Raw genomic sequence first — 54,033 nt, 5'->3', positions numbered from 1 at the left:
CATGCGCATCCGCCGGCATGCGGCCGCCGCGCTGTGCCCGGCCGATCGCATCGGCCAGGATGCGGTCGCAGTCGAGCGCCGGATCATAGGCCTCGCGCTGATACCGCGGGTCGAGGGCGAAGTTGACGACGCAGCCGACGCCGTCGAAGGTCTCAGGCCGCGCCGCATCGGCCCAGGCGGCGTGGCGGAGTCCGCCAGCGCCATGGGCGCCGACGAAGCTGCGGGCGAGAAAGCTCGCCCGCCCGATCACCAGAACGTCAGCCACCCATCACCCCGCCTCCCCGGTCCGCGGTGCTATAGCGTCCGCACCACGGCAGACAGCGCGCGCCGCCAATCGGGCTGCGCCAGCCCGAACACCCGGCCGATCCTGCCGCAATCCAGCACCGAATTCGACGGGCGCGGCGCCGGGGTCGGGTAGTCGGCGGTCGCGATCGGGTGCAGCACCGGGGCGGGGCCGCCCTTCGCGGCGAAGATCGCTGCGGCGAAATCGTACCAGGTCGTGGCCGGGGCGCCGGTGAAGTGGAAGGTGCCCCAGCCGTCGAAGCCGGGCGCCAGGGCGCGCTCGCGGATCGCCAGGATCGCCGCGGCGATGTCGGCCGCCGCGGTCGGGCCGCCGTGCTGGTCGGCGACGATCCGCAGCTCCGGCCGCTCGGCGCCCAGCCGCAGCATGGTGCGGACGAAGTTGTGGCCGTGCGCGGCGAAGACCCAGGCGGTCCGCAGGACGACATGGCGCGGCAGCGCCGCGCGCACAGCCGCCTCCCCCGCCGCCTTGCTCTCGCCATAGACCGAGAGCGGCGCGATCGGGTCGTCCTCGCGCCACGGCCGGTCGCCGTCGCCGCGGAAGACGTAGTCGGTCGAGATGTGCAGCAGCGCCGCCCCCGCCTCGGCGCAGGCGCGGGCGATCACGCCGGGCGCGGTCGCGTTCACGGCGAAGGCGCGATCGCGCTCGGTCTCGGCCTTGTCGACCGCGGTGTAGGCGGCGCAGTTGGCGACGAAATCGGCGCCGCGCACGGCGTCGGCCACCGCAGCGGCGTCGGTGATGTCGACCTCCGACCGGGCGAAAGCCCGCACGGCGAGGCCCTGCGCCGCGGCCAGCCCGCTCAGCTCGCGCCCGACCTGGCCGCCGGCGCCGAAGACGACGAGGGTCATGCGGCGTGCCCGAGGCCGATCCGGCTGCGCTCGCCGGCCCGCGCGCACCACTCGCGATTGGCGAGGTACCAGGCCACGGTCTCCCGCAGCCCCTGCTCCAGGCTGTGCTTCGGCCGCCAGCCCAGCTCGGTCTCGGCCTTGGTCGGGTCGATGGCGTAGCGGGCGTCGTGGCCCGGCCGGTCGGTGACGTAGGTGATCAGGCTCTCATAAGGCTGCGCCGCCGGCTGCAGCTCGTCCAGGATGCGGCAGATCTGGCGGACCAGGTCGATGTTGGTGCGCTCGGACCGGCTGCCGACCAGATAGGTCTCGCCCGGGCGGCCCCTGGCGACGATCGCCCGCAGCCCGGCGGCGTGGTCGTCGACATGGATCCAGTCGCGGACGTTCTCGCCGCGGCCGTAGATCGGCAGCTTCTTGCCCTCGAGCGCGTTGAGGGTGACGACCGGGATCAGCTTCTCCGGATACTGGTACGGCCCGTAATTGTTCGAGCAGTTCGACACCATCACCGGCAGGCCGTAGGTGCGGTGCCAGGCCCGGGCCAGGTGGTCGGAGCCGGCCTTGCTGGAGGAATAGGGCGAGTTCGGCTGGTACGGGCTGGTCTCGGAGAACAGGCCGGTGGCGTCGAGCTCGCCATAGACCTCGTCGGTCGAGACGTGCAGGAAGCGGAAGCCGTTGCCCTTCGGCAGGCCGCGCCAATGGTCCAGCGCCGCGGCCAGCAGGCTGCCGGTGCCCATGACATTGGTGCGGACGAATGCCAGCGGGTCGTCGATCGACCGGTCGACATGGCTTTCGGCCGCCAGGTGGTAGACGATGTCCGGCCGGTGCTCGGCAAACAGCGCCCGCATGGCGTCGACGTCGCAGATGTCGGCCTGGACGAAGCGGTGCCGGCCGGTGGCGTCGAGCCCCGCCAGGTTGTCGAGGTTGCCGGCATAGGTCAGCTTGTCGATGGTGACGACGGTCTCGCCGTCGGCGACCAGCTGGCGGACCAGGGCCGAGCCGATGAAGCCGGCGCCGCCGGTGACGAAGATGGTCATGCTGCACCATACTGGAAATGGGCGGGAGCGTCGGCCAGGCGCGGCCAGTTGCGGTCGCGCTCGTTGACGATCATCTCGGCCGGCGGGATCGGCCAGTCGATGCCGAGCGCCGGGTCGTCCCAGCGGAGGCCGCCCTCGGCCTGCGGGGCATAGCCGGCGGTGACCTTGTAGACCACCTCGGTGTCCGGCTCGAGCGTGACGTAGCCATGGGCGAAACCGGTCGGGATCCAGAGCCTCGAGGGTTCGGCCGCAGTCAGCGTCACCCCCACCGACCGGCCGAAGGTGGGTGAGCCGCGGCGGATGTCGACCGCGACGTCGTAGATCGAGCCGCGGAGAACGCCGATCAGCTTGCCCTGGGCGTGCGGCGCGATCTGGTAGTGCAGGCCGCGCATGGTTCCGGCGGCGACGCTGCCGGCCTGATTGTCCTGGACGAAGTCGAGCGGCAGCCCGGCGGCGCGGAACTTGTCGGCGTTCCAGGTCTCGCAGAAATAGCCGCGCTCGTCGGAAAACTTGCGCAGGCCGACCAGCTTGACGTCCTCGATCCCGGTCGAGATTAGCTGAACCACTCGCATCCCCCAGTGAATCCGCGCTCCGGCGGCGCAATTCGACCGATCCGAGGCCTCATGCTGCCTGTCCCGGCCTCGCAGGATTGGCATATCCCCGATCCGCGGCATGGAAAGCATTTTTCTTCCGAGCGCGTCAAGACGACGATCACCGTGCCACGACAAGGCCTTCGACGTGACCTCGATGCCACAAATCCCGCGATGGCGGGCCGGAACAATCCCCAGACGCACGCGTTCTCCGGCCATCCGACCAACAGCGTCAACCTGCAGCGGGGGCGATGTCGTTGTGGACATCGACGGGCCGAGATGACTGAACACCCGACCGGACATGTGTCGCGACCCGGAGCATACGCCACAACGGCAACACAATCCGTGAGCACAGTTGTGCGGCAAAAGGGGCTGGTCTATCCGTCCGGCATCGTTACAACCCGCGGCGGATCGATATTCTCGCACAATGCCATTGTTTCGAATGGAAGAACCACGAGGTTCGGTATCAACCTGAATGGTTTTCCTCAGCCGGATGTCGTGCCCGACGGGAACAAGGACACGGTCCTCACCGGCAATCGTCTCGAAGGGGGATTTCGATGTGAAATACGTCATGCCGAACATGCACACGACAACAGCTACGGCAGTCACTTGGACCAAGATACCGGCTTGATCTATTGAGGCGGCGTCATCCGGTCACGGAACTTCAAACTCGAAACCCATCCCACACTCCTGGTATGAATTGCCGCCTCGCGTCGTAGCGCGGCCGAACCGAATTGGTGACTCATGCGAATTGCGATGATCGGCAGCGGCTACGTCGGGCTGGTATCCGGCACGTGCTTCTCGGAACTCGGGCACGACGTCATCTGCGTGGACCGGGATCCGGAGCGGATCGAGAAGCTGCGCCGGAACGTCATGCCGATCTACGAACCCGGGCTCGACGCCCTGGTGGCCAAGAACGTCGGCGGCGGCCGGCTTTCATTCACCACCGATCTCAAGGCGGCGGTGGACGGGGCGGACGCGGTCTTCATCGCCGTCGGCACCCCGAGCCGACGGGGCGACGGGCGGGCGGACCTGACCTATGTCTATGCCGCGGCGGCAGAGATCGCCAACGCCCTCACCGGCTACGCCGTCGTGGTCACCAAATCGACCGTGCCCGTCGGAACCGGCCGGGAGGTCGCGGCCATCATCCGGAAGACCCGTCCCGACGCGGATTTCGATGTGGCATCGAATCCCGAATTCCTGCGCGAGGGCGCGGCCATCAACGACTTCATGCGGCCCGATCGCGTGGTCATCGGCGTCGAAAGCGACAGGGCGCGGGAGGTTCTCAGCAGCATCTATCGCCCGCTCTACCTGATCGAACGGCCGATCGTCAGCACCACGCTGGAAACCGCCGAACTGATCAAATACGCGAGCAACAGCTTCCTCGCGATGAAGATCACCTTCATCAACGAGGTGGCCAATCTCTGCGAAAAGGTCGGGGCGGACGTGCATGACGTGGCCAAGGCGATCGGGCTGGACGGGCGCATCGGCCCGAAGTTCCTGCACCCGGGCCCGGGCTATGGCGGCTCCTGCTTTCCGAAGGACACCCTGGCGTTCGCGCAGACGGCGCAGGATTACGGCGCCCGCCAGCATATCGTCGAGACCGTCATCGATGTGAACGAGCGCCGCAAGGCCGAGATGACCGACCGGATCGTGACCGCGTTCGGAGGGTCGGTCCGGGACCGGACGATCGCTATCCTCGGCTTGACGTTCAAGCCGAACACCGACGACATGCGCGACGCGCCCAGCCTCACCATCCTGCCCGCCCTGCTGCAGGCCGGCGCCCGCATCCAGGCGTTCGATCCCGAGGGCATGGAGGAGGCGCGGAAGCATCTGCCGCCCGAGATCACCTATGCGACCAGCGCCTATGGCGCGCTGGAGGGGTCGGACGGTGCCGTGGTCCTGACCGAATGGAACGAGTTCCGCGGCCTCGATCTCAAGCGGATGCGAGAGGCGATGCAGGGCGACGTCTTCATCGACCTGCGGAATGTCTACAAGCCCAACGAAATGGCGTCCGCCGGTTTCCAGTATCAGGGCCTGGGCCGTCCTGTTCCGACGGCGCGGCCCTCCGTGGCCGCGCAGGCCGGCGCCCGCGGCTAGCTCGCGCGGCGCGCAGGGCAATGCAGCGGCCCGGGGTGTGAAAGGGCCGCTGCTCCAGGCTCCGCCTCAGGCCGTGGTTGGAGCGGGCGTCGGGCCTCCGGCCTGTGCCACGACAATGTCCTGCCAGTTGAGAATGAACAGGCCCGGGTCGACCTCGGCGCCGGCCCAGCGCCCGCGGAGGACGGGCTCGGTCCAGGTCAGGCCGGCGTCGGTGTAGGCGCTGCGCAGCCAAGCCTCGTCCAGCGCGATCATGTCCTCCGGCATGTTCGGATTGGTCGTCCAGTAGCGGTCGCCCGGATGCAGGGCGAGCTTGAAGCTCCCGTTCCCGACGGCGGCCTTGGACTCGTCGTTCACCAGGAAATACGACGCCGCCAACCGGCCCCCGGGGCGGAGAACCCGGCCGATTTCCTTGAGATAGTGCGCCACGTCGTCCGGATACATGTGGGTGAAGACCGACCACAACGAGACGACGTCGAAGGAGTTGTCCGGGAAGGGCAGAACCAGCTTGGACGGAGGGATGGCGCCCAAGTGGTTGTAGAACTTGTTGAAGACGTCGATATGGATGAAGGTGAACCTGAAATTTCGCGGCGTGATGTTGCGAGTGCACCACCGGACCTGATCGCGGTCGATATCGAGGCCGATGTAGCGCGCCTTGTCGTCCACCAGGGACAGCAGCGGAACCGTCCTGCGGCCGATACCGCTGCCGATGTCCAGCATGGTCGAGCTGCGGTCGAGCCGCAGCACATCGCGATAGAAGTGCAACGTCTCTTGTCCGGCCTGCGTCCAGATCTGCCGGCCTCTCGGACCGTCGCGCATCAGGCGCAACGGTGGCATCACCTCGTCCTGCGTATTGCGATCGAACAAATCACGGATGGCCCAGGGAACATCCCGGATGACGGAGAAAACCGGCGCCGGGACGGTATTCTTGATCGCCTGCTTGAAATTCACCAAAGCCCCCTTCGGAATGGCCAAGCCGCAAAGCGCCCCCCAACACAGCGGGCTGAACGGGGCTCCCCTCCGATCGGATAACTGCGGACTCGACCGGCGTCAAGCCACCAGAACCGGTGGCCGTCCGCGACCGACGGAGGTTCGAGAGGTGGATCGCCGTGACGGCGGCAGGCTCCGGCAAAGGCGGTCACGCGGCCCGGGAGAGGGCCCCGATGGCCGGCCGTGGACCGGCGCCGCCGGGCCCTGGAGCGGGGGCGCCGGCATCGTCCGACCGCGTCGTCGCCCGGCGGAACCGGCCGCAGATTTCCTTTTGCGGGTGCGGGCGCATCGCTTATACGTCTCGGCGCTGCGAGAGCAACGAAACTCTTCGGGTCCGACCAGCCGATGCTCTTCAATTCACCAGAGTTTCTATTCGTCTTCCTGCCGATTACCTGTGCGTTTTTCTTCATTTCGCGGTGGGTCGGCCTCTCGGCACTCAGTGTTCCGATCCTGCTGGTCGCGTCCGTCGCCTTCTACGGCTGGTGGTCGATCGGGCACCTGCCGCTGCTGCTGGGCTCGATCCTCTTCAACTTCGCGGTCGGCATGGGACTGGCCCGCCGCCCCAGCCGCGGCCTCCTGGCGCTCGGGGTCGGTGCCGACCTGCTGCTCCTGGGCTATTTCAAATACGCGGTGTTCGCCCAGGGCGTGGTGAACGATCTTCTGGCGGCGCAATGGCCGGCACTGTCGATCATCCTGCCCATCGGCATCTCCTTCTACACCTTCACCCAGATCGCCTTCCTGGTCGACGCCTACCACGGCAAGGTCGACGACAAGGACCCGCTCGCCTACGCCCTGTTCGTCACCTTCTTCCCGCATCTGATCGCGGGGCCGATCCTGCACCACAAGGAGATGACGGTGCAGTTCGCCGCGCTCCCGCGGATGCGGATCGGCAGCGACGACATCGCCGTCGGCATCACCATGTTCGCCTTCGGCCTGTTCAAGAAGACCGTGCTGGCGGATTCCCTCGCGCTGCACGCGTCGCCGGTGTTCGAGCAGGCGGCTGCCGGCCATGCGCCCGGCCTGTTCGCGGCCTGGACCGGAACGCTCGCCTATACCCTCCAGCTGTATTTCGACTTCTCCGGCTATTCCGACATGGCGATCGGCCTGGCCCGGCTGTTCGGCATCCGCATGCCCGAGAACTTCAATTCGCCCTACAAGGCCCGGTCGATCGCCGATTTCTGGCAGCGCTGGCACATGACCCTGTCGCGTTTCCTGCGCGACTATCTCTACATTCCGCTCGGCGGCAACCGGCGAGGCAAGGCCCGCAGCTACGTCAACGCCTTCATCACCATGCTGCTGGGCGGCATCTGGCACGGCGCCGGCTGGCAGTTCATGCTCTGGGGCGCACTGCACGGCGCCTACATCGTGGTCGGGCGGCTGTTCGCCGATTGGGCCCGGCCGCGCGGCATCCGGCTGCCGGCCGCCATCGGCGCCACGCTGACCTTCCTGGCCGTCATCCTCGCCTGGGTGCCGTTCCGGGCGCCGAGCCTCGCCGCCGCCGGATCCGTGTATACTGGCCTGGTCGGGCTCAACGGCATCGGCGCCCCGTCGCTGCAGGCGGCGGCGCTGATCGCCCTCGGCCTCGCCATCGTCTGGGGGCTCCCGAACTCGCAACAGATCCTGGCCCGCTTCCACCCTACCCTGGCCGCCGTCGCAGTCGTCCCGGCCCGCGGACCGCTGCTATGGCGCCTCGGGCCCGCCCATGCCGTCGCCCTGGCCGCCGTCCTCGTCGCAGTGGTGCTGTTCGCCAATGACGTCTCCGAATTCATCTACTTCCAGTTCTGAGGGCGGCGCCCGCTACCTCGCGGTCTCGCTCGGACTGGCCGCGGCGCTGCTGGGGGCGTTGTGCCTGCTGTCGATCAAGGTCAAGTGGTTCTCCGACCTGCCCGATTACGCGCCGCTCCTCGCCTACCAGTTGGAGAAGCTGGACCGGAGCGCCGGGTTCGACACCGTGTTCGTCGGCGACAGCTCGCTCGGCAACGCCATCGACACGGAGACCTTCGACCGGCTGACCGGGCGCCGGTCGGTCAATCTCGCCCTCACCGGGCTGTTCGGCTATGCCGGCAGCTACAACATGATCCGCCGGGCGGTCGACAAGGAGCCCGGGCTGCGGACGGTGGTCATCATCCAGGCCGCCGACATGATGTCCCGCGCCGACGATCTGCGCGGCTATGTCCTGTCGACGCCGCGGGTGCTGGACCCCGATCTCCCGGCGGCCCTGCGGTGGCCGGTCGCCGAGGCCTGGACCGGAGAGCTGCTCGACTGGCAGACCGTCAAGACCGCGACCCGCGCGACCATCCTGCAGCTGCTGTCGCGGCCGGTCCGGGACATCGTGATCGAGAACGACTACGTCAAGCAGGCCACGAGCCGCGCCCCCTTCGGCCCGGCCCTGCAGGCGGAGGACGTCGTCCCCGGCAAGCTCGACTTCCTGCAGCGGATCGCCGATCTGTGCCGGACGCGGCACCTGACCTGCGTCTATGCCCATGGCCCGCTGGCGACGCAGCTTCTGGACCGGTCGCACGGCTTCTTCCAGGCGGCCGACCGGCTGATCGAATCGACCGGGCTGCCGCTGGCAGCTCCGGAGCCGGTGCCGCTGGCGGAGGATCACGTCGGCGACACCCAGAACCATACGGCACCGGCCTACAAGGCGGCGATCACGGCGACCTACGCGGCGATGCTGCGCCCCTTCATCGCCGCGGATCGGCCTCGGCCGACCGAACAGACCGCCCGGACCGCGGCGGAGCCGAAACCGTAGGCTTCCCTGCCCTCATTCATTCCCCGGCGGGCAAGGCGAGCTGCCCGCTTGCAGCGGCCTGCCGGGCTCTCCGACGCTCTCTGCGGTCCTTCACGTCGTACCAGCGCGCCATCAGGAACCGGAGGAAGCGGCTCTGCAGCCGGCTGCCGGCGAACCGCGTCGCCTTGAACAGGCCGAACAGGACCAGCGGAATCGCCAGGGAGCGCGAGGCGAGCGACCTCCGGAACAGCGCATCGGCCTCGTCATACCGGCCGGCGATCGCCAGTTCGGTCGCACAGCGCGCGAGGACCATGCTTTCCGCGCGGTTCAGAAGGACCGACATCAACGACTCGAAGCGGCCTGCATCGAGCGGATCCGGCTCGTTCCGGCGCCGGGCCTCGTAGCAATGGACCGCGAGGCTCGACAGCAGGATATGGGCGGCAAGCCGTTCCGGACGCGCGCCTGTCACGCCGTCGGAGCGGATGAAGCGCGTGTAGAGGAATTCCGGGACGATATGGAAGCCGGTCTGCTCGGACATCCGCAGCCACAGGTCCCGATCCTGCGCCTGCCGGAAGAAGGTCCGGTAGCCGCCCACGGCATCATAGACCCGCTTCCGGAACATGACCTCGCCATGCGTCAGGAAATTCGCTTCCGCCAGTTGCCGGCCGGCATCGGGCCCGACCTTGGGCATGTGCAAGGTCGATTGCTTCCGCAGCAGGTTGCGGTTTTCGACATAGCATCCGACCACCCCGACATCCGGCCTCTGCTCCAGAACGGCGAGCTGGCGCGCGATGCGATCGGGATGCGAGATGTCGCCCGATCCGTGGATGGCGATGACCTGCCCCCCGGCCATCTCGATCCCCTTGCGGATCGAACCGACGAAACCCTGGTTCTGGTGCCGGACCACGGTCAACCGTTCGTCGTCGAAGGCCCGCAACCGGTCGTAGGTGTCGTCGGTGGAACCGTCGTCGACGGCGATGATCTCGATGGTGCGGTGGGTCTGCGACAGCAGGCTTTCGATCGAATCTGCCACGAGATCGCCGCGGTTATAGTAGACGGTGATGATGGAGACGAGGGGGCGGGCCTGCTGTGCTTCCATCATCACCTCCCCGCCCGAAATCGCTCACCGAAAGAGATTTTCATGTATGCCTCGCGCATTGGGCTCTTTCCAGGCAAGGGATCTTGTCGCCGGCGACCCTCCGCCGACGTTGAAGCGGCATGCCGCCCGGCTGTCAATAGCCCGGGCGGCAGGACCGAAAACCGGGCCGAGGCGCGTCCGGCCGCGGGCGGATGCGCTTCGGCGCCCGTGTCACCTTCGCCGACCGCGCCCCCTGCAACCCGTCCTCCGGACGGCCGCAGCGAGGATGGCCCGGGCGCGGCAATCCGAAGCCGTCGCGGCGGCCGAAGCGACGGATCGCTTGGCGACCGACACCCCCCTTCCGGACACCTGCAACGGGACCCGGAGCACCTCCGGAGCGGTGCTTCCGGCCGAATGGCGGGAATTCCCAGGTCTTGACATGATGCGGATCCGAGGGTTGATACGCGGCGATGCTTGTCTCGGCCCACGTGTCCCGAGACCTGCCGCCTCCACCGCGGCAGAGGCGGGAAACCGATGCTGAGCAACGAGGGGAAAGGCCGGGATCGCCCTATGATGTTGAGGAATGCCGCCGCCGAAGGTGATGAGACGCCACATCTCCCCCCTGGCCGGAGCGAGACGGAGGCCAGAACCGTTCGGAGGATTCCGAGAGGGGAGTTCCGCATCCTCGTCGCCGTCACCGCCCTCATCTGGGTGCTGACCGCCGTCTATCTGGCGACCACCACCCCGAAATACACGGCGTCCGTCACGATCGGGTCGGCGGCGCTGGACAGCCAGGCTTCCGCGCCGTCGGGTATATCGTCGCTCGGAATCTCCCTGCCGATATCGTTTGGCGGCCCGACCAAGCCCACCGACAAGTACATCTACATCATTTCAACGCCGGGCTTTGCCAGAAGACTCATGGACAGGGGCGATTTCGCGAAGCTGATTTTCGCTGATCGGTGGGATGGACAACAGTGGATCGCGCCCAAGGGCGTGACCAATACGATCACGATGTGGCTGAGGGAACTGTTCGGATATCAGGCATGGGCCCCGCCCGATGAATACGATGTTTCCAACTACCTGAACAACAATATCATCCTGCGCCCCGACACGACCACCGACTTCGTGGAAGTCTCTTTCGACCATCGGGATCCGGCGATTGCCGCCCGGGTCGTGGATATCGTCACCGCCGAAGGCGACCGCTATCTCAAGGAGGCCAACGAAGAGGCCTATCAGTCGCAAGTCGCCTTCATCACGAGAAGAATCGCGGAGGCGGCGAACCTCGAAGTCGCCAACGCCCTTCGGTCCTATCTGATCAACGTCGTCCTCAACAAGACGCTGATCGACGAAAGCACGAAGTACGCCGTCCGGGTTTGGGGAAGCACGAGCGTTTCGAGCCTCCCGACCAAGCCTCCTGTTCTGCTGGCCGCCCTGTTGGGATTCATCCTCGGTCCCATTGTCGCTTTCTCGATCATCTTCTTTGGTCGCTGGATCAGAACCGATCGATGACGCCACGCCATATCGATAGCTCGTCGGTTGCGCCAAGGTCGCGCCTGGAAACGGCAGCGATCAAAGCTACTGTCCTCGTCCTCTTTGTCGCAATCGTTCTCGGCCTGGGCAATTCGATCGCCGTATTGGCGCTGCAGTTGGTCTTTCTATTTATTTTAACTCTATTTGTAGTAAAAGATGCCGCAATTAAAAACTTCCAAATCAATTACAGTTATGGATGCCTCGCTTTAGTACTATCTGTTACTGCTGTGTCCGTGATCGCATCCTTCACTTCTTTCTCTGATTCTACGTACGCAACTGGCATACAATTGAAATTTGCAATGACCTTTGCCTCGACTATATATATTATATGGATATTTTACCACTGCCTGAACAATGGCATCGTCGATAGCCAATACGTGATCAAAAGTGCAATTTATGCACTGGTCATATACAGCGTGGTAAAAATCATCATCGATGTGTTTGTCGCGTTCGAAATTATCCAGACTCAGCTTCTTTTTACCACTGTGCGACAGACGCTTGGCGCTGCATTCATCAGCACTGGCATAGTTTTTGGACTGATAAGAATCAATCTGCCACCGGACTTTGGCATTCCGATAGTATTATTCTGCACTCTTGCGGCACCAAAACTCGGCGTCAGAATTTCGAAACTTTTCCAAATTATCGCCATCATACTGCTCATGATTGCCGTTCTTATAGCTTACTCACGGTATCTCTGGGCTGTTACGTTTCTGGCGGTGCTTTTTGCAACCCTTATCATGGGCAGGCGGCTGTTCTTCGCTCTCGCGATCATCGCCACGATAGTGGTCGGCGCTGCCGCATCCAATCAAGCTATCGTGGATGCGGTCGAGGAGCGCTTTTTTTCTTACTCTGTCGAGCATTCCGATAACATTAGGATCAACCAACAACACGCTTTGACTGAAGCCATTGTCGAAGACCCTTTGCTCGGCAAAGGATTAGCAACCTATGTCTCTCGCCTGGTCCGGTCGAAGAACTCTCCTTATAGTTACGAATTACAGATAATGGCCACTGCCATGCAGTATGGGCTAATCGGCATTATTCCTATATTGCTTTTCATGGCAAGCTTCATCTCCCTTGTCCGATCCAGAGACGCGCTTGTCTGCTCGGCGATATACGTGACATACCTCTTCTGGCTGATGGCAGGATTTACAAATCCGTCGCTCATCGGGCGCGCGGCTGCGATGGTATTTGTGGTTTTCATTTGCGTGGCCCGCCTGTCGCCCCAGTTGGAGGCCCATTCGACCAGGACGCGGATCAAAGGTACGCCAGTACACGGAACCAACTGAAGAGCGCACGGCCTGGGGGCCGGCCGACCGGGCGACTGCGATAATGCGCCAGCCGCGAAAAGGCCGCCGCTTGCATTGCGACATAACCGGGATTCATGCTCTTTTGCGACGTCACAATGCGGCCGGTTTTGTGCGATGTCATGTGCGGCTTGCATCGCGGATGGTTCGGGAGTCGGGGGATGATCAGAGAAAGTGCGGCATATGCGGTCCGGCCCTCGCGGCTGGAAGGCAGCGTCACCGTCAGCGGCGCCAAGAACAGCGCCTTGCGCCTCCTGGCCGCATCCCTGCTGACGGCCGAGGACGTCCATCTGACGAATTTCCCCTCCGCCCTGCTGGACGCGCAGATCCATGCCGAGATGCTGAAGGTCCTGGGGAAGACCTGCACCGTCGGGGAGACGGAGATCGTGATCCGCGAGTCGGCACCGCCCTCCTCCGCCCTCGACTGGCCGGGGCGGTCCATCCGCAACACGCTCCTGATCCTGGGGGCCCTGACGGCCCGCACCGGGGCCGGCGCGGTGCCGCTTCCCGGCGGCTGCAGCATCGGCGAGACCGGCGACCGCAAATACGATCTTCACGTCATGCTGCTTGAGCGGCTGGGCGCACGGGTCTACCAGGACGGATCGATGCTGTGCGCCGAGGCGCCGCGCGGCCTGATCGGCGCCGACATCCACCTTCCGATCCGGTCGACCGGCGCCACCGAGAACGCGATCATCTGCGGGTCGCTGGCCAAGGGCGTGACCACGATCTGGAACCCGCATATCCGGCCGGAGATCATCGATCTCATCAGGTTCCTGCGCTCGATGGGCGCCGATATCGAGGTCCTGGGCCAGCAGAGCATCGTGGTCCGCGGCCGCGACGGGCTGACCGGCACCCGGTACGACGTCCTGCCCGACAATGTCGAGGCGCTGACCTGGCTGATGGCCTCGGTGATCACGCGCGGCGACGTCGAGATCCGCAACTTCCCGATGGTGGATCTCGAAGTGCCCCTGATCTTCCTGCGCGAGAGCGGCGCCAAATTCTACACCGGGCCGGACGGCATCATCGTCCGCGGCGGCACCCCTTATCCGGTGGAGATCAGCACCGGTCCCTATCCCGGCATCAATTCGGACATGCAGCCGCTCTTCGCCGTCTACGGCGCCTGCGCCCAGGGAGAATCCCGGCTGATCGACCTCCGCTTCCCCGGCCGCTACCAATATGCCGCCGAACTGGCCAAGATGGGGGTCGAAAGCGAGGTCTCGGGCAACCTCCTCAAGGTGACCGGCGGCCGCCCCCTGAAAGGCGCCCGGGTCCGCGCCGCCGATCTGCGCGCCGGCGCCGCCCTGGTCCTGGCGGGCCTGGTGGCCGACGGAGAGACCATGATCGAGGATGCGTGGCAGATCGATCGAGGCTATTGCAATCTGATCGCGAAGATGTCCGCCTTGGGCGGGCGCGTCACCGTGCCGGAGCCGGTGGTCGGCTGAGCCGCCGGGCTCGAGCATGCATCATCGGCCGGCCGGCCGGCGCACGGGAAGGAAGGCGACGTCATGGCCATCCTGGTGACAGGAGCCGCGGGATTCATCGGATTCCACACCGCGAAGGCCTTGCTCGACCGGGGCGAGGAGGTCGTCGGAATCGACAGCCTGAACGACTATTATGATCCGAAACTCAAATCGGACAGGCTGGCCATGCTGACGGGCCGGCAGGGCTTCACCTTCCATCAGGCCGACATCGCCGACCGGTCGGCGATGGAGGCGCTGGCGGCGGGATCGACGGGAATCCGCCGCATCGTCCACCTCGCGGCGCAGGCCGGCGTCCGCCATTCGATGGTCAATCCATACGCCTATACCCGATCCAACGTCGAAGGCCATCTGGTGATGCTGGAGACGGCGCGACGGCTGGATGTCGAGCACTTCGTCTATGCCAGCTCGTCTTCGGTCTACGGGGCCAACCGCAAGGTCCCGTTCTCGACCGAGGACCGCACGGACACGCCGATGTCGCTCTACGCGGCGACCAAGAAGGCCAACGAGCTGATGGCGCACACCTACAGCCATCTCTACCGGCTTCCCGCCACCGGCCTGCGGTTCTTCACGGTCTACGGCCCCTGGGGCAGGCCGGACATGGCGCTGTTCATCTTCACCAAGGCCATCCTCGAAGGCCAGCCCATCAAGGTCTTCAACCACGGCGAGATGCGACGCGACTTCACCTATGTCGACGACATCGTCCGCGGCATCCTCGGCGTCCTCGCCGCCCCGCCGGGCGAGACGGCGGACCCTCCGCACCGGATCTACAACATCGGCAACCACCGCTCCGAGAACCTGATGCGGCTGATCGGCCTGATCGAGGCCGCGGTCGGCAGGAAGGCGGTCTGCGAGTTCCTGCCGATGCAGCCGGGCGAGGTGCCGGAGACCTATGCCGACATCGAATCGATCGAGCGCGACATCGGCTTCCGGCCGACGACGACGATCGACGAAGGCGTGCCGCGCTTCGTCTCGTGGTACCGGGAGTATTTCTCCGTTCCCGCGCCGGGCGGCGGCTCCGGAACGGCGGCCGGGCGGAACCATGCCCATGTATGCTGACGGCGTGACCGGATCGGGCCGGGCAATGCCCGTCGGCCTGTTCGCGGCACTGGACCGGCTGTGTCCCGGCCGCGCCCGACGATCCGTCTCCCTGGCCGGGATCTCCCGCTGGAAGGTGGGCGGTCCCGCCGACGTCCTGGTGGAACCGCAATCGGCCGAAGAGATCTCGGGCGTCCTGCAGCTCTGCCGGTCGGCCGAGGTGCCGCTCCTGGTCGTCGGCGATACCAGCAACCTGCTGTTCGCCGACGAGGGATTCCGGGGCGTCATGATGCAGATCGGGCGGCGCATGGCCGACGTCTCGATCGCCGGGACCACCGTGACCGCCCAGGCCGGGGTCTGGATGCCCTATCTCGCGGCGACCGTGGGCCGTGCCGGGCTGTCGGGCATCGAGCATACGGCCGGCATTCCGGGTACGCTCGGCGGCCTCGTGATGATGAACGGCGGCAGCCAGCGCCGCGGCATCGGCGAGCATGTCAGCCGGGTCTGGACGATCGACGAGCGGGGCGAGGCCGCCATCCTCGGCCAGGCGGATTGCCGCTTCGCCTACCGCCGCTCGGCGATGCAGGACCGCTTCGTGGTGATCACGGCGGCGGAGCTGGTGCTCGAACGCGGCGATGCGCGGGCCATCCGGCGGACGATCATCGACATCATGGCGTCGCGGCGCCGCAAGTTCCCGCTGAAGCTGCCGAACTGCGGCTCGGTCTTCCTGAGCGACCCGGCGATGTACGCGACCGTCGGCCCGCCAGGGCACGCCATCGAGCAGGCGGGGCTGAAGGGGCTGCGGGCCGGCCAGGCGCAGATCTCCCCCCTCCATGCCAACTTCATCGTCAATCTCGGGGGCGCGACGGCGCGGGACATCCTGACGCTGATCGGCATCGCGCGCAGCACGGTCTTCGACCGCACCGGCTTCTGGCTGAACTGCGAGGTCCGCCATGTCGGGCCGGACGGGACCCTGCGGCCGGCCCACGAGATGGCGCCGACGGAGCGGGCGGGACAGCCGTCATGAGCGCCCCCGGGCCGGCTGCCGGCAAGTCCCTGAGCGAGCGCACGCTGGGCGGGATGCTCTGGATGGGCGGTGCGTCGGCGGCGCAGATGATCATGCAGATCGTCTGCCTGGCGGTCCTCGCCAGGCTGCTGACGCCCGCCGATTTCGGCATCGCCGCGGCGTCCAACGTCATCATCGCCTTCTCCATGCTGTTCTCCGACCTGGCGCTGGGACCCGCGCTGATCCAGCGCAAGGAGCTGGACTCCAGACACATACGCACGGCGTTCACCGCCAGCACGCTGCTGGGCGCCCTGCTGTGCCTCGCGATCTACCTCCTGTCCGGGCCGATCGCCGGCTTCTTCCGCCTGCCGCAGGTGGAGCAGGTGACCCAGCTGCTCGGGGTCGTCTTCGTCTGGCAGGGGTTGTCGACCGTCTCCGAGAATCTGCTGTCCCGGCATCTGCAGTTCCGGCGTCTCGCCACGATCAAGATCCTGTCATACATCCTCGGATATGGCCTCGTCTCGATCGTCATGGCCTATCGCGGCTGGGGATACTGGTCGCTGGCGGGCGGCTTCATCGGCCAGAGCCTGATCAACATGCTGCTGGTGATGGTGCTGGCCAGGCATGATCTCCGGCCCATGCTGCACCTGCGGTCGCTGCTGGACCTGGCGCGGTTCGGCGGCGGCCTGTCGCTGGGACGGATCGTCAACTACGTGGCGCTGAGCGGCGACAAGCTCGTCATCGGGCGGCTGATCGGCGGCGACGCGCTGGGTCTCTACGACCGCGCCTACAAGCTGGCCTCGCTGCCGGGCGGCCTGTACGAGATGGCGGCGTCGAAGGTCGCCTTGTCCTCGCTGTCGCGCGTGCAGGGCGAACCGCAGCGGCTGCGGGCGGCCTATCGGCGGGGGATCGAGCTGACCGCACTGATCGGCATGCCGATGACGGCGCTGATGGTCGTGCTGGCGCCGCAGATCATCGACGTCCTGCTCGGGCCGCAATGGCATCACACGGTGCTGCCCTTCGTCATCCTGTCCGTGTCCACCTTCTCGCGCCTGTCCTACCGGGTCAGCAACTCCGTCCAGTTCGCGCGGGGCCAAGTCTACACCTTCGTCCTGGTCCAGATCGCCTATGCCGCGATCGTGATCGGCGGCTCCTGGCTGGCGGTTCCCTACGGCATCACCGGCATCGCCGCGGTCGTGACCATCGCGATCACCCTGAACAGCATCGTGCTCGCCGGCGTGACGCTCCGGCTGACCGGGATGGGCGTCGGGGCATTCCTGATGGCGCATCTGCCGGGATGCCTGATGGCGCTGGTCTTCGCCGGCGTCGCCGGGGCCGTCGTGTTCGCCGTCGGCGCGGCCCTGCCCCCGGCGGCAGTGCTGGGCCTCGCCGCCGTCGCCGTCGCGGCGGCCGTCGCGGCGGTGCTGGCCGTGCCCAGCCGGGTGCTGTGGGGCGAGGACGGGCTGTGGCTGCGGACCAGGTGCCTGGCCGTCTTCAAGGGCCGGGCGACGGGAAGCGCGCCGCTGCCCGCAGTCAAGTGACCAGGATCTGGCCCAGGGATTTCTGCCACTTCGACTTGATCAGCCCGCTGCGGATCAGGAACGCCTTCCGGCTGAGGCTCGGCATCGCCTTGATCTCGGAATAGGCCTTCACCAGGCTGCGCTGCTCCGGACGCATCCTGTCGCCGTAGAGGGCATGGAAGGCCGCGGCCTGGTCGATCGTCTTCTGCACCGAGCGGATGGCGGCCTCGCCGGCCACGACGTCGACGAACTGCGTATAGATGGCGCCGAGGGACCAGCGCTTGGCGCCGATGCTGTTGCCGCCGTGCTGGCGGTACAGGATGGTCCGCTCATCCAGATGGGCGATCGTGCCGAAGCAGGCGGCCACCAACGCAGTCCACCAATCGTGCATGATCGCCCGGTCCGGGATGGTGCCGACCAGGGTCAGCAGGGGCCGGTTGATCATCGCCGCACAGCCCGTGACGCTGTTCTCGACCAGCATCTTCCGCAGCGACGCCCGTTCCGGGCGGATCTCCTGCGAGCGCCACATCGAGTCCGCCACGGGCTTCAGGTCCCGGTCGACGACCCGGAGGTCCGTATGGACCAGGATCGGCCTGTCCCGGCCATGTGAAGCTTCCAGGGACCGCATCGTCCGCAGGGTCAGCTCCACCTTGTTCGGCAGCCAGACGTCGTCCTGATCGCAGAACATCACATAGGACGCCGTCGCCCTGGCCATCAGCCGGGAGAAGTTGGCGCGCGCCCCATGCTCGGCCGCCGCGGCGAAGTCGTGGACCTCGAGGGATCGGAACCGGCCCCGATACCGCTCCACGACCTGGCGGGTGCCGTCCGCGGAGCCGTCGTCACCGACGATGACGTTGATCCTGTCGTGGCTCTGGGCCAGCAGCGAGTCCAGCAGGTCGGGCAGGAATTGCTCGCCATTGTAGGTCGCCACCAGCACATCGACTTCGGGCAGATCACTCTGAGCCGGGGAATCCATGACCTTCTTCCGATCTAGTCCGGACGGTCCGCCGCCGCGGCGTCCGCGTGCCCGCCGAGACCGGGATGTCATCCCGGCCGGCCTCTGAATGGACGAGGCGCATCAAAATACACGCATCTTCCGCGGATACCATCCCGGGCAGGCGGTTTCGGCACGCACCGCCGCCGGCGATTTCCAAGGGATCATTATTGCTGCCCATGCGTTTGTTTCTTGCTTGCAGCAGGTGCCGCATGTCGGGGGATCGAGCAGATGAGCATGTCCACCAGCAGCGGCGGAACGCGCCGCCGCCGATCGCCGGAGCGGCCTCGTCATCCCGCAGCAGGGGATTTCGGGGCGTGCGCTGCTTTGCCGCCGCGATCCGATCACGGCGGCGCCTCCATGCCGTCACGATCATCCGCTAGTGGTGCGGGATCGATCCTGCTGGCGCGCCTATCCCGGGCACTGCCGGAAGCTTTTGAACCTCCCTCTAGGAATGACTGCAACTGGATGGAGATGCAAAGTTGCCATTATGATGCTGCATTGCACAACGGAGCGGGCCGGGCATGACCCCTTTCGGCGGAGACTTTGCTTTGCCTGAGGCGGGATCGGCGATTCCCGAGGATCGCGTGGCCTTGGTCATCCCCACGCTGAACGCGGCGAAGCATCTCGACACCCTGCTGCCGGCGCTGCAGGCGCAGTCGTTCCAGCCGGGGACCTTCCTCGTCATCGATTCGAGCTCGACCGACGACACGACGGCGCGGTTCCGGGCCGGCGGCGCCGAGGTCGTGGTCATCCCGAGGTCGCAGTTCGACCATGGCGGCACCCGCCAGCGCGCCGTCAACCGCCTGTCGCCGCGGATCGAGGTGATCGTCTTCCTGACCCAGGACGCGGTGCCGGCCGACGGCGACACCATCGCCCGCATCGTCGGCGCCTTCGCCGACCCCGAGGTCGGCGTCGCCTTCGGCCGGCAGCTGCCGCACCACGGTGCCGCGGCGATCGAGGCCCATGCCCGGCTGTTCAACTATCCGCCGGAGAGCGCCGTCCTGCGCCCGCAGGATGCCGTGGGTGCCGGGATCAAGGCGACCTTCTGCTCAAACTCTTTCGCCGCCTACCGCCGGCAGGCGCTGGAGATGGTCGGCGGCTTTCCCTCCGGCACCATCTTCGGCGAGGACGCCGCCGTGACCGGCCGGATGCTGCTGTCGGGCTGGGCCAAGGCCTATGTCGCCGAGGCCCAGGTCCACCATTCGCACAGCTACAGCATCGGCGAGGAGTTCCGCCGCTACTTCGATGTCGGCGTCATGCACGCCCGCGCCCCCTGGCTGCTGGACCGCTTCGGCAAGGCCGAGGGCGAGGGCAAGCGCTTCGTGCAGTCCGAGCTGCGCCACCTGGCCCGGCACCAGCCCCTGGCGATCCCGTCGGCCATCCTGCGCACCGCGGTCAAGCTGGCGGCCTATCACTGCGGCCGCCGCGAGGCCCGGATCCCGCGCCCGCTGAAGCGCCGGATCAGCCTGAATCGGCGCTATTGGGCCTGACCGGGCGCGGGGCGCCGCGCCGCCGCTCGCCCGGTGTGGCATAGGCTCCCCTTTCCGGCCGGCCCGGGATCTGCTTTAGAGGGGCGATGAGCAAGCCAGCCCCCGACCCCTCCAACGCGGCGCAGATGGCGTCGCCCTCCTACCGCCTGCCGGAACTCGACCAGGACTTCCTGCTCGGCGATTCCATGCGCGGCGTGCGCCTGATGCTGGAATACGCCAAGGCCGAGGAGTCGCTGCGGGCCTGGGGCGTACGCTCCACCATCGTCGTCTTCGGCAGCGCCCGCGTCGCCGAGGACGGCCCCGGCCGCCATGCCCACTGGTACGCCCAGGCGCGCGAATTCGGCCGCATCGCGTCCGAGCGCGGCGGCGCCGTATCGGACAAGGGCGGCCTGCGCGACAACGTCATCGCCACCGGCGGCGGCCCCGGCATCATGGAGGCGGCCAACCGCGGCGCGGCCGAGGCGGGCGCGCCGACCATCGGCTACAACATCACCCTGCCGCACGAGCAGGAGCCGAACCCCTACTCCACCCCGGCGCTGACCTTCCGCTTCCACTATTTCGCCATGCGCAAGATGCACCTGGCGATGCGGGCCAACGCGCTGGTGGTGTTCCCCGGCGGCTTCGGCACCTTCGACGAGCTGTTCGAGCTCCTGACCCTGCGCCAGACCGGCAAGTCCTCGGCCCTGCCGATCGTGCTGTTCGACGAGGCCTATTGGCGCGCCGTGATCGGCTTCGACGCGCTGGTCGAGCACGGCATGATCGACGCCCGCGACGTGCAGCTGTTCCGCTTCGCCGACAGCGCCGAGGACCTCTGGTCGATCCTGGCCGAGCAGGGGCTGAAGCGGCGGTCCTGACCGGCCTGCCCCGCGGCCTTTATCGAAATGTTTGCCCGGATATAACGGCGCTGTAAGATCGCGCCCGACAGGCCGGCACACCCGGCCGCAAACGGGGAACGGGACGATGCGGATCACACGACGCGGCTGGCTCGGCGCACTCCTGGCCGGGGCGCTGGGGGCGGCCACTGTCTTCGGCGCGCCGGCGGTCGCCCGGGCGCAGGACATCACGGTGTTCGCCGCCGCCAGCCTGAAGGACGCGCTGGATGCCGTCAAAGCCCAGTGGCAGGCCGAATCCGAGCACAAGGCGACGATCTCCTACGCCGCCAGCTCGGCCCTGGCGAAGCAGATCGAGGCCGGGGCGCCGGCCGACGTCTTCATCTCGGCCGATCTCGACTGGATGAACTATCTGGCGGACCGCAAGCTGATCAGGCCGGAGACGCGCTCGACCCTGCTGGGCAACCGCATCGTGCTGGTGGCGCCGAAGGATTCGGCGGTGCAGCTGGCCATCGCGCCGGATTTCGAGCTGGCCGAGGCGCTGGGCGACGGCCACCTGGCCATGGCCGACGTCAAGGCCGTGCCGGCCGGCAAATACGGCCAGGCGGCGCTGGAGACGCTCGGCGTGTGGAATTCGGTCAAGGACAAGGTCGCCCAGGCCGAGAACGTCCGCGCCACCCTGGCGCTGGTGTCGCGCGGCGAGGCCCCGCTCGGCATCGTCTACCAGACCGACGCCGCGGCCGATCCGGGGGTGAAGATCGTCGGCACCTTCCCGGCCGACAGCCACCCGCCGATCCTGTACCCGGTCGCGGTGCTGGCCGGCAGCGACAAGCCCGAGGCCCAGGCCTTCGTCGAGTATCTGAAGTCGCCAGCCGCCAAGCCGCTGTTCGAGAAGCAGGGCTTTACGGTGGTGACGCAGTAAACGGAAGGTTCCTGCTTCCAGCTGTCATCCTCGGGCTTGACCCGAGGATCCAAGGGCCGCCAGAACCGCTCTCGATGGCTCCTGGATTGCCGGGTCAAGCCCGGCAATGACAACGTGGGACCGCGGTCTTTGAGAAAGCGCAATTGTTCGACTTCACCCCCGACGAGCTGACCGCGATCCTGCTGAGCCTGAAGGTCTCGCTCTGGGCCATGGCGGTCAGCCTGCCGCTCGGCGTGCTGGTCGCCCTGGCCCTGGCGCGCGGCCGGTTCTGGGGCAAGTCGCTGCTGAACGGCGTGGTCCATCTGCCGCTGGTGCTGCCGCCGGTCGTCACCGGCTACATCCTGCTGCTGCTGTTCGGCAAGATGGGGCCGATCGGTTCCGTCCTCGCCCAGGTCGGCATCGTCTTCTCCTTCCGCTGGACCGGCGCCGCGCTGGCCGCCGGGGTGATGGGCTTCCCGCTGATGGTCCGCGCCATCCGCCTGTCGATCGAGGCGGTGGACCGCCGGCTGGAGGCCGCGGCCGGCACGCTGGGCGCCTCGCCCCTCTGGGTGTTCCTGACCGTCACCCTGCCGCTGATCCTGCCCGGGGTGATCGCCGGCGCGATCCTGTCCTTCGCCAAGGCGATGGGCGAGTTCGGCGCCACCATCACCTTCGTCTCCAACATCCCGGGCCAGACCCAGACCCTGCCCTCGGCGATCTACACCTTCACCCAGGTGCCGGGCGGCGATCTCGGCGCGCTGCGCCTGACCCTGGTCTCGGTCGTCCTCTCGATGGCCGCCCTTCTCGCCTCCGAGCTGATGGCCCGGCGCGCCGGGGTGCGGGTGCACGCCACATGAGCCTCGAAGTGGACATCCGCCACCGCCAGGGCGATTTCGCCCTGGACATCGGCTTCCGCAGCGAGGGAAGGCTGACGGCGCTGTTCGGCCGCTCCGGCGCCGGCAAGACCTCGGTGGTCAACGTCATCGCCGGGCTGGTGCGGCCGCAGCATGGGCGGGTGCTGGTCGACGGCCGCCCGCTGGTCGACACCGAGAGCCGCGTCTTCCTGCCGCCGCATCGACGCCGCATCGGCTATGTCTTCCAGGAGGGCCGGCTGTTCCCGCATCTGACGGTGCGGCAGAACCTGCTCTACGGCCGCTGGTTCACGCCGAAGGCCGAGCGCGGCGCCGAGTTCGGCCGCGTCGTCGAGCTGCTGGGCATCGGTCCTCTGCTCGATCGCCGGCCGGCGCTGCTGTCGGGCGGCGAGAAGCAGCGCGTGGCGATCGGCCGGGCGCTGCTGGCCAGCCCGCGCCTGCTCTTGATGGACGAGCCGCTGGCGTCGCTGGACGAGGCGCGCAAGGCCGAGATCCTGCCCTATGTCGAAAGGCTGCGCGACGAGGCGCGGATCCCGATCGTCTATGTCAGCCACGCCATCGGCGAGGTGGCGCGGCTGGCCGCCACCCTGGTGGTGCTGGCCGACGGCCGGGTGACGGCCGCCGGGCCGGTGGCCGAGGTGATGGGCCGGGCCGACCTGTTCCCGCGGGCCGAGGCCGGCGCGGTGCTGCAGGCTGCGGTCGAGGACCATGACGACCGCTGGCAGCTGACCCGGCTGCGCGTCGCCGCCGGCTTCCTGACCGTGCCGCGGATCGAGCTGCCGCCCGGCAGCACGGTCCGCATCCGCATCCGCGCCCGCGACGTGATGCTGGCGACCCGCCCGCCGGACCATCTGAGCGCGCTGAACGTGCTGCCGGCGACGGTGGCGGCGATCGCACCCGGCGACGGCCCGACCGCCGACATCCGCCTGGACTGCGCCGGCGACGGCCTCCTGGCCCGGCTGACCCGGCGCTCGATCGAGGCGCTGGAGCTGGCGCCGGGCCGGCCGGTGCATGCGGTGATCAAGAGCGTCGCCTTCGACCGCCACACCGTCGGCGGCGCCCTGCGCGGCCAGAACGGGGCCGATGCCGATATCGAGGGCGGGTGAGGCGTCAGGCGAAGGCCGACCAGTCGACGGCCCCGGACACGTAGCCGTAGCGCAGATTCGAGCGGGCCGGCCCGTTCCTCTCGTACTCCTCCTTGATCAGGGCGAAGCGGTCGCGGTCGGAACCGATGTCGCTGCGCCGGCCGATGTCGAAGTCGTAGAGCCTGGCATTGGTGCCGCCGAAGATCGCGGTCTTGACCGGGCCGTCGGCGGCGCCGAGCGGCTTGAACCCGTATTGCCTCTGCATGTCCTCGGGGATCTCCAGCCGGCGCAGCGCCTCGATCTGCCATTGCGGCGATCCGGTCCACACCGCATCGGTGCCCCAGACCACGCGGTCGTAGCCCATGCCGCGGCCCAGGATGCCCATCAGCGCCGCCGCCAGCCGCGGCTCGGCCACGACGCTCTGCGCGAAGAGCTGGCCGACATCGGCATAGACGTTGGTGACGCCGAACTTCTCCGGGATCTCGGCGAGATCGCTGACCCAGGAGACCCGGCCGGTCTCGGCGAATTCGCGCCAGCCGTCCTCGGCTCTCCCCCCGGCGGCATGGCGGTAGCCGGCGTGATAGATGACGAAGTTCAGCTGCGGCCAGTCCTTCGCCGCGCGGCCGACATCGCGGACATCGGCGTGGGCTAGGAGGTGAGGATAGCGCTCGGCCGTCGCCCGCGGGAACAGGCCCTTGTGCACGCAGACATTCTTGATGCCGTATTTCACGCACAGCTCGTAGGCCTTGTAGGTGACGGCCTCGTCATCCATGAACCAGGGGTGCCGGGCCTGGTCCTTGTTGGTGTTGTCGCCGACCGTATAGCCCTTGATCGATTCCGGCCGGCGCTGCAGCGACCCTTCGAGATGGTCCAGCCAGCCGTCCCATCCCGGCGTGAAGATCGCATGCGCGAACATGCGGCGCGCCCCGGCCTCCCGGTTCACCCGGTCGCGCGCGTCGATCATCATCTCGTTGGTCAGGAACCAGTCGCGCGGAATCTCCGACGGCGAGCTCGAGATCAGCGCCACCTTGGTGTCGCTGTCGAGGTAGATTTCCTTGAAGTAGTTGTTGAACTTGAGGTCCTCGAGCGTCTGCGGCTTGCCGATCAGGGCCGGGTTCCAGCCCGCCTTGCCCACCGCCTCGCGCGATCTGACGAAATTCTCCAGCCGGGTGTCGTCGCGCAGGAAATGCGTGTGCATGTCCATGATGAACTGGTCCTTCAGCGCGGCCGCGCGCTCTTCCGCCATGTCGGGCGTGGCGGCCTCGGCTCGGCTCGCGTCGAAGACCGCGCCGAAGGTCTCGTTCAGCGCCACGAAGCCGGCCGCCATGCCGGCCGCGCTCTGGAAGAAGGCCCGGCGCGACAGGCCCCGGCGGCCGCCGAGCTCGTCGGCCATGGCCAGGAGGCGCGCTTCGACCTCCTTCTGCCGCTCGCTCTGCGGCGGCGGCGTGTATTCGTCGCTGGAGACGATCTGCGTCGGGATCGGCGTCCGGTGCGGCAGCAGCTCCGACGGCACCAGCCCGGCGATCTCCTCTTCGGTCAGGAAGCCCATGATGTCCTCCGGTCTCGGGACAGGTCTTGGGCCTGTCGATCCGGCGCACCGGCGATCGACGGCCCGTGAACGGATCACGGTCGCTTTGATCCTACACGGCCGAACGGCTGTTTCCGTCGATCCCACCTGAATTATTTCCCACCACGGGGCCGTGGGCGTCAGTCCAGCCCGTCCGCCACCCGCTCCAGTGAATCGACGCGACCATTGACATCGACATATCCAGATGAATATATCGAACCAGGCAATCGGGCTCTCCCCGACGCGCCTCCCAGGCTGCGCTCCGGTCCGTCCCAAGCCCGACGCGTGGCCCAGCCTTTCGGGGCGGCGGTTCTTCCGCCGCCCTTTTTCTTGAACTGGCCACAACATACGCACTCCTGGAGATTGACTTCTCCTCTGGAGAGATCCGTCATTGCGAGCGTAGCGAAGCAATCCAGGGCCGTTTGGCGTGGCCCTTGGATTGCTTCGTCGGCTTCGCCTCCTCGCAATGACGGCAAGATGGCGAGTGGGTCACTATCCCGGGGACCGTATGATGGACCTCCACCCGATCCATACCGAGGATGATTACAACCGGGCACTCGGCGAGATCGCTCGGTACTTCAGGGCCCAACCAGAGCCTGGCACGCCGGACGGCGACCGCTTCGATGTCCTGTCCACCCTGATCGAGGACTACGAGGCGAAGCACTGGCTCATCACCGGCGTGTGAGATTGCCCATTGGTCTTGTCGACAAACTGCATTCCACCGGCCTATCATTCCGGCCTGACGGAGAGGCACGGAAGGACACGCCCTTGGCGCGGACGGCGAAGACACGGGAGCAGGATGCCGGCGAGGCACGGCCCCGCGGCGGCGGCGTCGCCAAGGTCTATGAGGCGCTGAAGCACGACATCCTCGACCTGGTGCTGGCCCCCGGCTCGGCCCTCGATGAGACCCGCATCGCCGAGCGCTTCGGCCTGTCGCGCACGCCGATCCGCGAGGCGCTGGTGCGGCTGGCCGCCGACGGGCTGGTCGCCACCCTGCCGAACCGCAACACCATCGTCGCGCCGATCGACTTCTCCACCCTGCCCGCCCATTTCGACGCGCTGACCCTGATGCACCGGGTCACCACCCGGCTGGCCGCGCAGCGCCGTACGGCCAAGGACCTGGAGGAGATCCGCACCCACCAGGGCGCCTTCGGCCAGGCCGTGGCGGCCGCCGACGCGATCGGCATGGCCGATGCCAACCGCGACTTCCACCTGGCGATCGCCCGCGCCGGCCGCAACCGCTACTACACCGAGCTGTTCGGCCGCCTCCTGGACGAGGGGCGGCGGCTGAACCGGATCTACTACGCCTCCTTCGACGACCACCTGCCGGCCGAGTTCGTGGCCGAGCACGAGGCCATCATCCAGGCCATCGCCGAGCGCGACGCCGACCGGGCCGACAGCCTGGCCCGCGCCCATGCCGGGCAGGTGGTGCGGCAGATCCAGGGTTTTTTGGCCAGCGGCGTGGCCGGCGACGTCGCCCTCGGCCCCGCGGCCGAGGCGGCCCAGCCTCAGCTTCCGGCCTGAGATGGCCGGCATCGCCATCATCGGCGGCGGCGTGATCGGCTGCGCGACGGCGGCCTGGCTGGCGGCCGACGGGCACGAGGTCACGGTCTATGAGCGCCGGCCGGAGGACCGCCACGCCTCCGCCGGCAATGCCGGCCTGCTGGCCTTCCCCGAGATCACGCCGCTGGCCCGTCCGGGCGTCCTGAGATCGGTGCCGCGCTGGCTGATGGACCCGCTGGGCCCCCTCGCCCTGCGCTGGCGCGACCTGCCGGCGCTGACCCCCTGGCTGCTGCGCTTCCTGGCCGCGGCCCGGGCGGAGCAGGTGGAGCGGTCGACCGCGGCGCTGGGCGGGCTGATGCGCGGCGCCCTCGACGACCATCACGAGCTGGCCCGCCGTGCCGGCCTGTCGGGCCATCTGCGCCAGACCGGGGCGATCGACGTCTACGACAGCGAGGCCAGCTTCCGCGCCGCCCTGCCGGAATGGGAGCTGCGCCGGCGCCTCGGCGGCCATGAGTTCGAGCCGCTGACGCCGGACCAAGCCCGGGCCCTGGTGCCGGACCTGACCGGCGGCTTCGCCCGCGCCGTGCTGTGCCGGGCCTATTGGATGGTCGACAGCCCGCTCGGCGTGCTGCAGGGGCTGCGCCGCGGCCTGGGCGACCGGCTGGTTGCGGGCGCCGTGGCCGCGGTCGAGCCGGGCGCCGACGGCGTTTCCGTCCGGCTGGCCGGCGGCACCGCCCGGACTTTCGACCAGGCGGTGGTGGCCGCCGGAGTCTGGTCGCGCGAGATCGTGCGCGGCCTCGGCCTGAAGGTGCCGCTGGAGACCGAGCGCGGCTACAACACCACGATTCCGGAGGCGCCGCTGCGCCTGCCGATGCCGGTGGTCTTCGCCGATCACGGCTTCGTCGCCTCGCCCCTCTCCGACGGCCTCCGGATCGGCGGGGCGGTGGAGCTGGCGGCCGTGGACGCGCCGGCCAACCTGGCCCGCGCCCGGGCGCTGCGGCACAAGGCCCGGCGCTACCTGCCGGCGATCCCGGAGACCGGCGGCACCGAGTGGATGGGCCGCCGCCCGTCCACCCCCGACAGCCTGCCGGTGATCGGCCCGCATCCGCGCGACAAGCGCATCGTCTTCGCCTTCGGCCACGGCCATCTCGGCCTGACCCTGTCGGCCACCACCGCCCGCCTCGCCGCCGGCCTGCTGTCGGGCAGCCCGGCCCCCGCCGCCTTCGGTATCGAACGCTTCCAGTGAGCACGCCATGAGCAAGAGCAGCTTCTTCTGCATCGACGCCCACACCTGCGGCAACCCGGTCCGCGTCGTCGCCGGCGGCGCCCCACCGCTGAAGGGGGCGACCATGAGCGAGAAGCGCCAGCACTTCATCGCCGAATACGACTGGATCCGCACCGGGCTGATGTTCGAGCCGCGCGGCCACGACGTGATGTCGGGGTCGATCCTCTATGCGCCGACCCGGGACGATTCCGACGCCGCCATCCTGTTCATCGAGACCTCCGGCTGCCTGCCGATGTGCGGCCACGGCACCATCGGCACGGTGACGGTGATGGTCGAAGAGGGTCTGGTGCGGCCGCGACAGCCGGGCCGGCTGCGGCTGGAGGTGCCCGCCGGCATCGTCGATGCGGAGTACGAGCAGGACGCGGCCGGCCACGTCACCTCGGTGCGCATCCGCAACGTCCCCTCCTTCCTCTATAAGGAGAAGCTGGAGTTCGAGGTGCCGGGCTTCGGCCCGCTGGTGGCCGACATCGCCTATGGCGGCAACTTCTACGCCATCATCGAGCCGCAGCCGGGCTATGCCGACCTGGAGGACCTGTCGGCCGGCGAGATCCAGCGCCTGTCGCCGATCGTCCGCCGGGTGGTGAACGAGCGCTTCGACATGGTGCATCCGGAGGACCCGACCATCCGCGGCCTGCGCCATGTGCAGTGGACCGGCCGGCCGAAGCACCCGGAGGCCCATGCGCGCAACGCCGTGTTCTACGGCGAGAAGGCGATCGACCGGTCGCCCTGCGGCACCGGCACCTCGGCCCGCATGGCCCAGCTGGCGGCGCGCGGCGAGCTCAAGACCGGCGACGCCTTCGTGCATGAGAGCATCATCGGCAGCCTGTTCCACGGCCGGGTCGAGGGCACCGCCAAGGTGGGACCGTATGACGCGATCATCCCGTCGATCGCCGGCCAGGCCTGGCTGACCGGCTACAACACCATCTTCCTGGACGACCGCGACCCCTTCGTCCGCGGCTTCACGGTCATGTGACGCCAGGGTCATGTGAAGGGGGGCCTGCCGCGGCTATGGTGTCCACGAGACGAGTCGCGGGAGGTGGGGAATGATCGACCGGGTGCTTCTGATCGGGGCCGGGCTGCACGGCATGGTGGCGGTGGCGATGGGCGCCTTCGCCGCGCACGGCATGGCCGCGGCGGCGCCGGAGCGGCTGGGCTGGGTGCACACCGGGGCGCAGTACCAGCTGGTCCATGCCGCCGCCCTGCTGGCCCTGGCCCTGCTGGGGGCGGCGGGGCCGCTGCGCTGGGCCGGCTGGGCCTTCCTGGCCGGCGCCGCGATCTTCTCCGGCACGCTGTATCTGATGGCCTTCGGCGCGCCGCGCTGGTTCGGCGCCATCACGCCGATCGGCGGCGTGGCTCTGATCCTGGGCTGGGCCCTGGCCGTGATGGCCGCCTTCCGCCTGGCGGAAAGCTGAGGCCGGAACCATTGGCCGCGGCCGCCGCCCGCGCTAGGCTCCGATCATGGCTGACCTCGACCTCGACGCGCGCGACCTGATCTGCCCGATGCCGGTCCTGAAGGCGCGCAAGGCGCTGCAGGGTCTGGCGCCGGGCCAGGTGCTGGACGTGCTGGCCACCGACGCCGCCGCGCGCAAGGACTTCCCGGCCTTCTGCGACGCCACCGGCCATGTCCTGGTCGCGGTGGCCGACGAGGCCGACGGCGTCACCCGCTACAGCATCCGCAAGGCTGGATAAGGCATCGGCATGGACACGCTGCTCTTCACCCACCCGGCCTGCATCGGCCACGACACCGGCCCCGGCCATCCCGAGCGGCCGGACCGGCTGCGGGCGGTGCTGACGGCGCTGGAGGATGAGAACTTCGCCCTGCTGCAGCGGCGCGAGGCGCCGGAGGCGACGATCGAGCAGATCGCCCGCGCCCATCCCGAGGGCTTCGTCCGCCGCCTGCTGGCCGCCGTTCCCTCCGAGGGGCTGCAGCCGATCGACGCCGACACCGTGCTGTCGCCGGGGTCGGGCGCCGCCGCGCTGCGCGCCGCGGGCGCCGGCTGCGCCGCCGTCGACGCGGTGCTGGCGGGCGAGGCGCGCAACGCCTTCTGCGCCGTGCGGCCGCCCGGCCACCATGCCGAGACCGCACGGGCCATGGGCTTCTGCCTGTTCAACAGCGTCGCCGTCGCCGCCATGCATGCCCGGCTGGCGCATGGGCTTGGCCGGATCGCGGTGGTCGATTTCGATGTCCATCACGGCAACGGCACCCAGGACATCTTCTGGTCCGAGCCCGACCTGTTCTACGCCTCGACCCACCAGTCGCCGCTCTACCCCGGCACCGGGTCGGAGGACGAGACCGGCATCGCCGGCAACATCCTCAACGCGCCGCTGCCGCCGATGTCCGGCGGCGTCGAGTTCCGCCGGGCGATGGAGCGGATCGTGCTGCCGGCGGTCGACGGTTTCGCGCCGGAGCTGCTGCTGATCTCGGCCGGCTTCGACGCCCATGCCCGCGACCCGCTGGCCCATCTCGAGCTCAACGAGGGCGATTTCGCCTGGGCGACGCAGGAGCTGATGCGCCTGGCCGACCGGCATTGCGACGGCCGCGTCGTCTCGACCCTCGAGGGCGGCTACGACCTGCGCGCCCTGGCCCTCTCCGCCGCCGCCCATGTGCACACGCTGATGACCGGCTGATGCGGCGGCATGTTGCAATGCAACATTCGCGCCCCATCTAACCGGGCGCGTGTTATGTTGCACCGCAACATGACCTGAGCGACCGGAAGGAAACGCCGCATCACCCGCGAGGTCCATGATGTGGCCCTATACCATGCCTGAAGCCGACTACCTGGCCGTCCCCCCGGCGCCGGACGAGACCGCGCCGCGCGGGGAGCTTGCCGCCCGCACCCTGGCGATGCCGGCGCATGCCAACCCGTCCGGCGACATCTTCGGCGGCTGGATCATGTCGATGATGGACGAAGCCGGGGCGATGACGGCGATGAAGCACGCCCGGTCCCGGGTGGTCACCGTCGCCGCCACCAACATGGCCTTCATCCATCCGGTCAAGGTCGGCGACGTCGTCTGCTGCTACACCGAGGTGGTGCGGATCGGCCGCAGCTCGATCACCCTGAGCATCGAGGTCTGGGTGCTGCGCTCCGGCCTGGGCGAGCGGATGATGGTGACCTCCGCCGAGTTCACCTTCGTCGCACTCGACGAAGCCGGCAAGCCGCGCCCGATCCGCTGATCCCTATCGCGCCGGCTCAGTCCAGCGCCGCCGCGATCTCGGCCCATTCCTGCTCGAGGCTGGCGGAGGACATCGGCTTGCCGGCGCGGCGGTACCAGTAGCCGGCGTTGCCGAGGTCGCCTTCCTTGCGGTGCAGATAGGCATGGGCCCAGGCGGCGTCGGCGCCGTCCTCGGAATCGACGCAGCCATGCGCCCGGTCCCAGTCGCCCTTGGCGTCCCACCACAGCGCGGCGAGCGGCGGCGACAGGGTCGCGGGCGGCCGATCCTGGTCCAGGGTGCGTCTGAGGGCGGAGACATCCATCGGTCGTCCTCCCGGATGGCAAGGGGCGCGGCGCCCCGGTGGCGGGATCTCCGCACAGTCCGCCCTGCGACACAAGCCGGAGATGGCGCGACCGGAATCGCGACGAGGGCGGAATCGAAAACGAGGGGCGAAGGCCCCTCGTCTCATCATCCATCGTACCGATCGGGTCCGGAGCCGAACGGCCCCGGCGCGCCGGATCAGTAGCCCTGGATCTGCATCCGCTTGCGCAGCGCCTTGCGCTGGCGGCGGACGGCTTCGGCTTCCTCGCGGATGCGGCGCTCGGACGGCTTCTCGTAGCTCCGACGCTGCTTCATCTCGCGAAAGATGCCTTCGCGCTGCATACGCTTCTTGAGGACGCGCAGCGCCTGGTCGATGTTGTTGTCGCGGACGAGCACCTGCATCGGGCAAAGGCCTTTCACTGAAAGATCGGGCGGGGTTACGCCTTTCAGCCGAGAATGTCGAGAACGATTCGACGAATCTCGGCGCGGGACAGCTCTGCCTTGTGCGCCGGCTGCCGCAGCGGGGTGGTTGCCAGCCGCGGCGTCGGACGACGCCGACGGCGGGGCATGGTCTGTACGGTCTTCATCTTCTGAGTCTTTACGGTTCGGGCCCTTGGGGCCTCGTTGCAGTCAATATCGCTTGAAGCCGCGAGGCACGGACCATCGGCCCGCCTGTCGCGGCGCAAAGCACGATCGACAGGCGGAATGCCTGCCTCATCGCTCGGATCATGGTTGGGAGGGGGATCCGGGCGCGTTCATCGGAACGGCGGCGCGGATCGTGTCGAAACCGATCTCGGACCTTCATATGGGGCAATCGCGCCCGGTTTGCAAGCCGCCGATGAAAAACAGCCGACCGGCGGAGGTGACAGCGGCCCGTTTCGTTCCCACATCGAAATCATCTCGGCGGCTGGCATTGGGGGGCGAAATGCGCTTCGGCATCGTCGGATTCGGCCTGGTCTTCACCCTGCTCCTGCCCACGGCGCCCGCGGCGGCCCAGGACCAGCCGGTCGATCTCGAGCTGGTGCTCGCGGTCGACGTCTCGCGCTCGATGGACGACGACGAGCAGGCGCTGCAGCGCGACGGCTATGTCGGCGCCCTCACCCATCCCGAGGTGATCGACGCCATCACCTCCGGCGTCCACGGCCGCATCGCCATCACCTATGTCGAATGGGCCGGCGCCAATTCCCAGGCCGTGATCCTGCCCTGGCGGCTGATCGACGGCGCCGCGGCGGCGCGCACGGCGGCGGCCGACCTGTCCGAGACCTTCGGCACGGTGATGCGGCGGGGCACCTCGATCTCCGGCGCGCTCCTGTTCTCCGCCGGGCTGTTCGACAACAACGGCTTCGAGGGTCTCCGCCGCACCATCGACATCTCCGGCGACGGGCCGAACAACGCCGGCTGGCCGGTGGCCGGCCCGCGCGAGATGGCGCTGGCGAAGGGCATCACCATCAACGGCCTGCCGATCATCCTGAAGCGCGGCGGCTTCGGCGGCCTGCCGGAGCCGGAGATGCTCGACGCCTATTACCGCGACTGCGTGATCGGCGGTCCCGGCGCCTTCACCGTGCCGGTGCGCAGCACGGCGCAATTCGCCGACGCGATCCGGCGCAAGCTGGTGCTGGAGATCGCCGGCAAGGCTCCGGAGGCGGTCCCCGTCGCCTTCGTCCCGGCCCAGGCCGGCGGCACCGACTGCATGATCGGCGAGAAGACCCGGCCCCGCTGGCTGGACCAGGACCAGCGCTGAGCCATGAAAAAGGCTCCCTCCCGAGGACCGGGAGGGAGCCGGTGACGCCGGTCCGTGCCGGCGACCCTGAGTGCCGGTCAGCGGCCGCCGCCGCCCAGCGACTGCAGCACGGTCAGCAGCGAGGTCAGGTTGTCGGCGACGCCGCTCTGACCGACCTTCTCGGTGGCGCCGGCGCCGGCCATCGTGTCCATGCTGTAGATCTGCATCACGCCCTGGTTCACGGCCGCCTGGGCCAGCGTGTTCTGCTGCTGCTGCTGCGCGACCGCGTTCTCGAACAGGATGCCGGTCGAATGCGCCATGGTCTGGAACAGCGTGCCCATCGCCATGGCCGGGGCTTCGCCCACGACCTTGACGTTGGACTGGGTGACGGCGTCGGTGACCATGGGATTGACGGTGACGGGATCTGCCATGTCCATACTCCTCGGGTTGACCTCGCGAAGGCGACGCCTCCACGCATAGGAAAGGACGCCGGGGCCGGGCGGTTGTGAAACCGGCCCGAGAAAGTATTCGCGGACCCGGTCACCGCATCGGCCGGCCGCGCGGCTCGGCCGGCGGCTGCGGCGCCGCCCTCGCGCTGTTGACGATCCCGGTCAGCTGCGCCCGCAGCGGCGCCAGCCGCTCGTCCACGCGCCGCTCGACCTCGCGTTCGATCACCCGGCGCAGGGCCTCGGTGATCTGCGGCAGCAGGAACTGCTGCTTCGGCGACAGCAGGGCCGGCACAGCCGCAGCCGCAGGCTCGGCGGCCTGGGCGGGTGCCGGCGGGGCGGCCGCCTGCAGCTGCGACAGGACGCCGCCGCCGGAGCGGGCGATCGCCTCCAGCGCGCCCGGGTCGCTGAACAGGGCGACCAGGGCGTCGTTCTCATCCGCCAGCGACCGGGTCAGCCGGCGGGCGGTGGCGGTGATCGCCTCGATCACCTGCCGGGTGGCGGCGAGATCCTCCCGGGTCTCGGCCGCCACCTCCTTCTGGCGTTCGGTGGTGCCGGCCGCGCGGGCCAGCAGGCCGGGCAGGAAACGGCGAAGCCCGCCGTAATCCGCCTGGGCCGAGTCGACCTCGGCCCCGGACCGGACCAGGCGGGCCAGCAGGCCGTCCGCCCCGGTGGCCGCCCCGGTGGCGGCCTCGCGGGGGGCGTCAGCGCCGGCGGCCCCGGAATCGCCCTTTGCATCGGTCATCGCATCTCTCCTCACCCCGGAAGAACTCGTCGGCCTCGCCGGCCGGAAACGGCCGGCCGCATTGCTCGCAGCAGGGGATCGCGGCGCCGGCGCCTTCGGCGGCCACAGCGCCGCTTTCCACCGCGACCACGTCGGCGGCGAGGCGCAGAGCGGACTGCGCCCGTGTCAGGTGCTGCACCAGGGGCGGGTACCATCCGGTTCCGGCGCGCGGCCGCTCGGCATCGGTCAGCGCCGAGGCCCATTGCCGCAGATAATTGGCCAGCACCACGTCCAGCTCCTCGCGGATGTAGTCGACGTCGCGGTCCATCGGATGTCCTTTCGCTTGGCCCGGATGGCGGCGGCGGTCAGCTGCGGCCGAGCGTACCCAGCAGCACGGCCGCCCGCTGGAGGGCCCTGATCTGGTCGTCGGTGAGGCCGGGTGCCCGCTCCCGGCCGGGCTCGGCCGGGGTCCCGCCGTCGGGCGCCGGGGGCGCATCGGCGGTGGGCTCCGGGGCCGCATCGGCCGGGGCAACGGGCATCGAGGCCGAGCCGAGCGGAGCAAGGGCGGGCACCGCGCCCGAACCGCCCGAACCGACGGCCGGTTCGGGCGCGGCCGTAAGGGACGCGTTCGCGCGGATCCCGGCCGAGAGGTTGGTCCGAGCCAGCATCGTCCGCATGCCGATGGGCTGCGTCTCGCCGGGCTGAAGCCCCTCGTAGCTCACCTTCCGGTCCGGCACGAAGCTGAGGGAGCCGTCCTGGACGACCGGCAGGAAGCTGCTGTTGGCGATGCGACGCCGGGCCGCGTCGCTAGCGTAATCCTCCTTGGCATTGCCGATCGCCACCGGCCCGAAGACCGGCTGCCCCTGGGGCGACACGAAGCCGGCCGCCGCGACCTGCACCAGGTTCCGCAGCACCGTCGCATCGCCGGTGGCGACCTCGTCGACGACCACCCGCGGATAGAAGATGTTGGAATCCATGTCGAAGTAGTAGAGATCTTCCATCCGGCTCAGATACGTCCCGCCGAAGGACGACCGCAGGGTGCGGCCGTCCGGCGCGACAGCGGTGCCGTTCACGGCCGAGATCCTGTCGATGACGGCGCCGTCCGGCTCCGCCCGGCACATGTAGCAGGGCTGGAAGGAGCTCAAGAACATCAGGCTCGAGGCGTCCTGCTCCTGGGCCAGGAAGCGCGTGCGGATGCCCAGCACCTCTGCCGGCTCGACCGTCGGCGTGTCCGGCCGATCGGACTTTGTCAGCGCGCTGATGTACTGGACCACGGAGCTGTCCGGCGCCCAATCGCCCGCGCGGCAGACGACATTCATGAACGAGACCACCCGCGTCTCGGCATGGGCGATCCGGCTGCGCTTCTTCTCGTTCAGCACCAGCAGCGCCAGCTGGAGCTTCGCCGGGGTCTGGATCGCCAGCGCCGCAGCGATGTTGTAGCCGCGTGTCTGGTGCCCCCTGTCCCATTGATCGGCCAGCAGCGCCAGCACCTGGCGCATGGCGGAATCCTGATCGCCGAGATCCTTGTCGCCGAACACGTCGCGGTACTTCTCACCGAACGACTTGACGTTCCCGAAGACGTTGGCGACGAAGATCCGGTCGATGAAGTCGACGAAATCGCGCTGCACCTGGATCTGGTGGACGAAGGCCGGCTGCAGGTAGGCGTAGTCGCGGATCGCGGTGCTTTCGGTGATCCGGAACACGCCGGACTTGCCGATCTCGCTGTCGCCGCTGCGCAGGTCCAGGCTCAGGTCGAAGGTGCCGGGCCTCGTACCGCCGGCCACGAGCTGGATCCGCCGCGACGACTTGCGCTGCAGCATCATCTTGTCGTTGTTGATGTAGAGGAACGGCAGGGATTCATAGGCGATCGAGTTCCAGATCGGAACCGCCACGTCGATGATCACATGCCCGGCCTCCTTCGCCGCGGCGGCCAGGTAGCTCAGCGCGGCGGGCAGCAGATAGAGGTCGTCCTTCGGCGCGCGGGGCGGGATCCAGGCGTTGGTGGTGCCGTTGATCTTCGCATCGGCGACATCGACGCTGTACAGGTAGAAGTCCTTGGCGTCGGTCAGGTCGGCCTTGTAGGTGGGGTAGCTCAGCTCCGGGATCGCCAGCGCGTAGGTGCGGTCGCCGGGCAGGCCGCTGCCCCACAGATAGGCTCCGAAGGTCGTCATCGCAGAGTTCCTTGTGCTGTGAGCCCGGCGCGGACGCGTCCGGGGCGCTAGGACAGGTCGCCGATGAAGGTCTGGGCGCCGGTGCCGGCGGTGCTGCTGACCGTGCCGAGCACCCCGACGGCGGCGGCGACCATGGCCTGCGCCGCCGCCAGGACGGGCGCCTCGGTCGCCGCCGCCTCGGGATTCTCGGCCATCTTCTTCGCGGCCACGGCCTGGACCGCGAGCGCGATCTGCATGATCCCGTTCATGTAGCTGGTGGCGTCCTGCACCGCGAGGCCGGCCGCCTCGGTCACCATCACCTCGGGCGGGCCTTGCACCAGCTGCGGCAGCGCCGCGGCGTTCTGCTGGTTGGCAAAGCCCACCGCCTGGACGATCTGCTGGTTCAGCGCCGCGGTCGAGACCGGCGGGGGCGGCGGTGACGGGGCCGCGGGAGGCGATGGCGGCGGCGGGGCCGGCGCGGCGTCCGGCTGCGCCTCGGGCGCGGCGGCCCCGGCGGCCTGCGGCTGGGGCCCGGGGCGGGAGCGGAAGGGGTTCAGCGGCATGGTCCGGCCTCCCGCCTACGCCTTCGCCGCCACGTCCATGATCAGCTGGCAGGCCTTGGAGACGATGGCCGTGGTGATCTGGTTCATCGCCTGCTGGCTCTGCACCGCGTTCTGGACCGACAGGCCGGAGGCGTGGCTGACCACCTGGTACAGCGCGGCGATGGCCTGGGCCGGCGCCTCTGCCACCACCTTCACATTGGTCTGGGTGACCGCATCGGTGATCTGGGGATTGACGGTGTCAGCCATGGTCGTGCCCTGCCGTTCTCGCCGTGGAAGCCTTGCCCTTAGAGACGTCCGGCCTTGCCCGGTGTGAACCATTTTTCCGGGGGGCGCGCCGATGCACCTCCGCCGCCGCGTCGCGCAGCCGTTCGCGCAGGAACTGCACGCGCTTGCGCGCCAGCGGCTGCGAGATGTTCAAGGATTCGGCGATGTCCTTGTAGGACCGCTCCTCGCAGAAGCGCATGCGGAACAGGATTCGATAGGAGGGCGACAGGACTTCGACCGCCGCGAGCACCGCCTTCAGCGTCTCCTGCAGCGGCAGCAGCTGCTCCGGATCGGGCCCGTCATGCGCCGGCTGGTCGAAATGATCGGCATAGACATCGACATGAAAATCGTGGATCTGCCGCTCATTCCGGCGGCGCCGGCAATGGCTGATGAATTCATTGTTCAGGGCGAACATAAAGAATGCCCGCGGTTCGCGAATGACTGTGTGGTTTCGACGGACATGGCTGACGGTCTTGATGATGGTCGAGGACAATATTTCCTCTGCGTCATCGATATTGCCATTGGTCAATCGGATGGCGCGTCGGCGAAGAATGGTCGTATTGCTAATCCAACTATCCCAAATATCCGGGGCGGCCGCGCCCATTCCGTCCGGCGACACGACGTCACGGTCGGTCATATCTCCTCCTGAAATCTCCAGAGGCCTAGGGCCTGGAATTCGGAGGGATCGACGCGGGAGCCGGCTGTTTGTGAAAAACGGTTCGGCGATTCGCAATATTAATTCCGGAAATCGATTATATTTTAGGAAAATTTTTAATCTGAAATAGAACTGTCTTCACGAATTACATGAGATTGCCCACGGGACGTGAAATCAATTTAAGAATCCATGAGGATCGATGGCGCGCCGGACGGAATGAAACAAAGAGTCCTGCAAAACCGAATCGGGCGTACGGCCGCATTCCGCTTCGGTTTGCCAAGCGACGGCCTGATTTGTCTCTGACAATCCCGGTGATAAAATAAGAAATTACTTGGAATAACCACCACCGAACCGGCGGACCGAGGAGACGCCCCATGGCGAAGCCGGAGCCGGGCTGGGGCGCGCTGTTCTCGGGCGCCAACGCCGTCCGGTCGCCGACGCTGGCCGGCGGCACGGCGCTGCGCGTCGGTCGCGCGCGGCCGGCGGGCCGGCAGGAGCCCGTGTCAGCGGCGCTGTCCTACCCCTCGACCACCAGCCGGTAGCCGACCCCGGCCTCGGTCGCGATCAGCCGCGGCCGGGCCGGGTCGTCGCCCAGCTTCTGGCGCAGCTGGCCGACATAGACGCGCAGATACTGCATCGCGTCGATATGCGCCGGTCCCCAGACCTCGCGCAGGATCTTCTGGTGCGTCACCACCCGGCCGTGATGGGCGGCCAAGAGGCGCAGGATCTCGAACTCCTTCTTCGACAGCCGGATCTCCCGCCCCTCGAACCGCACCCGGCGGTGCGGCACGTCGACCGTCAGCGGCCCGGCCTCGATCACCGCCTCGGCCGCCCCCTCCTCCGCCCCGCCGCGGCGCAGGGCGGCGCGCAGCCGGGCGGTCAGCTCGGCGATGCCGAAGGGCTTGGTGACGTAGTCGTTGGCGCCGCGGTCCAGCGCCTCCACCTTCTCCGCCTCGCCGGCGCGGACCGACAGCACGATCACCGGCACCGCCGACAGCTCGCGGATCCGGCTCAGCACCTGCTGGCCGTCGATGTCGGGCAGGCCGAGATCGAGGATCACCAGGTCGGGCCGGTCCTGCATCACCCGCTCCAGCCCCTCGGCGCCGTTCGCCGCCTCGATCGTGGCATAGCCGTCGGCCGCCAGGCTGATCTTGAGGAAGCGGCGGATCTGCGGCTCGTCGTCGATGATCAGGATGCGCGGGGTGGCCTGTGTCGTGTTCGACATGCTCACACCCTCGTAGGTTGGGTTCGCCCTTGCGAACCCGACAATGGCCCGGGCTGCACAATGTTGGGTTCGCTCCCGCGAACCCAACCTACGACTGGAATCTGGCGCATCACACCCCCAGCGAGGTGCCCGGCAGGGCCGGGGCGGCGAGGTCGGGCGGGAAGGCGACGGTGAACACGGCGCCGCGCCGGTCGCCCCGGTTGCCGGCCGTGATCCGTCCGCCCATGGTCTCGACGAAGCCGCGGCAGATGGCGAGGCCAAGGCCGGTGCCCGCTTGGGCACTGTCGCCCTGCTGGATGCGGTGGAACTTGTCGAAGATCGCCTCCAGCTTGTCCTCCGGGATGCCGTCGCCTTCGTCGAGCACGCGGATCGCCAGCCCCTTCTCCTCCCGCGCCGAGACGGTGACGGCGGTGCCGGCCGGGGCGTATTTGGCAGCGTTGTCGATCAGGTTGACCAGCACCTGCTCCAAGAGGATCGGGTCGAGCAGGTACAGCGGCAGGCCCGGCGCGATCTCCAGCACCAGCCGGTGCCGGGCGACCAGGGCGGCGCAGCGTTCCGCCGCCGCGCCGACCACATCCGCCACCTCGGTCGCCTCCAGCTTCGGCTGCAGCACGCCGGATTCGAGCCGGGTCATGTCGAGCAGATTGCCGACGAAGCGGTTCAGCCGCTCGGCCTCGTCCTCCACCGTCTCCATCAGCTCGGCCCGGGCCACGGGGTCCAGCGCCGCATCGTGGCGGCGCAGGCTGGAGATGCCGCCGATGATCGAGGCCAGCGGCGTGCGCAGGTCGTGGCTGATCGAGGTCAGCAGGGCGGCGCGCAGCCGCTCGGTCTCCGCCACCACGCGGACCTCGTCGACATCCTTGGCCAGGCGCACCCGCTCGATCGCCACCGCCGCCTGGTCCATCAGCGAATCCAAGAGGCGCTGATCGTCGGGGCTGAGCAGCGGCCCCGGCTGGTCGCGGTCGATGCCGATCACGCCGATCTGGCCGGAGGCGGTGCGCCAGGGCAGGAACAGCCATTTGCCGCCCGGCAGCGTATCCGCCCCGCGCCCCGCCGGCCGGTCATTGGCCCAGCTCCACTGCGCCGCCGCCCGCTCCGGCTCGTCGATCCGGTCCTCGGGCGGATATCCCGCCACCACCTGCAGCGAGCCGTCCTGCGGCATCAGGATGACGACGCGCAGCTTCAGCATCGCCGCGATCTGGTAGGCGGCGGCCCAGAGCAGGTCGTCGGCCGAGGCGATCGCCGCCAGCTTGCGGCTGAACCCGTAGAGCTCGGCCGTCGCCCGGGCGCGCGCGGCGGCCGCCCGGGCCTGCAGCCGCGCCCGGCTCTGCAGGTTCGAGGTGACGACGGCGACGACCAGGAAGAACACCAGCGTGGTGACGTTCGACGGGTCGGCGATGACCAGGCTGTACAGCGGTTCGAGGAAGAAGAAGTTGACCGCGAGCACGCTGAGCAGCGAGGCGAAGATCGACGGCCCCAGCCCGTAGCGCGCGGCGCAGAACAGCACCGGGATCAGGAACACCAGCGCGATGCTGTTGGTGGTGGCGACGAAGGCGACGAGATGGGCGGCGGCGGTCGTGGCCGCGACGCCGATCGCGGCGACCAGATAGGGCCGCAGGTCCGGGCCGGCATCGGCCGGGCGGGTCTGGATCCGCTCCTCGCCGGGCCGGGCCTCGCTCTCCTCGCCCGCCATGACATGGACCGAGATCGAGCCGGCCTTGCGCACCAGCTCGTGCACCACCGAGCCGTGCAGCATCTCGAACCAGCGCGACCGGTCGGACTTGCCGATGACGATCTGGGTGATGTTGTTGCGCCGAGCATAGGTCAGGAGCTCGGCGACGATGTCGTTGGCCGGGAGGGTGACGGTCTCGCCGCCCAGCTTCTCCGCCAGCAGCAGGGCGCGGGCGATGCGGTCGCGCTCGGCCTCGCCCAGCCGGTGGTGGCGCGATCCTTCGATGTAGACGGCGGTCCAGCGCGCCCCCAGCCGGTCTGCCACGCGCCGGGCGTAGCGCACCAGCGCCTCGCTGTTCGGCGCCTCGCTGACGCAGACCATGATGCGGTCGCCGGCGGCCCAGGGGCCGGTGATGGCATGGGCCCGCATATAGCCCAGCATCTGGTCGTCGACCCGCTGGGCGGTGCGGCGCAGCGCCAGCTCGCGCAGCGCCGTCAGGTTGCCGGGCTTGAAGAAATGGTCGACCGCGCGCCGCGCCTGGTCGCGGATATAGACCTTGCCCTCGGCCAGCCGCTTCTGCAGGTCCTCCGGCGTCAGGTCGATCAGCTCGATCTCGTCGGCGCCGTCGATCCAGGAATCCGGCACCGTCTCGCGCACCCGGATGCGGGTGATCTGGGCGACGACGTCGTTCAGGCTCTCGACATGCTGGATGTTCAGCGTGGTCCAGACGTCGATGCCGGCGGCCAGGATCTCCTCGACATCCTGGTAGCGCTTGTCGTGCCGGCTGCCGGGGGCGTTGGTGTGGGCCAGCTCGTCGACCAGCACCAGGGCCGGCCGGCGCGCCAGGATGGCGTCGAGGTCCATCTCCTCCAACGTCCGGCCGCGATGCTCGGCGCGGCGGCGGGGGATGATCTCAAAGCCGCCGACCAGCGCCTGGGTCTCCGCCCGGCCATGGGTCTCGACCACGCCGATGACGACGTCCAGCCCGTCGCGCCGCCGCGCGGCGCCCTGGGACAGCATCTCATAGGTCTTGCCGACGCCGGGCGCCGCCCCGAGGAAGATCTTGAGGCGGCCGCGGGTTTTCGCGACCGCCTCGAGCAGAGCCTCCGGCGAGGGACGATGATCGTCGTCGGACCGATCGGTCAGTGACATGGAGCCAGAATGACTACGGGGCCTTCAGCCCGTCCAGCGCCATGTTGAGCTGCAGGACATTGACCCGCGGCTCGCCGATCAGGCCCAGCAGCCGGCCGGAGGTCGCGTCCTGCACCAGCTTCCGCACCTGGTCCGCCGGCAGGTTGCGGGCGGCGGCGACGCGGGCGACCTGCAGCTCGGCATTGGCCGGGCTGATGTCGGGATCGAGGCCCGAGGCCGAGCTGGTGACCATGTCGGCCGGCGGGTTCCTGATGCCCTGCGCCGCCAGCGCGTCGACGTCGCCCTTGACCCGGTCGGACAGCGCTCGGGCGGTCGGGCCGAGGTTGGAGCCGGCCGAGTTGGCGGCGTTGTAGGGCATGGCGATCGACGTGCTCGGGTCGTTCGGGTCGGCGCCGGAGGTCGCCGAGATCCGGCCGTGGAAGTACGTCTCGCTGGTGAAGTTCTGGCCGATCAGGGACGAGCCGATGACGGTGCCGTCGTCGCGCTTGATCAGGCTGCCATTGGCTTGGCCGGGCAGCAGCCCCTGGGTGATGCCGGTCATGGCGAAGGGATAGGCGATGCCGGTGAGGATCGTCAGCAGGACGACCATCACGATGGCGGGTCGGATCTGGTTCAGCATGTTGGCCTCACGCCAGGCCGAGGGCGGTGACGATCAGGTCGATCGCCTTGATCCCGATGAACGGGACGATGATGCCGCCCAGGCCGTAGATCAGAAGGTTGCGCCGCAGCAGCGCGGCCGCGCTGAGCGCCCGGTAGCGGACGCCGCGCAGCGCCAGCGGGATCAGCGCGATGATGATCAGCGCGTTGAAGATGATCGCCGACAGGATCGCGCTCTGCGGCGAATGCAGGTCCATGACGTTGAGCACGCCGAGCTGCGGGTAGAAGGCCAGGAACATCGCCGGGATGATGGCGAAGTACTTGGCCACGTCGTTGGCGATCGAAAAGGTGGTCAAGGCGCCGCGGGTGATCAGCAGCTGCTTGCCGATGCCCACCACCTCGATCAGCTTGGTCGGGTCGCTGTCCAGGTCGACCATGTTGCCGGCCTCGCGCGCCGCCACCGTGCCGGTCTGCATCGCCACGCCGACGTCAGCTTGTGCGAGCGCCGGCGCGTCGTTGGTGCCGTCGCCGCACATGGCGACCAGCCGGCCCTTGCCCTGCTCCTCTCGGATCAGCGCCAGCTTGGCCTCCGGCGTCGCCTGGGCCAGGAAGTCGTCGACCCCCGCCTCGGCCGCGATCGCCGCGGCGGTCAGCGGGTTGTCGCCGGTGATCATGACGGTGCGGATGCCCATCCGCCGCAGTTCGGCGAAGCGCTCGCGGATGCCGCCCTTGACCACGTCCTTCAGGTGGATGACGCCGAGCGGCCTGCCGTCCTTGGCCACCGCCAGCGGCGTGCCGCCGGCCTTGGCGATGCGCTCGGTGATCTGCTCCAGCGCCGCCGGCATCGCCAGGCGCGGGTTGCCGGCCATCTCGCGGACATGGGCGATGACGGCGTCGACCGCGCCCTTGCGGATGACCGAGCCGTCGAAATCGACGCCGCTCATCCGCGTCTGGGCGGTGAAGGGCACGAACTGGGCGTGCATGCGGCCGACCTCGCGGGCGCGCAGCCCGTACTTCTCCTTGGCCAGCACCACGACCGAGCGGCCTTCCGGCGTCTCGTCGCTGAGCGAGGAGAGCTGGGCGGCGTCCGCCAGCTCGGCGTCGGTGACGCCGGGCAGCGGCACGAACTCGGTGGCCAGGCGGTTGCCGAGGGTGATGGTGCCGGTCTTGTCGAGCAGCAGCGTGTCGACGTCGCCCGCCGCCTCGACCGCGCGGCCGGACATCGCCAGCACGTTGAAGCGCACCAGCCGGTCCATGCCGGCGATGCCGATGGCGGACAGGAGCGCGCCGATCGTGGTCGGGATCAGGGTGACGAACAGCGCCACCAGCACCACCACCGGGATCGACCCGCCGGCATAGGCGGCGAAGCTGGGGATGGTGACCGTGGCGAAGACGAAGATGATCGACAGGCCGGCCAGGAGGATGTTCAGCGCGATCTCGTTCGGCGTCTTCTGCCGCTGCGCGCCCTCGACCAGGGAGATCATGCGGTCGAGGAAGGTCGACCCCTGGGCCGCGGTGATGCGCACCTTGACCCAGTCCGACAGCACGCGGGTGCCGCCGGTGACGGCCGACCGGTCGCCGCCGGATTCGCGGATCACCGGGGCGGATTCGCCGGTGATCGCGCTTTCGTCGACCGAGGCGATGCCCTCGATCACCTCGCCGTCCGACGGGATCAGGTCGCCGGCCTCGACCAGGACCAGGTCGCCCTGGCGCAGCGACAGCGCCGGCACCGGCTCGGTGTCGTGCCCGGCCGCGTCGCGCAGGCGCTTGGCCACGGTGTCGGTCCGGGTGCGGCGCAGGCTCTCGGCCTGCGCCTTGCCGCGGCCCTCGGCCACCGCCTCGGCGAAGTTGGCGAACAGCACGGTGAACCAGAGCCAGAGCACGATCTGGATGGTGAAGCCGATGCCGGCCGCGCCGGTGGCGATGTCGCGCAGCAGCAGCACCGTGGTCAGGGCCGCGACGGTCTCGACCACGAACATCACCGGGCTGCGCCACATCACGCGCGGGTCGAGCTTGCGCACCGCGTCGATCGCGGCCGGGCCCATGATCTTGGCGTCGAACAGCGACGCCGGGGTATTCGAGGATTTCATGACGGACGGATCCGATCAGAACAGGGTGCCGGCGGCGCCGGCGAGGTGTTCGGCCACCGGGCCCAGCGCCAGGGCCGGGAAGAAGGTCAGGCCGCCCATGATCAGCACCACACCGATCAAGAGGCCGACGAACAGCGGTCCGGTGGTCGGGAAGGTGCCGGAGGACGGCGGCAGGCTGCGCTTGGCCGCCAGCGACCCGGCGATCGCCAGCATCGGCACGATCATCAGGAAGCGGCCGATCAGCATCGCGAAGCCGAGGGTCACCGTGTAGAACAGCGAGGTCGCGGTCAGCCCGCCGAAGGCCGAGCCGTTGTTGGCGGTGCCGGAGGTGTAGGCGTAGAGCACCTCCGAGAAGCCGTGCGGCCCCGGGTTGAGGATGCCGGCCAGGCCGGGCTGGATCGAGACCGCCAGCGCGGTGAAGCCGAGCATCGAGGCCGGCAGGATCAGGAGGGCCAGCATGGTCATCTTGACCTCCTTGGCCTCGATCTTCTTGCCGACATACTCCGGCGTGCGGCCGACCATCAGCCCGGCGACGAAGATCGTCTCGACGACGAACAGCAGCATGCCGTAGAGGCCGGCGCCGACGCCGCCGATCACGACCTCGCCCAGCATCATGTTGACCAGCGGCACCATGCCGCCGAGCGACGTGAAGCTGTCATGCATGGCGATGACGGCGCCGCAGGAGGCGGCGGTGGTGACGACCGCGAACAGGGCGGACAGGGCCTCGCCGAAGCGGACCTCCTTGCCCTCCATGTTGCCGAGCGTGGTGTCGACGCCGAGCGAGGCCAGCAGATGCCCGCCGCCCGCCTCCTGCCAATAGGCGACGAAGACGCCGGCCAGGAACAGCACGCCCATGGCGCTGAAGATCGCCCAGCCCTGGCGCTCGTTCCCGACCATGCGGCCGAAAGTGTTGGTCAGCGCGGCGCCGATCGCGAAGATCAGCACCATCTGCACCAGGTTCGACAGCGCGGTCGGGTTCTCGTAGGGATGGGCCGAGTTGGCGTTGAAGAAGCCGCCGCCATTGGTGCCCAGCATCTTGATCGCCAGCTGCGAGGCCACCGGACCCTGGGCGATGGTCTGATGCGCGCCTTCCAGCGTGGTGGCGTCGACGTAGGTGCCCAGGGTCTGCGGCACGCCCTGCCAGACGAAGAAGATCGTGGCGACGACGCAGATCGGCAACAGCACGTAGAGCACCGCCCGGGTCAGGTCGACCCAGAAGTTGCCGATGGTCGGGGACGAGCGCCGGGCGAAGCCGCGCACCAGCGCGATGGCCAGCGCGATGCCGACCGCGGCGGAGGCGAAGTTCTGCACCGTCAGCCCGGCCATCTGCACCAGATAGCCCATGGTGCTTTCGCCGCCATAGGACTGCCAGTTGGTGTTGGTGACGAAGCTGACCGCGGTGTTGAAGGCGATGCCTTCCGGCACCGCCGCCATGCCGGCCGGGTTCAGCGGCAGCACGTCCTGCAGGCGCTGCAGCGCGTACAGCACGACGACGCTGACGAGGCTGAACAGCAGCATGCCGAAGGCATAGCCGGTCCAGTGCTGCTCGCGGTCCTCGCGCACGCCGGCGGCGGCGTAGAACAGCCGCTCGACCGGGCGCAGGATGGGGGACAGGACGGTGCGTTCGCCCGCGAAGACGCGGGCCATGTAGCCGCCCAGCGGGCGCGTGATCAGGATGACGATCGCGCAGAACAGCGCGATCTGGATCCAGCCGTTGAGGGTCATGGCCGTCTCAGAATTTCTCGGGGCGGACGAGGGTGTAGACGAGGTAGCCGAGCAGCAGCACGGACACCAAGCCGCCGAGGACGAGGTCGAAGGTCATCATCCCCTCACAGCCGGTCGCACAGCAGCACATAGCCCAGGCCGACGGCGAAGAACGCCGCGGCCAGGGCGAGCATCAGGACGTCGAGCACGAAGTCTCCTTTCCGCAGGTGGCCTGCGGACTCGTGTGATCGGCGCCGATCACACACCCGGGGCGCATAAAAATTCGATCCGGATTTGGGGCGGGCTATCCTGGCCGCCCGAATCCGGGAGGCGCGCGATGATGACGGGCGGATGCTTGTGCGGGGCGGTGCGCTACGAGGTGGCGGCCGACCCGGTCTATGCCGGACACTGCCACTGCCGGTCCTGCCAGCGCGCCAGCGGCGCCGGTCATTCGACCTATGTCGGCGTCCCGCGCTCGGCCCTGACCGTCCGGGGCGAGACGCGGAGCTACGCCCAGGCCGGCGGCAGCGGGCTGCAGGCCCTGCGCCATTTCTGCCCGGCCTGCGGCAGCCAGCTGTTCGGCACCGGGGAGGTGGATCCCGGCACGGCCACGCTCTATGCCGGCTCGCTGGACGACCCGGCGGCGATCCGGCCGGACATGGCCATCAACGTCCGCAGCCGCCAGCCCTGGGACCACATCGCCGGCGGCCTGCCGGAATTCGACGGCATGCCGCCCGAGGCCGGCGGGGCCTAGCGTCGCGGCGGCGGTCAGGCGAGGGTGAGGTAGATCTCGGCCTCGATCACCCAATCCGCGCCGGTCCTGCGCCATTTGGCGGTGTAGGTGCCGGAGGCGAGGGGCAGGCCGCCGGCGGCGGTGACGCCCTGCCAGCGGCCGTGCTCCAGGGCGATGGGCTCGACAGGCGAGACCAGGATGGTGTCGGGGGACCGGGTGTAGATCGTGCGCAGCGACGCGGCGAATTCGCGCTCCCAGGCCGCGAGCTGGGCCTTGCGGCCGGAGATGACGGCGCTGTCCGTGCCCGTGACGAGAACCGCGCCCTGGGCCAGGAGAGGGCCGATGGCCTCGAGGTCAGCCCCGGCCAGGGCCCGGTTGAAGGCCTCGCGCCGCTGGCGGATGGCGTGATCGGCAGCATGAGTCATCTTGAGGTATCCGGCAGAAGGATCGATTGCCGGGATATCGCCCTCACAACCGACGGGGGTCGACGCCGCACCTTCGACGAGGCTGCCGATGGGTCGAGACGCCCCTGGCCAGCCATGCCGCTTTCGACCCGAAGTGGAGATTCGGCCGGAATCGACCGGGCGGCGACGCCAGCAAAACCATATCATGATAAGATTGATATGCAGGTAGCATTTCTACTGCCCAAGCCAATAACCGTCGACCTTATTCGTTGCTTTATCTATCGTAATGGTTAGGCCACCGCCGATAGTATCGGTGTTAGCAGTGCTATAATATTCTACCACCCATTTACCTCCGCCGGCCCAAACATAGCGGCTCGGATACTCTTCGAGCATCTTTGGGTTTCGCTGAGAAACATACGCATCGGCAATCGCAACTAGATTCTGGCCAGGCGCAGTCGGGCCAGATTGTTGTGCTATGGGCTCTTTGCAACCACCTACAATGAGGGGGCAAACAATAAATGCAAGAAGGCTTTGTGTGATTTTTGCCATATTGTTCCTCTGATTTTATTATGCGACATCTCAATTTAAAGTATTTGCCCGCATTATAACGTGTCGAGACCCTCGGCAAAAGACCGTCCCCCTTACCCACTGGATGGCGAGGCTTCCGCTTTCCGCCCTTCCCGCCAGGAAGCGGGGTTGCCGCCGGTCAACGCCCCGTCGACGGCCGGGCCACCCAGACCAGGCCATGCCAGGCGACGCCGTCATAGGTCGCGGTGAAATCGCGCGATGGATCGCGCTGCAGGCGCAGCCGCGCCATCACCGCCTGCGACCGCAGGTTGTCGGGCGCCGTGAAGGCCAGGATCTCCGGGAAGCCGAGCCGGCCGAACCCGTCCGCCAGCGCCGCCGCGGCGGCCTCTGTCGCATAGCCGCGGCCCCAGGCGTGCCGCGCCAGCCGCCAGCCGATCTCGACACCGGCGCCGAGCGGATGGTCCGGCCCCAGCGGCATGATCCCGGCATAGCCGAGAACCTCGCCCGACAGGCTCTCGACCGCCCAGCGGCAGACGCCGTGCCGGTCGAAGGCGGCGCGGTAGCGGTCGAGCTTGGCATCGCTGCCCGCCCGGTCCAGCGGCCCGCCGAGGTCGCGCATCACCTCCGGGTCGGCGGTCAGGGCGGCGAAGGCGTCGCGGTCGTCCTCGCGCCAGGGCCGGAGCCTGAGCCGCGGCGTAACAAGGATCATCGCCGGTCAACCCTTCAGCCGGTCCAGCGCCATCATCGCCCCGCCGGCCACCAGCCCCCAGAAGGCGGCGCCGATGCCGAACAGGGAGAGGCCGGAGACGGTGGTGACGAAGGTGACGACCGCCGGCAGCCGCTCCTCCTCCCGCGCCAGCGCGGTCGACAGGGCGGGGTGGCGCCGGCCGCCGCCAGGCCCTGCAGCACCACGGTGAAGGCGCTGGCGAAGCCGACGATCGCGGCCAGGAGACCGGCCGCGACCGGCTGCAGCGCCGAACCGCCGCGCGGCGCCATCGTCACGCCGCCTGACGCGCTGTCCAGAGTGGAGGAAGTGTCGGTCCGCATCGCCGGGCCTCTGCAACAGGCCGGGGGCACGGCTGCCGCCCGGCGGCCTCAGACCCTAAGGCCAGTCGGGGCCGGCCGGAACAGATCAATTGTTGGGATACAACCGCAACGGCCTGGGCTCTTGCGGGAGAGCGCGGCGAGGAGGATCGTAGGATCCGGAGTCCATGCCGTCGAAGGGCGACGGCGGCCCACCGGGGAGTGCGGATCATGCGGAATCCGGCAGTGGCGTTGCTTTCGATGATGGCGGCCGGCGTCGTCCTGGCCGCGTGCTCGTCCCCCGATGTCCCGGGCGACAGCTTCAACCTGTCGGTGCACAACCCGACGCCGGCTGCCCAGTCCCGGACCGGCCCCACCGCGGAGCCCGGCGAGGATCCCTACAACCGGACCGTCCCGCTGCCCTGAGGCCGCGATAGAGTCCTTTGAGACCGTGGTGGCGTGAGTCGGCTGGTGGTGGTTTCGAGAACCGGAGCGCAGCGGACATTTGGTCCGTGAGCACCGGAAGCGGAGAAACCGCCGCCAGACGGCCGCGCCAGCGCGGTCGCAAAGGGCTCTACTCCATTCTGCGGCGGAACATCCACGCGGCCGCGCTGAGCGTCACCAGGGCGATCAGCGCCAGCGGCACGGTGTTGCTCAGCATCTCCTCGACCGGCAGGCCCTTCAGGAACACGCCGCGGACGATGACGATGAAGTAGCGCAGCGGGTTGACGATGGTCGCCGGTTGCAGCCATTCCGGCATGTTGTCGATCGGCGTGGCGAAGCCGGACATCAGCGTCGCCGGGACCGTGAACAGGAACGACCCGAGGATCGCCTGCTGCTGCGTCGCCGACAGGGCGGAGATGAACAGCCCGATCCCGATCAGGGCCAACAGGTAGAAAAAGACGCCGGCGTAGAACATGCCCAGCGACCCGCGCAGCGGCAGGCCGAACCAGACCACCGCCGCCAGCAGGTAGAAGCTGCAATGGCCGAAGCCGATCAGCAGCGAAGGGATGGTCTTGCCCAGCAGGATCTCGTGCACCCGGAGCGGCGAGACCAGCAGCTGGTCGAACGTGCCGAGCTCGCGCTCCCGCGCGATCGTCAGCCCGGTGACGGTCAGCCCGATCAGGACGGCGATCACGGCGATCAGGTTCGGCACCATGAACCATTGCGTGTCCAGCGCCGGGTTGAACCAGAAGCGCGGCACCGCCGCGTCCGGCACCGCCGTCACGCCGCTGGGGCTGGCCGCGTCGAGCGCCATGGCGGCGACGATCTGCGAGATGTAGTTGCCGGTCAGCTGCGAGGCGTTGGAGCGGCGACCGTCGAGGATGACCTGCAGGTCGGTCGGCCGCCCGGCGGCGATGTCGCGCGAGAAGCTCGGCCCGATCTGCACCGCCGCGAGCACCTGCTGCCGGTCGATCGCCCGGCGCAGCGCCTCCGGCGTGTCGACGGGCAGGATGCTGCGGAAGGTCGGGGTGCCCTCGACCCGCCGCACCAGCTCCTGGCTCCAGGCGCCGCGGTCGCGGTCGAGCAGCGCGATGTCGACATTCTTCACCTCCATCGTCGCGGCATAGGCGAAGATGAAGAGCTGAATGATCGGCGGCACGATCAGGATCATCCGGCCGCGCGGGTCGCGCAGCACGGTCAGCAGCTCCTTGACGATCAGGGCTTTCAGCCGGCGCCACATCTCAGGCCAGCCTCTTCCGGGTCAGCCGCGCCGCCAGGGCCAGCAGCACCGCGCCCTCCAGCAGCAGCACGGCCATGTTGCGCAGGTACAGCGGCCAGACGTCCCCGGCCAGGAACACGGTCTGCAGCGCCGACACGTAGTAGCGCGCCGGCAGGATGTAGGTGACCCACTGGATCGGCCGCGGCATCGAGCCGATCTCGAACAGGAAGCCCGACAGCAGGAAGGCCGGCAGGAAGCCGGCGACCAGGGCGAGCTGCGACGCCAGGAACTGGTTCCGGGTGGCGGAGGAGATGATCAGCCCCAGCCCCAGCGCCGGGCACAGAAAGGCGGCGGAGACCAGGTAGAGGGCCACGACCGAGCCGCGGAACGGCACCCCGAACAGGAACACGGCGACGAGCGCGCACAGGGTCAGCGAGGCCAGGCCGAGCAGGAAGTAGGGCAGCACCTTGCCGGCCAGCAGCTCCGCCGCCGTGACCGGCGTCGCCATCATCGCCTCCATCGTGCCGCGCTCCCATTCCCGCGCCACCACCAGCGCGGTCAGCAGGGTGCCGATCATGGTCATGACGATGGCGATGGCGCCGGGCACCAGCGTGTTGCGGCTGACCAGCTCCTGGTTGAACCAGACCCGCTGCTCGACGTCGATCGCGGGCAGGCCGTCGGCGCCCTGCCCCGCGGCCCGCTGCGCCCGCCAGCCCGACAGCGTGCCTTGGGCGTAAGCCATGACGAAGTTCGCGGTGTTCGGGTCGGTGCCGTCGACCAGGATCTGGATCTGCGGCGTGCCGCCCGGCCGCGCCGCCTCGGCGGCGAAGCGGTCCGGGATGACGATGATGCCCTTGACCCGGTTGGTCACCAGGTCCTCGGCGAACTCCCGCCGGTCGGTGCCGATGCGGGCGTCGAAATAGCGCGAGGCCTGGAAGCTGGCGGCGAGGTCGCGCGCCGCCGGCCCCGGGCTCTCGACCGCCACGCCGACCCGGGTGTGGTCGGCGTCGAGCGACAGGGCGTAGCCGAACAGGAACAAGAGCAGCACCGGCAGCACCACGGCGATCAGCAGGCTGGACCGGTCGCGCAGGATCTGCCGGCTCTCCTTCCGCAGCAGCGCCCCGAACCGCCGCAGCCGGTCGGCGCGGGAGGCGATCACAGCCTCGTGGGCGGCGGCGGTCATGCCGCGTCTCCGGAAGCACAGGGTGCCGGCACAGCTTCACTGGAGATGCCTGCCCTCCCCCTACCCCCCTCCCGCAAGTGGAGGGGGGACTCATTTTGCTTGGGCGGAGAGCGAAGGCCCATCACGCCGCCTCCTGCCGCGCGTCGGAGGCTTCGACCAGGGCGATGAAGGCGTCCTCCATGGTCGGGTCGGGATGCTCCCGGTCCGCAACCTTCGCCTTCAGCTCGTCCGGCGAGCCGAGCGCGATCGAGCGGCCGCGATAGATCAGCGAGATCCGGTCGCAGTACTCGGCCTCCTCCATGAAATGGGTGGTGACCAGCACGGTCACGCCGCGCTCGACCAGGCCGTTGATGTGGGTCCAGAACTCGCGCCGGCTGATCGGGTCGACGCCGGAGGTCGGCTCGTCCAGGAACAGCACCTCGGGCTCGTGCATCACCGCGCAGGCCAGCGCCAGGCGCTGCTTGAAGCCGAGCGGCAGGGTACCGGCCGAGCGCGGCAGCACCTCGCCGAGCACGAAGATCTCGGCCATCAGCCCGATCTGCCGCCGCGCCCGGAGCCGGTCGAGGCCGTAGACCCCGGCGAAGAAGTCGAGATTCTGGGCGACGCTGAGATCGCCGTAGAGCGAGAATTTCTGGGCCATGTAGCCCAGCCGGTTGCGCGCCTCGGCGCTGTCGCGGCGCAGGTCGAAGCCGGCCACCCGCCCCTCCCCCGCCGTCGGCTTCAACAGGCCGCACAGCATCTTGAAGGTGGTCGACTTGCCGGCGCCGTTGGGGCCGAGCAGGCCGAAGATCTCGCCGCGCGGGATGTCGAAGCCGATGTCGGCCGCGGCGGTGAAGTCGCCGAAGCGCTTGGTCAGGCCGCGGGCCTCGATCACCGGCCCCTCGCGCGGCGGCAGGGTCTTGCGCGCCTCGGCCAGCTTCGATCGGCCGCCCGGGCCGCCGCCGAGGATGTCGACGAAGGCATCCTCGAAGCGCGGCGCCGCCGGCCCGATCTTCGCGGCCGGGCCCGCCTCCTTCGGTGGGGACGGCTGCGCCGCCTCCTTCGTCACCAGCCGGATGGCAGTGCCCTGGATCACGCCGTCGATCACGCCGGGCCGGCCCAGCACGGCCGCCAGCACCTGCCGGCGCCGGCCCGCGATCCCGGTCAGCCGGAACACCCGGCCTTCGACCCGCCCGGTCAGCCCGCCCGGCTCGCCCTCATAGAGCAGCTTGCCCTCGTTCAGCAGCAGCACCCGGTCGCATTTCTCGGCCTCGTCGAGATAGGCGGTCGACCAGACCACGCCGATGCCCTCGCGCGTCAGGTCCTGCACCATGCCCCACAGCTCGCGCCGCGAGATCGGGTCGACGCCGACACCCGGCTCGTCCAGCAGCAGCAGGCGCGGCTTGCGCAGCAGGGCGCAGCCAAGGCCGAGCTTCTGCTTCATGCCGCCGGACAGCTTGCCGGCCAGACGGCCGGTGAAGCGCTTCAGGTCGGTGAAGGTCAGGATCTCGTCGAACACCGCCGGCCGCTCGTGCTTCGGCAGGGCGCGGAGATCGGCGTAGAGGTCGAGGTTCTCCTGCACCGTCAGGTCCTCGTACAGGCCGAAGCGCTGCGGCATGTAGCCGATGCCGGCCTGGATCGGCGCCGGCTCGGCCCGGCTGTCGTGGCCGAGCACGACAAGCCGCCCCTCCTCGGGCCACATCAGGGCGGTCATCAGCCGGATCAGCGTGGTCTTGCCCGCCCCGTCCGGCCCGACCAGCCCGGTGATCCGGCCGCCGCCGATCGCCGCGGTGACGGCATCGAGCGCCGGCCTGCCGGGCCCGAAGCGCTTGGTCACGCGCTCGATCCGGACCAGGTCCGGAGGCTCGGTGGTGGGGGTGGGGTTGTTCGACGGCATGGCCTTAGCCACACAAACCGGTCGAACCCGACTGAGTCCCCCCTCCCCTCGCGGGAGGGGGGTAGGGGGAGGGGGTTTTCGCCGCCAAGACCCGCCTGAACTCTGGTGATC

Annotated in this window: 59 protein-coding genes (1 of these 59 only partly in view); 27 read left to right on the top strand and 32 right to left on the bottom strand. The window is 68.7% G+C overall.

Annotation, left to right across the window (positions count from 1 at the left end; genetic code table 11):
• The 4 genes in view from ACFW16_RS19860 to rfbC are tightly spaced (at most 29 nt apart) and all read right to left on the bottom strand, a layout consistent with a single transcriptional unit that may run on beyond the window.
• Nucleotides 1-265 carry the beginning of an NAD-dependent epimerase/dehydratase family protein gene (locus tag ACFW16_RS19860; RefSeq protein ID WP_380308142.1) on the bottom strand. Its footprint begins 563 nt before the window's first position, so 265 of the gene's 828 nt are visible here — the first part of the coding sequence; the start codon lies at nt 263-265; the stop codon falls past the left edge of the window.
• A gap of 29 nt (nt 266-294) precedes the next feature.
• Complete coding sequence (rfbD, locus tag ACFW16_RS19855; RefSeq protein WP_380308140.1) at nt 295-1,149, bottom strand: dTDP-4-dehydrorhamnose reductase; 855 nt, start codon at nt 1,147-1,149, stop codon at nt 295-297.
• Complete coding sequence (rfbB, locus tag ACFW16_RS19850; RefSeq protein ID WP_380308138.1) at nt 1,146-2,180, bottom strand: dTDP-glucose 4,6-dehydratase; 1,035 nt, start codon at nt 2,178-2,180, stop codon at nt 1,146-1,148. Before rfbB ends, rfbD begins: the two co-directional genes overlap by 4 nt.
• Nucleotides 2,177-2,746 carry a dTDP-4-dehydrorhamnose 3,5-epimerase gene (gene rfbC, locus ACFW16_RS19845; RefSeq protein ID WP_380308137.1) on the bottom strand — a complete coding sequence of 190 codons (570 nt, stop codon included), beginning with the start codon at nt 2,744-2,746 and terminating at the stop codon, nt 2,177-2,179. The genes rfbB and rfbC overlap by 4 nt, the downstream gene beginning before the upstream one ends.
• Before the next feature lie 57 nt (nt 2,747-2,803).
• Here rfbC and ACFW16_RS19840 point away from each other — a divergent pair, with 57 nt between their 5' ends.
• Both ACFW16_RS19840 and ACFW16_RS19835 read left to right on the top strand, forming a co-directional pair.
• Nucleotides 2,804-3,409, top strand: a complete 606-nt coding sequence (locus tag ACFW16_RS19840) for a hypothetical protein (RefSeq protein ID WP_380308135.1) — start codon at nt 2,804-2,806, stop codon at nt 3,407-3,409.
• Nucleotides 3,410-3,514: 105 nt separating this feature from the next.
• Nucleotides 3,515-4,870, top strand: a complete 1,356-nt coding sequence (locus tag ACFW16_RS19835; RefSeq protein WP_380308133.1) for a UDP-glucose dehydrogenase family protein — start codon at nt 3,515-3,517, stop codon at nt 4,868-4,870.
• A gap of 66 nt (nt 4,871-4,936) precedes the next feature.
• On the opposite strand, the gene ACFW16_RS19830 is transcribed toward ACFW16_RS19835, so the two are convergent.
• Nucleotides 4,937-5,818, bottom strand: a complete 882-nt coding sequence (locus tag ACFW16_RS19830) for a class I SAM-dependent methyltransferase (RefSeq protein WP_380308132.1) — start codon at nt 5,816-5,818, stop codon at nt 4,937-4,939.
• A 384-nt stretch (nt 5,819-6,202) separates the two neighbouring features.
• On the opposite strand from ACFW16_RS19830, the gene ACFW16_RS19825 reads away from it, so the two are divergent.
• Together ACFW16_RS19825 and ACFW16_RS19820 are read left to right on the top strand one after the other, a co-directional pair.
• Complete coding sequence (locus ACFW16_RS19825; protein WP_380308130.1) at nt 6,203-7,642, top strand: MBOAT family O-acyltransferase; 1,440 nt, start codon at nt 6,203-6,205, stop codon at nt 7,640-7,642.
• On the top strand, nt 7,608-8,612 hold the full coding sequence (locus ACFW16_RS19820; RefSeq protein ID WP_380308128.1) for a hypothetical protein: 1,005 nt from the start codon (nt 7,608-7,610) through the stop codon (nt 8,610-8,612). Before ACFW16_RS19825 ends, ACFW16_RS19820 begins: the two co-directional genes overlap by 35 nt.
• Before the next feature lie 16 nt (nt 8,613-8,628).
• Here ACFW16_RS19820 and ACFW16_RS19815 read toward each other — a convergent pair whose 3' ends face one another.
• Nucleotides 8,629-9,690 carry a glycosyltransferase family 2 protein gene (locus ACFW16_RS19815; RefSeq protein ID WP_380308126.1) on the bottom strand — a complete coding sequence of 354 codons (1,062 nt, stop codon included), beginning with the start codon at nt 9,688-9,690 and terminating at the stop codon, nt 8,629-8,631.
• Nucleotides 9,691-10,203: 513 nt separating this feature from the next.
• Between ACFW16_RS19815 and ACFW16_RS19810 the strand changes: the two genes are divergently transcribed.
• The 6 genes from ACFW16_RS19810 (at nt 10,204) to ACFW16_RS19785 (ending at nt 17,566) form a co-directional block, all read left to right on the top strand.
• Nucleotides 10,204-11,178 carry a hypothetical protein gene (locus tag ACFW16_RS19810; RefSeq protein ID WP_380308125.1) on the top strand — a complete coding sequence of 325 codons (975 nt, stop codon included), beginning with the start codon at nt 10,204-10,206 and terminating at the stop codon, nt 11,176-11,178.
• A complete protein-coding gene (locus tag ACFW16_RS19805) occupies nt 11,175-12,485 on the top strand; it encodes an O-antigen ligase family protein (RefSeq protein ID WP_380308123.1) in 1,311 nt (436 codons plus the stop codon). Before ACFW16_RS19810 ends, ACFW16_RS19805 begins: the two co-directional genes overlap by 4 nt.
• Nucleotides 12,486-12,664: 179 nt before the next feature.
• Complete coding sequence (locus ACFW16_RS19800) at nt 12,665-13,945, top strand: UDP-N-acetylglucosamine 1-carboxyvinyltransferase (RefSeq protein WP_380308121.1); 1,281 nt, start codon at nt 12,665-12,667, stop codon at nt 13,943-13,945.
• A 63-nt stretch (nt 13,946-14,008) separates the two neighbouring features.
• Nucleotides 14,009-15,040, top strand: a complete 1,032-nt coding sequence (locus tag ACFW16_RS19795; RefSeq protein ID WP_380308119.1) for an NAD-dependent epimerase — start codon at nt 14,009-14,011, stop codon at nt 15,038-15,040.
• Nucleotides 15,024-16,046: a UDP-N-acetylmuramate dehydrogenase gene (gene murB / locus ACFW16_RS19790; RefSeq protein WP_380308118.1), complete on the top strand. Its 1,023-nt coding sequence runs from the start codon at nt 15,024-15,026 to the stop codon at nt 16,044-16,046. Before ACFW16_RS19795 ends, murB begins: the two co-directional genes overlap by 17 nt.
• Complete coding sequence (locus tag ACFW16_RS19785; protein WP_380308116.1) at nt 16,043-17,566, top strand: lipopolysaccharide biosynthesis protein; 1,524 nt, start codon at nt 16,043-16,045, stop codon at nt 17,564-17,566. The genes murB and ACFW16_RS19785 overlap by 4 nt, the downstream gene beginning before the upstream one ends.
• On the opposite strand, the gene ACFW16_RS19780 is transcribed toward ACFW16_RS19785, so the two are convergent.
• Entirely contained in the window at nt 17,559-18,521 is a 963-nt protein-coding gene (locus ACFW16_RS19780) for a glycosyltransferase family 2 protein (protein ID WP_380308114.1), read from the bottom strand. The genes ACFW16_RS19785 and ACFW16_RS19780 overlap by 8 nt on opposite strands.
• Nucleotides 18,522-19,126: 605 nt before the next feature.
• Here ACFW16_RS19780 and ACFW16_RS19775 point away from each other — a divergent pair.
• From ACFW16_RS19775 to modC, 5 genes are all read left to right on the top strand, one after another.
• Entirely contained in the window at nt 19,127-20,032 is a 906-nt protein-coding gene (locus ACFW16_RS19775; protein ID WP_380308112.1) for a glycosyltransferase, read from the top strand.
• An 86-nt stretch (nt 20,033-20,118) separates the two neighbouring features.
• Nucleotides 20,119-20,886 carry a TIGR00730 family Rossman fold protein gene (locus tag ACFW16_RS19770; protein WP_380308110.1) on the top strand — a complete coding sequence of 256 codons (768 nt, stop codon included), beginning with the start codon at nt 20,119-20,121 and terminating at the stop codon, nt 20,884-20,886.
• A gap of 106 nt (nt 20,887-20,992) precedes the next feature.
• Nucleotides 20,993-21,784, top strand: a complete 792-nt coding sequence (gene modA / locus ACFW16_RS19765; protein ID WP_380308109.1) for a molybdate ABC transporter substrate-binding protein — start codon at nt 20,993-20,995, stop codon at nt 21,782-21,784.
• Nucleotides 21,785-21,927: 143 nt separating this feature from the next.
• Nucleotides 21,928-22,620, top strand: a complete 693-nt coding sequence (gene modB, locus ACFW16_RS19760) for a molybdate ABC transporter permease subunit (protein WP_380308107.1) — start codon at nt 21,928-21,930, stop codon at nt 22,618-22,620.
• Nucleotides 22,617-23,741 (top strand): molybdenum ABC transporter ATP-binding protein, encoded by a 1,125-nt coding sequence (gene modC / locus ACFW16_RS19755; RefSeq protein WP_380308105.1) that lies wholly within the window; start codon nt 22,617-22,619, stop codon nt 23,739-23,741. Before modB ends, modC begins: the two co-directional genes overlap by 4 nt.
• 4 nt (nt 23,742-23,745) lie before the next feature.
• On the opposite strand, the gene ACFW16_RS19750 is transcribed toward modC, so the two are convergent.
• Nucleotides 23,746-25,269: an amidohydrolase family protein gene (locus ACFW16_RS19750; protein ID WP_380308103.1), complete on the bottom strand. Its 1,524-nt coding sequence runs from the start codon at nt 25,267-25,269 to the stop codon at nt 23,746-23,748.
• Nucleotides 25,270-25,798: 529 nt separating this feature from the next.
• Here ACFW16_RS19750 and ACFW16_RS19745 point away from each other — a divergent pair.
• From ACFW16_RS19745 to ACFW16_RS19710, 8 genes are all read left to right on the top strand, one after another.
• Nucleotides 25,799-25,972 (top strand): hypothetical protein, encoded by a 174-nt coding sequence (locus ACFW16_RS19745; protein ID WP_380308101.1) that lies wholly within the window; start codon nt 25,799-25,801, stop codon nt 25,970-25,972.
• Nucleotides 25,973-26,055: 83 nt separating this feature from the next.
• Nucleotides 26,056-26,811: a GntR family transcriptional regulator gene (locus ACFW16_RS19740; protein ID WP_380308099.1), complete on the top strand. Its 756-nt coding sequence runs from the start codon at nt 26,056-26,058 to the stop codon at nt 26,809-26,811.
• 1 nt (nt 26,812) lies between these two features.
• On the top strand, nt 26,813-28,036 hold the full coding sequence (locus tag ACFW16_RS19735; protein WP_380308097.1) for an NAD(P)/FAD-dependent oxidoreductase: 1,224 nt from the start codon (nt 26,813-26,815) through the stop codon (nt 28,034-28,036).
• 7 nt (nt 28,037-28,043) lie between these two features.
• Nucleotides 28,044-29,048 carry a 4-hydroxyproline epimerase gene (locus ACFW16_RS19730; RefSeq protein ID WP_380308095.1) on the top strand — a complete coding sequence of 335 codons (1,005 nt, stop codon included), beginning with the start codon at nt 28,044-28,046 and terminating at the stop codon, nt 29,046-29,048.
• A gap of 70 nt (nt 29,049-29,118) precedes the next feature.
• Nucleotides 29,119-29,487, top strand: coding sequence for a DUF423 domain-containing protein (locus ACFW16_RS19725; RefSeq protein ID WP_380308093.1), 369 nt, complete (start codon nt 29,119-29,121; stop codon nt 29,485-29,487).
• A gap of 46 nt (nt 29,488-29,533) precedes the next feature.
• Nucleotides 29,534-29,764 (top strand): sulfurtransferase TusA family protein, encoded by a 231-nt coding sequence (locus tag ACFW16_RS19720; RefSeq protein WP_342241687.1) that lies wholly within the window; start codon nt 29,534-29,536, stop codon nt 29,762-29,764.
• A gap of 9 nt (nt 29,765-29,773) precedes the next feature.
• The gene (locus ACFW16_RS19715) at nt 29,774-30,703 is read left to right on the top strand and encodes a histone deacetylase family protein (protein WP_380308091.1); all 930 of its coding nucleotides are present in this window, start codon (nt 29,774-29,776) and stop codon (nt 30,701-30,703) included.
• 133 nt (nt 30,704-30,836) lie between these two features.
• Nucleotides 30,837-31,250: an acyl-CoA thioesterase gene (locus tag ACFW16_RS19710; protein WP_380308089.1), complete on the top strand. Its 414-nt coding sequence runs from the start codon at nt 30,837-30,839 to the stop codon at nt 31,248-31,250.
• 16 nt (nt 31,251-31,266) lie between these two features.
• On the opposite strand, the gene ACFW16_RS19705 is transcribed toward ACFW16_RS19710, so the two are convergent.
• From ACFW16_RS19705 to ACFW16_RS19695, 3 genes are all read right to left on the bottom strand, one after another.
• A complete protein-coding gene (locus ACFW16_RS19705; RefSeq protein WP_380308087.1) occupies nt 31,267-31,551 on the bottom strand; it encodes a hypothetical protein in 285 nt (94 codons plus the stop codon).
• Between the two features lie 197 nt (nt 31,552-31,748).
• Nucleotides 31,749-31,952: a 30S ribosomal protein S21 gene (gene rpsU / locus ACFW16_RS19700; RefSeq protein WP_380308085.1), complete on the bottom strand. Its 204-nt coding sequence runs from the start codon at nt 31,950-31,952 to the stop codon at nt 31,749-31,751.
• 44 nt (nt 31,953-31,996) lie between these two features.
• On the bottom strand, nt 31,997-32,137 hold the full coding sequence (locus ACFW16_RS19695) for a hypothetical protein (protein WP_380308083.1): 141 nt from the start codon (nt 32,135-32,137) through the stop codon (nt 31,997-31,999).
• Nucleotides 32,138-32,475: 338 nt separating this feature from the next.
• On the opposite strand from ACFW16_RS19695, the gene ACFW16_RS19690 reads away from it, so the two are divergent.
• Nucleotides 32,476-33,291, top strand: coding sequence for a DUF1194 domain-containing protein (locus tag ACFW16_RS19690; RefSeq protein ID WP_380308081.1), 816 nt, complete (start codon nt 32,476-32,478; stop codon nt 33,289-33,291).
• 77 nt (nt 33,292-33,368) lie between these two features.
• On the opposite strand, the gene ACFW16_RS19685 is transcribed toward ACFW16_RS19690, so the two are convergent.
• The 7 genes from ACFW16_RS19685 to ACFW16_RS19655 all read right to left on the bottom strand — a co-directional run bounded on the left by ACFW16_RS19685 (nt 33,369) and on the right by ACFW16_RS19655 (nt 38,054).
• Complete coding sequence (locus ACFW16_RS19685; RefSeq protein ID WP_380308079.1) at nt 33,369-33,701, bottom strand: RebB family R body protein; 333 nt, start codon at nt 33,699-33,701, stop codon at nt 33,369-33,371.
• Between the two features lie 109 nt (nt 33,702-33,810).
• Nucleotides 33,811-34,461: a hypothetical protein gene (locus ACFW16_RS19680; RefSeq protein ID WP_380308077.1), complete on the bottom strand. Its 651-nt coding sequence runs from the start codon at nt 34,459-34,461 to the stop codon at nt 33,811-33,813.
• A complete protein-coding gene (locus ACFW16_RS19675; RefSeq protein WP_380308075.1) occupies nt 34,421-34,768 on the bottom strand; it encodes a hypothetical protein in 348 nt (115 codons plus the stop codon). Before ACFW16_RS19675 ends, ACFW16_RS19680 begins: the two co-directional genes overlap by 41 nt.
• Nucleotides 34,769-34,805: 37 nt before the next feature.
• Nucleotides 34,806-36,611, bottom strand: a complete 1,806-nt coding sequence (locus ACFW16_RS19670; RefSeq protein WP_380308073.1) for a hypothetical protein — start codon at nt 36,609-36,611, stop codon at nt 34,806-34,808.
• 47 nt (nt 36,612-36,658) lie between these two features.
• Nucleotides 36,659-37,153: a hypothetical protein gene (locus ACFW16_RS19665; RefSeq protein WP_380308071.1), complete on the bottom strand. Its 495-nt coding sequence runs from the start codon at nt 37,151-37,153 to the stop codon at nt 36,659-36,661.
• A gap of 15 nt (nt 37,154-37,168) precedes the next feature.
• Complete coding sequence (locus ACFW16_RS19660) at nt 37,169-37,399, bottom strand: RebB family R body protein (RefSeq protein WP_088153138.1); 231 nt, start codon at nt 37,397-37,399, stop codon at nt 37,169-37,171.
• The gene (locus ACFW16_RS19655; RefSeq protein WP_380308070.1) at nt 37,392-38,054 is read right to left on the bottom strand and encodes an RNA polymerase sigma factor; all 663 of its coding nucleotides are present in this window, start codon (nt 38,052-38,054) and stop codon (nt 37,392-37,394) included. The genes ACFW16_RS19660 and ACFW16_RS19655 overlap by 8 nt, the downstream gene beginning before the upstream one ends.
• 392 nt (nt 38,055-38,446) lie before the next feature.
• On the opposite strand from ACFW16_RS19655, the gene ACFW16_RS19650 reads away from it, so the two are divergent.
• A complete protein-coding gene (locus ACFW16_RS19650; RefSeq protein ID WP_380308068.1) occupies nt 38,447-38,614 on the top strand; it encodes a hypothetical protein in 168 nt (55 codons plus the stop codon).
• Here the strand turns inward: ACFW16_RS19650 and ACFW16_RS19645 are convergent.
• The 7 genes from ACFW16_RS19645 to ACFW16_RS19615 form a co-directional block, all read right to left on the bottom strand.
• Nucleotides 38,590-39,297 (bottom strand): response regulator, encoded by a 708-nt coding sequence (locus tag ACFW16_RS19645; protein ID WP_380308066.1) that lies wholly within the window; start codon nt 39,295-39,297, stop codon nt 38,590-38,592. The two genes, ACFW16_RS19650 and ACFW16_RS19645, sit on opposite strands and share 25 nt — an antisense overlap.
• 109 nt (nt 39,298-39,406) lie before the next feature.
• A complete protein-coding gene (locus ACFW16_RS19640; protein ID WP_380308064.1) occupies nt 39,407-42,121 on the bottom strand; it encodes a DUF4118 domain-containing protein in 2,715 nt (904 codons plus the stop codon).
• A 13-nt stretch (nt 42,122-42,134) separates the two neighbouring features.
• Nucleotides 42,135-42,740 (bottom strand): potassium-transporting ATPase subunit KdpC, encoded by a 606-nt coding sequence (kdpC, locus tag ACFW16_RS19635; protein WP_380308062.1) that lies wholly within the window; start codon nt 42,738-42,740, stop codon nt 42,135-42,137.
• A gap of 7 nt (nt 42,741-42,747) precedes the next feature.
• Nucleotides 42,748-44,808: a potassium-transporting ATPase subunit KdpB gene (kdpB, locus tag ACFW16_RS19630; RefSeq protein WP_380308060.1), complete on the bottom strand. Its 2,061-nt coding sequence runs from the start codon at nt 44,806-44,808 to the stop codon at nt 42,748-42,750.
• A gap of 15 nt (nt 44,809-44,823) precedes the next feature.
• Nucleotides 44,824-46,533, bottom strand: coding sequence for a potassium-transporting ATPase subunit KdpA (gene kdpA, locus ACFW16_RS19625; RefSeq protein WP_380308058.1), 1,710 nt, complete (start codon nt 46,531-46,533; stop codon nt 44,824-44,826).
• Between the two features lie 7 nt (nt 46,534-46,540).
• Nucleotides 46,541-46,630 carry a K(+)-transporting ATPase subunit F gene (kdpF, locus tag ACFW16_RS19620; RefSeq protein WP_380308056.1) on the bottom strand — a complete coding sequence of 30 codons (90 nt, stop codon included), beginning with the start codon at nt 46,628-46,630 and terminating at the stop codon, nt 46,541-46,543.
• Nucleotides 46,631-46,637: 7 nt separating this feature from the next.
• The gene (locus ACFW16_RS19615) at nt 46,638-46,778 is read right to left on the bottom strand and encodes a hypothetical protein (protein ID WP_380308055.1); all 141 of its coding nucleotides are present in this window, start codon (nt 46,776-46,778) and stop codon (nt 46,638-46,640) included.
• 71 nt (nt 46,779-46,849) lie between these two features.
• On the opposite strand from ACFW16_RS19615, the gene ACFW16_RS19610 reads away from it, so the two are divergent.
• Nucleotides 46,850-47,266, top strand: coding sequence for a GFA family protein (locus ACFW16_RS19610; RefSeq protein WP_380308053.1), 417 nt, complete (start codon nt 46,850-46,852; stop codon nt 47,264-47,266).
• Nucleotides 47,267-47,280: 14 nt separating this feature from the next.
• Here the strand turns inward: ACFW16_RS19610 and ACFW16_RS19605 are convergent, their stop codons facing one another.
• The 4 genes from ACFW16_RS19605 to ACFW16_RS19590 form a co-directional block, all read right to left on the bottom strand.
• Nucleotides 47,281-47,670, bottom strand: coding sequence for a nuclear transport factor 2 family protein (locus tag ACFW16_RS19605; RefSeq protein WP_380308052.1), 390 nt, complete (start codon nt 47,668-47,670; stop codon nt 47,281-47,283).
• A 213-nt stretch (nt 47,671-47,883) separates the two neighbouring features.
• Nucleotides 47,884-48,198 carry a hypothetical protein gene (locus ACFW16_RS19600; protein ID WP_380308050.1) on the bottom strand — a complete coding sequence of 105 codons (315 nt, stop codon included), beginning with the start codon at nt 48,196-48,198 and terminating at the stop codon, nt 47,884-47,886.
• 157 nt (nt 48,199-48,355) lie between these two features.
• Nucleotides 48,356-48,886, bottom strand: a complete 531-nt coding sequence (locus ACFW16_RS19595) for a GNAT family N-acetyltransferase (protein ID WP_380308049.1) — start codon at nt 48,884-48,886, stop codon at nt 48,356-48,358.
• A 6-nt stretch (nt 48,887-48,892) separates the two neighbouring features.
• Nucleotides 48,893-49,240: a benzoate/H(+) symporter BenE family transporter gene (locus ACFW16_RS19590; RefSeq protein WP_380308047.1), complete on the bottom strand. Its 348-nt coding sequence runs from the start codon at nt 49,238-49,240 to the stop codon at nt 48,893-48,895.
• A gap of 191 nt (nt 49,241-49,431) precedes the next feature.
• On the opposite strand from ACFW16_RS19590, the gene ACFW16_RS19585 reads away from it, so the two are divergent.
• Nucleotides 49,432-49,626 (top strand): hypothetical protein, encoded by a 195-nt coding sequence (locus ACFW16_RS19585; protein ID WP_380308045.1) that lies wholly within the window; start codon nt 49,432-49,434, stop codon nt 49,624-49,626.
• Nucleotides 49,627-49,774: 148 nt separating this feature from the next.
• On the opposite strand, the gene ACFW16_RS19580 is transcribed toward ACFW16_RS19585, so the two are convergent.
• From ACFW16_RS19580 to ACFW16_RS19570, 3 genes are all read right to left on the bottom strand, one after another.
• Nucleotides 49,775-50,884 (bottom strand): ABC transporter permease, encoded by a 1,110-nt coding sequence (locus tag ACFW16_RS19580; protein ID WP_380308043.1) that lies wholly within the window; start codon nt 50,882-50,884, stop codon nt 49,775-49,777.
• Nucleotide 50,885: 1 nt separating this feature from the next.
• Complete coding sequence (locus ACFW16_RS19575) at nt 50,886-52,046, bottom strand: ABC transporter permease (RefSeq protein WP_380308041.1); 1,161 nt, start codon at nt 52,044-52,046, stop codon at nt 50,886-50,888.
• A 121-nt stretch (nt 52,047-52,167) separates the two neighbouring features.
• Complete coding sequence (locus ACFW16_RS19570; protein ID WP_380308039.1) at nt 52,168-53,922, bottom strand: ATP-binding cassette domain-containing protein; 1,755 nt, start codon at nt 53,920-53,922, stop codon at nt 52,168-52,170.
• Nucleotides 53,923-54,033 lie beyond the last annotated feature (111 nt).

The sequence above is a fragment of the Inquilinus sp. NPDC058860 genome, from assembly GCF_042743185.1.
In the GTDB taxonomy this organism is placed as follows: domain Bacteria; phylum Pseudomonadota; class Alphaproteobacteria; order DSM-16000; family Inquilinaceae; genus Inquilinus.
The sequence above is the reverse complement of the archived record's forward strand: the minus strand, read 5'-3'. Positions and strand labels throughout refer to the sequence as shown.

What these genes read in the sequence shown, in the direction of transcription:
- rfbD (WP_380308140.1), bottom strand. Translation starts at nt 1,149, where the DNA reads ATGACCCTCGTCGTCTTCGGCGCCGGCGGCCAGGTCGGGCGCGAGCTG.
- rfbB (WP_380308138.1), bottom strand. Translation starts at nt 2,180, where the DNA reads ATGACCATCTTCGTCACCGGCGGCGCCGGCTTCATCGGCTCGGCCCTG.
- ACFW16_RS19840 (WP_380308135.1), top strand. Translation starts at nt 2,804, where the DNA reads ATGCTGCCTGTCCCGGCCTCGCAGGATTGGCATATCCCCGATCCGCGG.
- ACFW16_RS19835 (WP_380308133.1), top strand. Translation starts at nt 3,515, where the DNA reads ATGCGAATTGCGATGATCGGCAGCGGCTACGTCGGGCTGGTATCCGGC.
- ACFW16_RS19825 (WP_380308130.1), top strand. Translation starts at nt 6,203, where the DNA reads ATGCTCTTCAATTCACCAGAGTTTCTATTCGTCTTCCTGCCGATTACC.
- ACFW16_RS19820 (WP_380308128.1), top strand. Translation starts at nt 7,608, where the DNA reads ATGACGTCTCCGAATTCATCTACTTCCAGTTCTGAGGGCGGCGCCCGC.
- ACFW16_RS19815 (WP_380308126.1), bottom strand. Translation starts at nt 9,690, where the DNA reads ATGGAAGCACAGCAGGCCCGCCCCCTCGTCTCCATCATCACCGTCTAC.
- ACFW16_RS19810 (WP_380308125.1), top strand. Translation starts at nt 10,204, where the DNA reads ATGCTGAGCAACGAGGGGAAAGGCCGGGATCGCCCTATGATGTTGAGG.
- ACFW16_RS19805 (WP_380308123.1), top strand. Translation starts at nt 11,175, where the DNA reads ATGACGCCACGCCATATCGATAGCTCGTCGGTTGCGCCAAGGTCGCGC.
- ACFW16_RS19800 (WP_380308121.1), top strand. Translation starts at nt 12,665, where the DNA reads ATGATCAGAGAAAGTGCGGCATATGCGGTCCGGCCCTCGCGGCTGGAA.
- ACFW16_RS19795 (WP_380308119.1), top strand. Translation starts at nt 14,009, where the DNA reads ATGGCCATCCTGGTGACAGGAGCCGCGGGATTCATCGGATTCCACACC.
- murB (WP_380308118.1), top strand. Translation starts at nt 15,024, where the DNA reads ATGCCCATGTATGCTGACGGCGTGACCGGATCGGGCCGGGCAATGCCC.
- ACFW16_RS19785 (WP_380308116.1), top strand. Translation starts at nt 16,043, where the DNA reads ATGAGCGCCCCCGGGCCGGCTGCCGGCAAGTCCCTGAGCGAGCGCACG.
- ACFW16_RS19780 (WP_380308114.1), bottom strand. Translation starts at nt 18,521, where the DNA reads ATGGATTCCCCGGCTCAGAGTGATCTGCCCGAAGTCGATGTGCTGGTG.
- ACFW16_RS19770 (WP_380308110.1), top strand. Translation starts at nt 20,119, where the DNA reads ATGAGCAAGCCAGCCCCCGACCCCTCCAACGCGGCGCAGATGGCGTCG.
- modA (WP_380308109.1), top strand. Translation starts at nt 20,993, where the DNA reads ATGCGGATCACACGACGCGGCTGGCTCGGCGCACTCCTGGCCGGGGCG.
- modC (WP_380308105.1), top strand. Translation starts at nt 22,617, where the DNA reads ATGAGCCTCGAAGTGGACATCCGCCACCGCCAGGGCGATTTCGCCCTG.
- ACFW16_RS19750 (WP_380308103.1), bottom strand. Translation starts at nt 25,269, where the DNA reads ATGGGCTTCCTGACCGAAGAGGAGATCGCCGGGCTGGTGCCGTCGGAG.
- ACFW16_RS19745 (WP_380308101.1), top strand. Translation starts at nt 25,799, where the DNA reads ATGGACCTCCACCCGATCCATACCGAGGATGATTACAACCGGGCACTC.
- ACFW16_RS19735 (WP_380308097.1), top strand. Translation starts at nt 26,813, where the DNA reads ATGGCCGGCATCGCCATCATCGGCGGCGGCGTGATCGGCTGCGCGACG.
- ACFW16_RS19730 (WP_380308095.1), top strand. Translation starts at nt 28,044, where the DNA reads ATGAGCAAGAGCAGCTTCTTCTGCATCGACGCCCACACCTGCGGCAAC.
- ACFW16_RS19725 (WP_380308093.1), top strand. Translation starts at nt 29,119, where the DNA reads ATGATCGACCGGGTGCTTCTGATCGGGGCCGGGCTGCACGGCATGGTG.
- ACFW16_RS19720 (WP_342241687.1), top strand. Translation starts at nt 29,534, where the DNA reads ATGGCTGACCTCGACCTCGACGCGCGCGACCTGATCTGCCCGATGCCG.
- ACFW16_RS19715 (WP_380308091.1), top strand. Translation starts at nt 29,774, where the DNA reads ATGGACACGCTGCTCTTCACCCACCCGGCCTGCATCGGCCACGACACC.
- ACFW16_RS19710 (WP_380308089.1), top strand. Translation starts at nt 30,837, where the DNA reads ATGCCTGAAGCCGACTACCTGGCCGTCCCCCCGGCGCCGGACGAGACC.
- ACFW16_RS19705 (WP_380308087.1), bottom strand. Translation starts at nt 31,551, where the DNA reads ATGGATGTCTCCGCCCTCAGACGCACCCTGGACCAGGATCGGCCGCCC.
- rpsU (WP_380308085.1), bottom strand. Translation starts at nt 31,952, where the DNA reads ATGCAGGTGCTCGTCCGCGACAACAACATCGACCAGGCGCTGCGCGTC.
- ACFW16_RS19695 (WP_380308083.1), bottom strand. Translation starts at nt 32,137, where the DNA reads ATGAAGACCGTACAGACCATGCCCCGCCGTCGGCGTCGTCCGACGCCG.
- ACFW16_RS19690 (WP_380308081.1), top strand. Translation starts at nt 32,476, where the DNA reads ATGCGCTTCGGCATCGTCGGATTCGGCCTGGTCTTCACCCTGCTCCTG.
- ACFW16_RS19685 (WP_380308079.1), bottom strand. Translation starts at nt 33,701, where the DNA reads ATGGCAGATCCCGTCACCGTCAATCCCATGGTCACCGACGCCGTCACC.
- ACFW16_RS19680 (WP_380308077.1), bottom strand. Translation starts at nt 34,461, where the DNA reads ATGACCGATGCAAAGGGCGATTCCGGGGCCGCCGGCGCTGACGCCCCC.
- ACFW16_RS19675 (WP_380308075.1), bottom strand. Translation starts at nt 34,768, where the DNA reads ATGGACCGCGACGTCGACTACATCCGCGAGGAGCTGGACGTGGTGCTG.
- ACFW16_RS19670 (WP_380308073.1), bottom strand. Translation starts at nt 36,611, where the DNA reads ATGACGACCTTCGGAGCCTATCTGTGGGGCAGCGGCCTGCCCGGCGAC.
- ACFW16_RS19665 (WP_380308071.1), bottom strand. Translation starts at nt 37,153, where the DNA reads ATGCCGCTGAACCCCTTCCGCTCCCGCCCCGGGCCCCAGCCGCAGGCC.
- ACFW16_RS19660 (WP_088153138.1), bottom strand. Translation starts at nt 37,399, where the DNA reads ATGGCTGACACCGTCAATCCCCAGATCACCGATGCGGTCACCCAGACC.
- ACFW16_RS19655 (WP_380308070.1), bottom strand. Translation starts at nt 38,054, where the DNA reads ATGACCGACCGTGACGTCGTGTCGCCGGACGGAATGGGCGCGGCCGCC.
- ACFW16_RS19650 (WP_380308068.1), top strand. Translation starts at nt 38,447, where the DNA reads ATGGCGAAGCCGGAGCCGGGCTGGGGCGCGCTGTTCTCGGGCGCCAAC.
- ACFW16_RS19645 (WP_380308066.1), bottom strand. Translation starts at nt 39,297, where the DNA reads ATGTCGAACACGACACAGGCCACCCCGCGCATCCTGATCATCGACGAC.
- ACFW16_RS19640 (WP_380308064.1), bottom strand. Translation starts at nt 42,121, where the DNA reads ATGTCACTGACCGATCGGTCCGACGACGATCATCGTCCCTCGCCGGAG.
- kdpC (WP_380308062.1), bottom strand. Translation starts at nt 42,740, where the DNA reads ATGCTGAACCAGATCCGACCCGCCATCGTGATGGTCGTCCTGCTGACG.
- kdpB (WP_380308060.1), bottom strand. Translation starts at nt 44,808, where the DNA reads ATGAAATCCTCGAATACCCCGGCGTCGCTGTTCGACGCCAAGATCATG.
- kdpA (WP_380308058.1), bottom strand. Translation starts at nt 46,533, where the DNA reads ATGACCCTCAACGGCTGGATCCAGATCGCGCTGTTCTGCGCGATCGTC.
- kdpF (WP_380308056.1), bottom strand. Translation starts at nt 46,630, where the DNA reads ATGACCTTCGACCTCGTCCTCGGCGGCTTGGTGTCCGTGCTGCTGCTC.
- ACFW16_RS19610 (WP_380308053.1), top strand. Translation starts at nt 46,850, where the DNA reads ATGATGACGGGCGGATGCTTGTGCGGGGCGGTGCGCTACGAGGTGGCG.
- ACFW16_RS19605 (WP_380308052.1), bottom strand. Translation starts at nt 47,670, where the DNA reads ATGACTCATGCTGCCGATCACGCCATCCGCCAGCGGCGCGAGGCCTTC.
- ACFW16_RS19600 (WP_380308050.1), bottom strand. Translation starts at nt 48,198, where the DNA reads ATGGCAAAAATCACACAAAGCCTTCTTGCATTTATTGTTTGCCCCCTC.
- ACFW16_RS19595 (WP_380308049.1), bottom strand. Translation starts at nt 48,886, where the DNA reads ATGATCCTTGTTACGCCGCGGCTCAGGCTCCGGCCCTGGCGCGAGGAC.
- ACFW16_RS19585 (WP_380308045.1), top strand. Translation starts at nt 49,432, where the DNA reads ATGCGGAATCCGGCAGTGGCGTTGCTTTCGATGATGGCGGCCGGCGTC.
- ACFW16_RS19580 (WP_380308043.1), bottom strand. Translation starts at nt 50,884, where the DNA reads ATGTGGCGCCGGCTGAAAGCCCTGATCGTCAAGGAGCTGCTGACCGTG.
- ACFW16_RS19575 (WP_380308041.1), bottom strand. Translation starts at nt 52,046, where the DNA reads ATGACCGCCGCCGCCCACGAGGCTGTGATCGCCTCCCGCGCCGACCGG.
- ACFW16_RS19570 (WP_380308039.1), bottom strand. Translation starts at nt 53,922, where the DNA reads ATGCCGTCGAACAACCCCACCCCCACCACCGAGCCTCCGGACCTGGTC.